At 64.1% G+C, this 56,925-nt stretch carries 46 protein-coding genes and 10 tRNA genes (2 of these 56 only partly in view); 47 read left to right on the forward strand and 9 right to left on the reverse strand.

Going from position 1 to position 56,925, the window contains the following annotated elements:
* From gltX to AC2T3R_RS07500, 12 genes are all read left to right on the forward strand, one after another.
* Positions 1-72 carry the end of a glutamate--tRNA ligase gene (gltX, locus tag AC2T3R_RS07445; RefSeq protein ID WP_025338230.1) on the forward strand. Its footprint begins 1,410 nt before the window's first position, so the window shows 72 of its 1,482 coding nt (coding positions 1,411-1,482); the start codon falls outside the window, past its left edge; it ends in the stop codon at positions 70-72.
* Between the two features lie 245 nt (positions 73-317).
* Positions 318-393 (forward strand) — tRNA-Ala (locus tag AC2T3R_RS07450).
* A 72-nt stretch (positions 394-465) separates the two neighbouring features.
* Positions 466-541, forward strand: a tRNA-Glu gene (locus AC2T3R_RS07455).
* Between the two features lie 53 nt (positions 542-594).
* A tRNA-Ala gene (locus AC2T3R_RS07460) sits at positions 595-670 on the forward strand.
* Between the two features lie 41 nt (positions 671-711).
* Positions 712-787: transfer RNA gene (locus AC2T3R_RS07465), tRNA-Glu, on the forward strand.
* 60 nt (positions 788-847) lie between these two features.
* Positions 848-923, forward strand: a tRNA-Ala gene (locus AC2T3R_RS07470).
* A gap of 42 nt (positions 924-965) precedes the next feature.
* A tRNA-Glu gene (locus AC2T3R_RS07475) sits at positions 966-1,041 on the forward strand.
* Between the two features lie 173 nt (positions 1,042-1,214).
* The gene (locus tag AC2T3R_RS07480; RefSeq protein WP_013971594.1) at positions 1,215-1,754 is read left to right on the forward strand and encodes a TetR/AcrR family transcriptional regulator; all 540 of its coding nucleotides are present in this window, start codon (positions 1,215-1,217) and stop codon (positions 1,752-1,754) included.
* Positions 1,755-1,769: 15 nt separating this feature from the next.
* Entirely contained in the window at positions 1,770-2,603 is an 834-nt protein-coding gene (locus tag AC2T3R_RS07485) for an alpha/beta fold hydrolase (protein ID WP_003260276.1), read from the forward strand.
* 185 nt (positions 2,604-2,788) lie between these two features.
* Positions 2,789-3,223 carry an acyl-CoA thioesterase gene (locus AC2T3R_RS07490; protein ID WP_015269427.1) on the forward strand — a complete coding sequence of 145 codons (435 nt, stop codon included), beginning with the start codon at positions 2,789-2,791 and terminating at the stop codon, positions 3,221-3,223.
* 51 nt (positions 3,224-3,274) lie between these two features.
* Positions 3,275-4,246 carry a tRNA dihydrouridine synthase gene (locus tag AC2T3R_RS07495; protein ID WP_409266272.1) on the forward strand — a complete coding sequence of 324 codons (972 nt, stop codon included), beginning with the start codon at positions 3,275-3,277 and terminating at the stop codon, positions 4,244-4,246.
* A gap of 234 nt (positions 4,247-4,480) precedes the next feature.
* Positions 4,481-4,924: an Hsp20 family protein gene (locus AC2T3R_RS07500; RefSeq protein ID WP_003260273.1), complete on the forward strand. Its 444-nt coding sequence runs from the start codon at positions 4,481-4,483 to the stop codon at positions 4,922-4,924.
* A 100-nt stretch (positions 4,925-5,024) separates the two neighbouring features.
* On the opposite strand, the gene AC2T3R_RS07505 is transcribed toward AC2T3R_RS07500, so the two are convergent.
* Together AC2T3R_RS07505 and AC2T3R_RS07510 are read right to left on the reverse strand one after the other, a co-directional pair.
* Positions 5,025-8,321 (reverse strand): PAS domain S-box protein, encoded by a 3,297-nt coding sequence (locus AC2T3R_RS07505; RefSeq protein ID WP_486744863.1) that lies wholly within the window; start codon positions 8,319-8,321, stop codon positions 5,025-5,027.
* Between the two features lie 62 nt (positions 8,322-8,383).
* The gene (locus tag AC2T3R_RS07510; RefSeq protein ID WP_015269430.1) at positions 8,384-9,262 is read right to left on the reverse strand and encodes a LysR family transcriptional regulator; all 879 of its coding nucleotides are present in this window, start codon (positions 9,260-9,262) and stop codon (positions 8,384-8,386) included.
* A gap of 131 nt (positions 9,263-9,393) precedes the next feature.
* On the opposite strand from AC2T3R_RS07510, the gene leuC reads away from it, so the two are divergent.
* The 21 genes from leuC to AC2T3R_RS07615 all read left to right on the forward strand — a co-directional run bounded on the left by leuC (position 9,394) and on the right by AC2T3R_RS07615 (position 30,433).
* Positions 9,394-10,827 carry a 3-isopropylmalate dehydratase large subunit gene (leuC, locus tag AC2T3R_RS07515; RefSeq protein WP_013971600.1) on the forward strand — a complete coding sequence of 478 codons (1,434 nt, stop codon included), beginning with the start codon at positions 9,394-9,396 and terminating at the stop codon, positions 10,825-10,827.
* Complete coding sequence (gene leuD, locus AC2T3R_RS07520; RefSeq protein WP_486744864.1) at positions 10,824-11,468, forward strand: 3-isopropylmalate dehydratase small subunit; 645 nt, start codon at positions 10,824-10,826, stop codon at positions 11,466-11,468. The genes leuC and leuD overlap by 4 nt, the downstream gene beginning before the upstream one ends.
* 147 nt (positions 11,469-11,615) lie before the next feature.
* Positions 11,616-12,380, forward strand: coding sequence for a class I SAM-dependent methyltransferase (locus AC2T3R_RS07525; RefSeq protein ID WP_015269432.1), 765 nt, complete (start codon positions 11,616-11,618; stop codon positions 12,378-12,380).
* A 54-nt stretch (positions 12,381-12,434) separates the two neighbouring features.
* A complete protein-coding gene (leuB, locus tag AC2T3R_RS07530; RefSeq protein WP_013971603.1) occupies positions 12,435-13,517 on the forward strand; it encodes a 3-isopropylmalate dehydrogenase in 1,083 nt (360 codons plus the stop codon).
* Between the two features lie 63 nt (positions 13,518-13,580).
* The gene (asd, locus tag AC2T3R_RS07535; RefSeq protein ID WP_023660790.1) at positions 13,581-14,693 is read left to right on the forward strand and encodes an aspartate-semialdehyde dehydrogenase; all 1,113 of its coding nucleotides are present in this window, start codon (positions 13,581-13,583) and stop codon (positions 14,691-14,693) included.
* Positions 14,694-15,575: 882 nt separating this feature from the next.
* On the forward strand, positions 15,576-16,580 hold the full coding sequence (locus AC2T3R_RS07540) for an aspartate-semialdehyde dehydrogenase (protein ID WP_486744865.1): 1,005 nt from the start codon (positions 15,576-15,578) through the stop codon (positions 16,578-16,580).
* A 71-nt stretch (positions 16,581-16,651) separates the two neighbouring features.
* Positions 16,652-19,378: a motility hub landmark protein FimV gene (locus AC2T3R_RS07545; protein ID WP_486744866.1), complete on the forward strand. Its 2,727-nt coding sequence runs from the start codon at positions 16,652-16,654 to the stop codon at positions 19,376-19,378.
* 197 nt (positions 19,379-19,575) lie between these two features.
* Positions 19,576-20,436, forward strand: a complete 861-nt coding sequence (truA, locus tag AC2T3R_RS07550) for a tRNA pseudouridine(38-40) synthase TruA (RefSeq protein WP_025338241.1) — start codon at positions 19,576-19,578, stop codon at positions 20,434-20,436.
* 61 nt (positions 20,437-20,497) lie between these two features.
* On the forward strand, positions 20,498-21,118 hold the full coding sequence (locus AC2T3R_RS07555) for a phosphoribosylanthranilate isomerase (RefSeq protein WP_013971608.1): 621 nt from the start codon (positions 20,498-20,500) through the stop codon (positions 21,116-21,118).
* 222 nt (positions 21,119-21,340) lie between these two features.
* A complete protein-coding gene (gene accD, locus AC2T3R_RS07560) occupies positions 21,341-22,234 on the forward strand; it encodes an acetyl-CoA carboxylase, carboxyltransferase subunit beta (protein ID WP_013971609.1) in 894 nt (297 codons plus the stop codon).
* Entirely contained in the window at positions 22,234-23,541 is a 1,308-nt protein-coding gene (gene folC / locus AC2T3R_RS07565; RefSeq protein WP_410953322.1) for a bifunctional tetrahydrofolate synthase/dihydrofolate synthase, read from the forward strand. Before accD ends, folC begins: the two co-directional genes overlap by 1 nt.
* Positions 23,525-24,190, forward strand: a complete 666-nt coding sequence (locus AC2T3R_RS07570; protein ID WP_410953321.1) for an SPOR domain-containing protein — start codon at positions 23,525-23,527, stop codon at positions 24,188-24,190. Before folC ends, AC2T3R_RS07570 begins: the two co-directional genes overlap by 17 nt.
* Positions 24,191-24,418: 228 nt before the next feature.
* Positions 24,419-24,976, forward strand: a complete 558-nt coding sequence (locus AC2T3R_RS07575; protein ID WP_013971612.1) for a CvpA family protein — start codon at positions 24,419-24,421, stop codon at positions 24,974-24,976.
* Between the two features lie 42 nt (positions 24,977-25,018).
* Complete coding sequence (gene purF, locus AC2T3R_RS07580) at positions 25,019-26,524, forward strand: amidophosphoribosyltransferase (RefSeq protein ID WP_013971613.1); 1,506 nt, start codon at positions 25,019-25,021, stop codon at positions 26,522-26,524.
* Positions 26,525-26,540: 16 nt separating this feature from the next.
* Positions 26,541-27,752, forward strand: coding sequence for an O-succinylhomoserine sulfhydrylase (locus tag AC2T3R_RS07585; RefSeq protein ID WP_003258500.1), 1,212 nt, complete (start codon positions 26,541-26,543; stop codon positions 27,750-27,752).
* The gene (locus tag AC2T3R_RS07590) at positions 27,749-28,522 is read left to right on the forward strand and encodes an SDR family oxidoreductase (protein WP_013971614.1); all 774 of its coding nucleotides are present in this window, start codon (positions 27,749-27,751) and stop codon (positions 28,520-28,522) included. Before AC2T3R_RS07585 ends, AC2T3R_RS07590 begins: the two co-directional genes overlap by 4 nt.
* Positions 28,523-28,780: 258 nt before the next feature.
* Positions 28,781-28,856: transfer RNA gene (locus AC2T3R_RS07595), tRNA-Val, on the forward strand.
* Between the two features lie 66 nt (positions 28,857-28,922).
* Positions 28,923-28,999, forward strand: a tRNA-Asp gene (locus tag AC2T3R_RS07600).
* Positions 29,000-29,098: 99 nt separating this feature from the next.
* A tRNA-Asp gene (locus tag AC2T3R_RS07605) sits at positions 29,099-29,175 on the forward strand.
* A 141-nt stretch (positions 29,176-29,316) separates the two neighbouring features.
* Positions 29,317-29,393: transfer RNA gene (locus AC2T3R_RS07610), tRNA-Asp, on the forward strand.
* Positions 29,394-29,593: 200 nt separating this feature from the next.
* Entirely contained in the window at positions 29,594-30,433 is an 840-nt protein-coding gene (locus AC2T3R_RS07615) for a DUF2242 domain-containing protein (protein WP_410953180.1), read from the forward strand.
* 207 nt (positions 30,434-30,640) lie between these two features.
* On the opposite strand, the gene AC2T3R_RS07620 is transcribed toward AC2T3R_RS07615, so the two are convergent.
* Positions 30,641-31,510 carry a DMT family transporter gene (locus tag AC2T3R_RS07620; RefSeq protein WP_013971616.1) on the reverse strand — a complete coding sequence of 290 codons (870 nt, stop codon included), beginning with the start codon at positions 31,508-31,510 and terminating at the stop codon, positions 30,641-30,643.
* Between the two features lie 121 nt (positions 31,511-31,631).
* On the opposite strand from AC2T3R_RS07620, the gene AC2T3R_RS07625 reads away from it, so the two are divergent.
* A complete protein-coding gene (locus tag AC2T3R_RS07625; RefSeq protein WP_410953182.1) occupies positions 31,632-33,041 on the forward strand; it encodes an aminotransferase-like domain-containing protein in 1,410 nt (469 codons plus the stop codon).
* Positions 33,042-33,388: 347 nt separating this feature from the next.
* On the opposite strand, the gene AC2T3R_RS07630 is transcribed toward AC2T3R_RS07625, so the two are convergent.
* Together AC2T3R_RS07630 and AC2T3R_RS07635 are read right to left on the reverse strand one after the other, a co-directional pair.
* Positions 33,389-34,429 carry an AraC family transcriptional regulator gene (locus tag AC2T3R_RS07630; RefSeq protein WP_410953183.1) on the reverse strand — a complete coding sequence of 347 codons (1,041 nt, stop codon included), beginning with the start codon at positions 34,427-34,429 and terminating at the stop codon, positions 33,389-33,391.
* 4 nt (positions 34,430-34,433) lie between these two features.
* A complete protein-coding gene (locus AC2T3R_RS07635; RefSeq protein WP_486744867.1) occupies positions 34,434-35,552 on the reverse strand; it encodes a nitrilase-related carbon-nitrogen hydrolase in 1,119 nt (372 codons plus the stop codon).
* 191 nt (positions 35,553-35,743) lie between these two features.
* On the opposite strand from AC2T3R_RS07635, the gene AC2T3R_RS07640 reads away from it, so the two are divergent.
* Together AC2T3R_RS07640 and AC2T3R_RS07645 are read left to right on the forward strand one after the other, a co-directional pair.
* A complete protein-coding gene (locus AC2T3R_RS07640; protein ID WP_486744868.1) occupies positions 35,744-37,780 on the forward strand; it encodes an oxidoreductase in 2,037 nt (678 codons plus the stop codon).
* Positions 37,781-37,915: 135 nt separating this feature from the next.
* Complete coding sequence (locus AC2T3R_RS07645) at positions 37,916-38,806, forward strand: 1-aminocyclopropane-1-carboxylate deaminase/D-cysteine desulfhydrase (RefSeq protein ID WP_486744869.1); 891 nt, start codon at positions 37,916-37,918, stop codon at positions 38,804-38,806.
* On the opposite strand, the gene AC2T3R_RS07650 is transcribed toward AC2T3R_RS07645, so the two are convergent.
* Complete coding sequence (locus AC2T3R_RS07650; RefSeq protein ID WP_003260150.1) at positions 38,797-39,342, reverse strand: cytochrome b; 546 nt, start codon at positions 39,340-39,342, stop codon at positions 38,797-38,799. The genes AC2T3R_RS07645 and AC2T3R_RS07650 overlap by 10 nt on opposite strands.
* A gap of 226 nt (positions 39,343-39,568) precedes the next feature.
* The gene (locus AC2T3R_RS07655) at positions 39,569-40,501 is read right to left on the reverse strand and encodes a DUF1853 family protein (protein WP_486744871.1); all 933 of its coding nucleotides are present in this window, start codon (positions 40,499-40,501) and stop codon (positions 39,569-39,571) included.
* A gap of 88 nt (positions 40,502-40,589) precedes the next feature.
* Here AC2T3R_RS07655 and AC2T3R_RS07660 point away from each other — a divergent pair, with 88 nt between their 5' ends.
* The 11 genes from AC2T3R_RS07660 (at position 40,590) to AC2T3R_RS07710 (ending at position 52,660) form a co-directional block, all read left to right on the forward strand.
* Complete coding sequence (locus AC2T3R_RS07660; RefSeq protein ID WP_013971624.1) at positions 40,590-41,480, forward strand: NAD(+) kinase; 891 nt, start codon at positions 40,590-40,592, stop codon at positions 41,478-41,480.
* Positions 41,480-42,451 (forward strand): metallophosphoesterase, encoded by a 972-nt coding sequence (locus AC2T3R_RS07665; RefSeq protein WP_013971625.1) that lies wholly within the window; start codon positions 41,480-41,482, stop codon positions 42,449-42,451. The genes AC2T3R_RS07660 and AC2T3R_RS07665 overlap by 1 nt, the downstream gene beginning before the upstream one ends.
* Entirely contained in the window at positions 42,448-43,326 is an 879-nt protein-coding gene (locus AC2T3R_RS07670; RefSeq protein WP_085721701.1) for a rhomboid family intramembrane serine protease, read from the forward strand. The genes AC2T3R_RS07665 and AC2T3R_RS07670 overlap by 4 nt, the downstream gene beginning before the upstream one ends.
* A gap of 13 nt (positions 43,327-43,339) precedes the next feature.
* The gene (locus AC2T3R_RS07675) at positions 43,340-43,600 is read left to right on the forward strand and encodes a YeaC family protein (RefSeq protein ID WP_003260154.1); all 261 of its coding nucleotides are present in this window, start codon (positions 43,340-43,342) and stop codon (positions 43,598-43,600) included.
* Positions 43,597-44,427 (forward strand): DUF2797 domain-containing protein, encoded by an 831-nt coding sequence (locus AC2T3R_RS07680; protein WP_075044170.1) that lies wholly within the window; start codon positions 43,597-43,599, stop codon positions 44,425-44,427. The genes AC2T3R_RS07675 and AC2T3R_RS07680 overlap by 4 nt, the downstream gene beginning before the upstream one ends.
* A gap of 13 nt (positions 44,428-44,440) precedes the next feature.
* Positions 44,441-47,098 carry an aminopeptidase N gene (gene pepN / locus AC2T3R_RS07685; RefSeq protein ID WP_410953191.1) on the forward strand — a complete coding sequence of 886 codons (2,658 nt, stop codon included), beginning with the start codon at positions 44,441-44,443 and terminating at the stop codon, positions 47,096-47,098.
* A 294-nt stretch (positions 47,099-47,392) separates the two neighbouring features.
* Positions 47,393-48,412 carry a WD40/YVTN/BNR-like repeat-containing protein gene (locus tag AC2T3R_RS07690; protein ID WP_410953192.1) on the forward strand — a complete coding sequence of 340 codons (1,020 nt, stop codon included), beginning with the start codon at positions 47,393-47,395 and terminating at the stop codon, positions 48,410-48,412.
* Between the two features lie 20 nt (positions 48,413-48,432).
* The gene (locus AC2T3R_RS07695) at positions 48,433-50,808 is read left to right on the forward strand and encodes an efflux RND transporter permease subunit (RefSeq protein WP_024086538.1); all 2,376 of its coding nucleotides are present in this window, start codon (positions 48,433-48,435) and stop codon (positions 50,806-50,808) included.
* Positions 50,809-50,971: 163 nt separating this feature from the next.
* Positions 50,972-51,262, forward strand: coding sequence for a DUF5629 family protein (locus AC2T3R_RS07700; RefSeq protein WP_015269450.1), 291 nt, complete (start codon positions 50,972-50,974; stop codon positions 51,260-51,262).
* Positions 51,228-52,358 (forward strand): lactonase family protein, encoded by a 1,131-nt coding sequence (locus AC2T3R_RS07705; protein WP_486744873.1) that lies wholly within the window; start codon positions 51,228-51,230, stop codon positions 52,356-52,358. The genes AC2T3R_RS07700 and AC2T3R_RS07705 overlap by 35 nt, the downstream gene beginning before the upstream one ends.
* Before the next feature lie 122 nt (positions 52,359-52,480).
* A complete protein-coding gene (locus AC2T3R_RS07710) occupies positions 52,481-52,660 on the forward strand; it encodes a hypothetical protein (RefSeq protein WP_012271225.1) in 180 nt (59 codons plus the stop codon).
* A gap of 121 nt (positions 52,661-52,781) precedes the next feature.
* Here the strand turns inward: AC2T3R_RS07710 and AC2T3R_RS07715 are convergent, their stop codons facing one another.
* Together AC2T3R_RS07715 and AC2T3R_RS07720 are read right to left on the reverse strand one after the other, a co-directional pair.
* On the reverse strand, positions 52,782-53,375 hold the full coding sequence (locus AC2T3R_RS07715) for a glutathione S-transferase (RefSeq protein WP_486744874.1): 594 nt from the start codon (positions 53,373-53,375) through the stop codon (positions 52,782-52,784).
* Positions 53,372-56,925, reverse strand: partial view of an AAA family ATPase gene (locus AC2T3R_RS07720; protein WP_486744875.1) — the 3' portion only. 91 nt of this gene lie beyond the right edge of the window; the window shows 3,554 of its 3,645 coding nt (coding positions 92-3,645); its start codon lies beyond the right edge, outside the window — the gene reads right to left on this strand; it ends in the stop codon at positions 53,372-53,374. Before AC2T3R_RS07720 ends, AC2T3R_RS07715 begins: the two co-directional genes overlap by 4 nt.

Below are 56,925 nucleotides of genomic sequence, written 5' to 3' on the forward strand. Positions count from 1 at the left end.
CTGGACCTGCTGGGTGGTGTGTCGAAGAAAGAAAACAAAGAGTGGGAAAAGCTGCTGGCCTCCATCGCCTGACAGTGGTCCCGAGGCCATAAGCCGAACTTGTGGGAGCGGGTAAACCCGCTCCCGCGGGGCTCAGTGTTCAGTTTTGGCAAGGGGAGGGCGGTAAGTGATTGTTATCTGTGAAAAATTTTTTGAATATTTTGAAAAATTCGTTTGACAGCCCTGCAATCCGATCTTAATATGCGCCCCGTCCACAGCGATGAACGAAAACGAAACGCCAGGCACCCAGCCAGCGCTTCGGTTCAAAGCGACATTGTGGGGCTATAGCTCAGCTGGGAGAGCGCCTGCATGGCATGCAGGAGGTCAGCGGTTCGATCCCGCTTAGCTCCACCAAATTCCGCCTGGCAGCCAAGGCTGTCGGGCAAGACCGGGTCCAGCAACCGGGTCTTGAAGGTAAGAAGGTTCGTCCCCTTCGTCTAGTGGCCTAGGACACCGCCCTTTCACGGCGGTAACAGGGGTTCGAGTCCCCTAGGGGACGCCAGTTTTGCACAAGCGATGTTTCAGGATGTCGCTGGGCCGAGAGGCTAGAAATCCGGGGCTATAGCTCAGCTGGGAGAGCGCCTGCATGGCATGCAGGAGGTCAGCGGTTCGATCCCGCTTAGCTCCACCAATTTGCCGCGGTTCGCGAAAGCGGATCGGCACGAAGGTTACGTCCCCTTCGTCTAGTGGCCTAGGACACCGCCCTTTCACGGCGGTAACAGGGGTTCGAGTCCCCTAGGGGACGCCACTTTTCCTGCGTTTTGCAGGGCTTTAAAGGCTCGTCGATTACTGATGAGCCTTTTGTTTCGGGGCTATAGCTCAGCTGGGAGAGCGCCTGCATGGCATGCAGGAGGTCAGCGGTTCGATCCCGCTTAGCTCCACCATTTCTGCCGCGGTTCGCGTAAGCGGATCGGCACGAAGGTTACGTCCCCTTCGTCTAGTGGCCTAGGACACCGCCCTTTCACGGCGGTAACAGGGGTTCGAGTCCCCTAGGGGACGCCACGTTTACCCGCGTTTTGCGGGACTTTGAAGGCTCATTCGATTATTGAATGGGCCTTTTGTTTTTCTCCCCTAATCAAAATTTCGCGACCGACAGGCGGCTGCAGATTCTGCTTGCCAAAAAATATTATGCGAATAATATTTCGATCATCATATTTTTGTTGGCGAGTGGCCTGATGAGCGACAAGAAGAGCAGAACCCGCGAGCGCATTCTCGAGGCGGCGCGAAGTGCGCTGATCCAGCACGGCCCGGCCGAGCCCAGCGTCAGCCAGGTCATGGGTGCGGCAGGCCTGACCGTCGGTGGTTTCTACGCCCACTTCGACAGCAAGGACGAGTTGATGCTCGAAGCGTTCCGCCAGTTGCTGGGCGAGCGCCGCGCCTTGCTCGCGCAGATCGACCCCAGCCTCGATGGCGCCGGGCGGCGGGCGCTGGCCAGTGCGTTCTATCTTTCGCGCAAGCACCGTGATGCCGAAGTGCATGCCTGCCCGCTGCCCAATTCGCTGGGCGAGATGCAGCGCCTGCCAGAGGCCTTCCGCGAGGTTCTGGCCGAGCACATCGAGTTGATGGCTGCCGCCATGGTCGACCGCCCCGAGGACGCCGACAAGGCATTGGCCGACCTGGCCCTGATGGTTGGTGGCCTGGCGCTTGCCCGTGCCCTGGGCACCAGCGAATTGTCCGATCGTATTCTGCGCGCCGCCAAATCGGCGGTGCTTTGAGCCTGGAGCATGGCGATGACTACCCTGAGCTGGATTCGTGGTGTCAATGGCACCTTGGGCCGCCTGGCCCCCGAGCATGTCGCGGGCAAGATGCGCCGTGCCTTCATGACCCCTCGCAACCTGCCGCCACGGGATTGGGAGTTGCCCGTGCTGGCCAGCGCCGAGCGCATCACTTTGCGCTTCGGCTTGTCGGCCTTGCGCTGGGGCAAGGGGCCGACCGTGCTGATGATGCACGGCTGGGAGGGGCGCCCGACCCAGTTTGCCGCGTTGATCGAAACCTTGGTCCAGGCGGGGCACACGGTGGTGTCGCTGGAGGGGCCGGGGCATGGCCGTTCGCCTGGCGAACAGGCAAATGTGGTGTTGTTTGCCCGAGCGCTGCTGGAAGCTGCCGCCGAGCTGCCGCCGCTGCGCGCGGTTATTGGCCATTCCATGGGCGGCGCCAGCGTATTGCTGGCCTTGCAGATGGGGCTGCGTACCGAGGCAGCGGTAAGCATCGCTGCCCCGGCGCGGCTATTGGGCGTACTGCGTGGCTTTGCCCATCGTCTGGGTCTGCCGGCGCGGGCGCGGGCTGCATTCATTCGCCAGGTGGAGCGGGATGTGGGCATGCAGATTGCGCGGCTGGATGTGACGGGTTACCAGTTGGAGTTGCCCGGGCTGGTGGTGCATGCCGCCGATGATGCCTTGGTCGCAGCTGATGAGGCCCGGGTTATCCACAAGGCCTGGTTCGATAGCCGCCTGATGCTGCTGGAGGCGGGTGGCCACCAGCGCGTGCTGTCCGATCCGCGCCTGAGTGAAGCGGTGCTGGAGCTGCTGGCCCGGGCTGGCGCACCAGCGCGGCAAAGTGCCTGATGATGTTGCCTGTACTGGCCTCATCGCCGGCAAGCCAGCTCCCACAGGTACAGCGCAAGCCTTTGAACCAGCGCAGACCCTGTGGGAGCTGGCTTGCCGGCGATGAGGCCGGTAAAACCTCCACAAGGGCTGGACTTTTTTCTGCAGGTCCCTGCTAAATCCACTTTTGCTCCAAGGAAGCGAACATGAGCTGGGACTTGGCAACACCCTTCGTCATCGACCTGCGCGTCGGTAGCGAGGATATCGACGGCCTTGGCCACGCCAACAACGCGGTCTACGTCACCTGGCTGGAGCGCTGCGCCTGGCGCCATTCCCAGCGCCTGGGCCTGGACCTGGCCGAATATCGCCGGCTGGACCGGGCCATGGCGGTGGTGCGCCACGAAATCGACTACCTGGCCGCTGCCTACGAGGATGACGAGTTGCAACTGGCCACCTGGATCATCGACTGGGACCAGCGCCTGCGCATGACCCGGCGCTTCCAGCTCAAGCGCCCGCGCGACGGCGTGACTTTGCTGCGCGCCCAGACCACCTTTGCCTGCATCGAGCTGTCCAGCGGCAAGCCCAAGCGCATGCCGGCGGAGTTCCTCGACGGTTACGGCCCGGCGCTGATCGGCGCCTGAAACACCGGCAATTTTTGTTAGACTGCCGGCTTTTTCCGCCGAGACCCCGACATGCAAATTGCCCTGGCCCCCATGGAGGGGCTGGTCGACAACATCCTGCGCGACGTGCTGACCCGCGTGGGCGGTATCGACTGGTGCGTCACCGAGTTCATTCGCGTGTGCGACCGCCTGCTGCCGCCTTCCTCGTTCGACAAGCTGGCGCCCGAGTTGCGCAATGGCGCACGGACCGCTGCAGGGGTACCAATGCGCGTGCAGTTGTTGGGGTCGGACCCTGTGTGCCTGGCGGAAAACGCCGCGCTGGCCTGCCAGTTGGGCGCGCCGGTGATAGACCTGAACTTCGGTTGCCCGGCCAAGACCGTGAACAAGTCGCGCGGTGGAGCGGTGCTGCTCAAGGAGCCGGAGCTGCTGCACGCCATTGTGCGTGAAGTGCGCCGTGCCGTGCCGGCACATATCCCGGTCACCTCGAAGATGCGCCTGGGTTTCGACAGCCCCGATGGTGCGCTGGAGTGTGCCATGGCGCTGGCCGAAGGCGGTTCGGCGCACCTGGTGGTGCATGCGCGGACGAAGGTCGAGGGCTACAAGCCCCCGGCCCACTGGGAGTGGGTGGCGCGGGTGCAGGATGTGGTCAAGGTGCCAGTGTTCGCCAACGGCGAGATCTGGACCGTGGATGACTGGAGGCGTTGTCGTGAGGTCAGTGGCGCCGAAGATATCATGCTGGGCCGTGGGCTGGTTTCGCGCCCCGATCTTGGGCTGCAGATTGCCGCGGCGCGTGACGGGCGGGAGTACCAGCCGATGAGCTGGGACGACCTGCTGCCGTTGCTTCGCGAGTTTTGGCGTCAGGCCCAGGCCAAGTTGTCGCCGCGCTATGCACCGGGGCGGATGAAGCAGTGGCTGGCGATGCTGACCCGCAGTTATCCCGAAGCGGTTGTGCTGTTTGCCGAATTGCGGCGGGAGGATGACTGTGCGCGGATCAGCCGGTTGCTGGGGGTTGAGGCGGTTTCCTTGGAGGCTTGTGTTGCCTGATCCGGCCCTTTCGCGTGCTCGCCCGCTCCCACAGGGACCTCACGGATTCTGAGCCCTGTGCAGTACCTGTGGGAGTGGGCGTGCCCGCGAAGAGGCCATCAAATCCAGTGCAGGAATCCAGATTTTTTCTCCCCGCCCCTTGAAAGCATTTCCCTCGGCCATATCTCTTGAGTACGCGATGCCGAAGTCGGGTCGCGTAATGACTTACTTGCTGAATCTCAGGAGTTCATGACCATGACTACCGCTTTCTCTCTCGCTCCACTGTTCCGCCATTCCGTTGGTTTCGACCGTTTCAACGACCTGTTCGAATCCGCGGCACGTAACGAGGCCGGTAGCAGCTACCCGCCCTACAATGTGGAAAAGCATGGCGATGACCACTACCGTATCGTGGTTGCTGCAGCCGGTTTCCAGGAAGAGGACCTCGACCTGCAGGTTGAAAAAGGTGTCCTGACCGTGACCGGTGGCAAGCGCGACAATGGCCCTGCTGAAGTGACCTACCTGCATCAGGGTATCGCGCAGCGCGCCTTCAAGCTGTCGTTCCGCCTGGCCGACCATATCGAAGTCAAGGCCGCCGGCCTGGCCAATGGCCTGCTCAGCATCGACCTGCTGCGCATCGTGCCTGAAGAGGCCAAGGCCAAGCGCATTCCGATCAACGGCGACAAGCCAGCGCTGAACTGATCGTGTAGATGTGAAAAAGGGCACCCCTAGGGGTGCCCTTTTTTGTGGCGGCTGTCTTGCACAACATCCAGAAGCTGGCGCGATCACTGTGGGAGCGGTTTCAGTAATCCGCCGGCGCCTCCAGCAACATCTGCCGGAACTCCGGCAACGGCAGCGGCCGGCTGTGCAAGTACCCCTGGTACAGGTGGCACCCCAGCCGTTCCAGGAACTCCAGCTGTTCGGTCAGCTCCACCCCTTCGGCAATCACCGTCAGATCCAGGCTGCGAGCCATGGCGACGATGGCGCGGACGATTTCGGCGTCGTTGGGGTCTTCCGGCGCATCGCGCACGAAGGTCTGGTCGATCTTCAGCGCATCCACTGGCAGGCGTTTCAGGTAGGTCAGCGAGGAATAACCGGTGCCGAAGTCATCCATGGCAAAGCTCACCCCGTAGCGCTTCAGCTCGCGCATCTTGCTGATGGTGTCCTCCAGGTTCTGGATGACGATGCCTTCGGTAATTTCCAGCGTCAGCATTCGCCGTGGCAGGCGGTAATCGTCCAGGCTGCGCAGCACCCGCCCGACAAAGTCGTTCTGGCGGAACTGCCGTGGGCTGATGTTCACGCACAAGCTGAAATCATCGGCGTCGATCAGCCCGTCGCCGAGCATGCGTGCGCAGGCATCGCAAGCTTCGTCGAGTATCCAGCTGCCAACCTCCAGGATCAGGCCGCTTTCTTCCAGCACCTGAATGAATTGCGCCGGTGGCTGCTGACCCAGTTGCGGATGATGCCAGCGCAGCAGTACCTCGGCACCGACGATGCGGTTGTCGCGCGCATCCACCTGCGGCTGGAAGTGCAGCGCCAACTCGCCGCGGGCCAAGGCCAGGCGCAGGTCGTTTTCCATGCGCAGGCGCTCGCTGGCAGCTTTCTGCATGGTGGTATGAAACAGCTGGGTGGTGTTGCGCCCGGAATCCTTGGCACGGTACAGGGCGATATCGGCACGCTTGAGCAGGTCGGCCGGGGTGGCGCCGTGGTCAGGGATCAGCGCCACGCCGATGCTGGGTGTTACCTGCAGACGCTGGCCATCCAGCGACATCGGCTCGGCCAGCAGTTCGCGCAGGGTATCGGCCAGCCCGCGGACTTTCTCTTCGACCAGCTCGCGGCTGCCTTCCAGGCCGCTGAGCAATACCACGAACTCATCGCCACCCAGGCGCGCCACGGTGTCTTCCAGGCGCACACTGGCTTCCAGCCGCGCTGTGATGATCTTCAGCACCGTGTCGCCCACCGGGTGGCCCAGCGAGTCGTTGATGTGCTTGAAGTGGTCGAGGTCGAGGAACAGCAGGGCGCCGCGAAGGTTGTGGCGCCTGAGCAGGGCGATCTGCTGGCTCAGGCGGTCCATCAGCAGGGCGCGGTTGGGCAGGTTGGTCAGCGGGTCGTGGTAGGCCAGGTGGCGAATCTGTGCCTGGGCGTTTTTCAGCTGGCTGACATCGCGGGCGGTTACCAGCAGGCAGTCCACCTCATTGAGGGTGATCGGCTCCACCGACACTTCCACGGTGAGGATGTCGCCGCGCTTGTTGCGCCCTAGCATCTCGCGATGATGCACCCGGCCACGCTCGCGCAACTCGGCCAGCAGGGCGCTGCGCTGCTTGTCGTCGGCCCAGATGCCGATCTCGTACACCGTGCGGCCGACCACGTCGGCGGCGTTGTAGCCGGTCAGGCGGCAGAAACCGTCGTTGATTTCCAGGTAGCGACCGCTGTAGCGTTCGGTGATGGTGATGGCGTCAGGGCTGGAGTGGAAGGCCTTGGCAAACTTCTCCTCGCTGGACTTCAGCGCCGCCTCGGCGCGCTGCTGCTGGGTGATGTCGCGCAGGGTGGTAACACTGCAAGGCTGGTCATCGACGGTGATCAGGCGGCTGGAAATCACGCAGGTCAGCGGTGCCCCATTGCGGTGGTTGACCACTACGGCGACGTTGCTCAGGGCCTGCTCGCGGATTACCCGCTCAATGCGTTGCGCGCGCTCGATGGACTCCGCCCACAGGCCGATTTCCTCGGCGGTGCGGCCGATCACCTGCTCGGTGCTCCAGCCGAAGGTCTGGGTGAACGCCGGATTGATCTCGATGAACTGCCCGGTGTCCTGGCGGGTGACACAGATTGGGTCGGGGCTGACCTGGAACAGGCTGGCGAACTTCTCTTCCGAAGCGCTCAGGCGCTGTTCGCGCTCCACCTGGTCGGTGATGTCGAGCAAAGTGCCAGCCATGCGCAGCGGGTTGCCCTGCTCGTCGCGGTACAGCCGGGCGCGGCTTTCGATGTAGCGCGAGATGCCGTTTTCCAGCTGTACCCGGTAGGTGATCTGGTAGTTGCCGGCAGGTCCTTCGCGCAGGCTGCGGTAGGCCTGGCGCATCGAATTGCGCTCTTGCTCCGGGACCCCTTCGAAAAACGCGTCGAACGATTCGTGAAACGGGATGGGCGGCAGGCCGTGCAGCTGCGCGGCGCGCGCCGAACCGTAGAGCATGCCGCTGGGAATATGCCAGTCCCAGGTGCCCAGCTGTGCCGAATCCAGGGCCAGGTCCAGGCGCTCCTGGCTGTCCTTCAAGGCCTGCTCGGCACGTTTGCGCTCGGTGGTGTCGATAAAGGTGCTGAGCAGGAAGGTCCCGCCCTCCAGTTCGATGCCCTGGGTACAGAGGATGCCGTCATGTACCTTGCCGCTGGTAGCGCGGAACTGGACTTCCATTATCAAAGGGCCAGTGTTGCCACGGGTCGACTCCAGCAACTGGTGGCGCTGTTCGGGGTTTGCCCACAGGCCAAGCTCCAGGCTGGTCTTGCCGATCACCTGGCTGCCGGGCCAGCCGAACATGTCTTCGAAGTGCTGGTTGACCTCGAAAATCATGCCGTCGTGGCGTCGGGTGAGCAAAATGGCATTGGGGCTGAGGTGGAACAGGGTGGCGAAGCGTTTTTCCGAATTGATCAACGCCGTTTCCCGCTCGCGCTGGCGGGTGATTTCACGGATCACCCCGATCATCTGCGGCCGGCCGTTCGGGTCGTGGGTCAGGCTGCCGTTGATCTCCAGCCAGTGCAGGCTGCCGTCCGGCCAGCGGATGCGGTGGCGCATGGCCTGCTCCACCGGTTCGCCGTTGAACACTGCCTGGAACACCAGGCGTGTGCGCGCACGGTCTTCCTCCGGCAGCAGGTCGAGGTAGTCGATATCTGCGGGGAGCGGGCGCTGCGGGTCGAAGCCGAACAGGGCCTGGGTGCCCCGTGACCAGCTCACCCGGCCGCTGTCGATATCCCATAGCCAGGCACCCAGCCGTGCGCCGTTGAGTGCGGCCAGCAACTGTGGGGCGTTCTGCCAGGCCTGTTCCGACTCCTGAGGGTCGGCCGCTGGTATGCGCGGCAGGCGCAAAAAGCGATTCGCTGATTTGGGCATCGGTACCAGACCTTTGGCGTATGACGCGTCCTTGGAGGTGGCAATACCGGGCTGACGACCGGTCAGGCGGGCCCTGCGTGGCTGTCGAGCAGGGCCATGAATGCCCTGGCCGCGTTCGAAAGCGTACGCTCCGTGTGCAAAATGTAGCCTAGCTGGCGAGACAGCTGTATGCCCGGCAAGGCGATGGGTGCAACCTGTTCGTCGAGCATGGTGCGCGGCAGCACGCTCCAGGCCAGGCCGATGGACACCATCATCTTGATGGTTTCCAGATAGTTGGTACTCATGGCGATGTTCGGTGTCAGGCCCTGGCTTTCGAACAGGCGCTGAACAATGTGGTGGGTAAAAGTGTTGCCGCCGGGGAACACGGCCGGGTGGCGGGCGACGTCGGCCAGGCTGACCGTGTTGTTGTTGGCCAGCGGGTGCTCGGGAGCGGCGACGAAGTCCAGGGCGTCGTCCCATACCGGCACGGCCTTGACCAGGTGGTGCGGCTCGGGTGCCAAGGTGATAACGGCAATCTCCGCGCGGCCATGGAGGATTTCGTCGTAGGCCGCTTCCGAATCCATGAACTGAATATCCAGCGCCACTGCAGGGTATTCCCGGGTGAAGGCCCGCAGCAGCGGGGGTAGGCGGTGCAAGCCGATATGGTGGCTGGTGGCAAGGGTCAGCCGACCACTCACTTCTCCGGTCAAATTGGTCAGTGCGCGCCGGGTATCATCGAGGACGTTGAGGATCTGGTAGGCGCGGGGAAGCAGGGCGCGGCCCGCCTCGGTCAGGGTCACCTCGCGGCCCAGCCGGTCGAACAGGCGCACATCCAGTTGCTGTTCCAGTCCGGCGATGCGTTTGCTGACGGCCGGTTGAGTCAGGAACAGGCGGTCGGCCGCCCCGGAAAAACTACCGGTTTCGGCAATCGCGATGAAGGCGCTAAGGTTGGCCAGATCCATGGGGTCGCATTCCTGTTGGTTATCCAAAGCATAAAAATTATGAATTTGAGTTATTCAATCTAACCCCCTAGCATCGACCGCACAAGCCAAGGGGTCTTTGGCATAGAAAGACGCTGATGAGGAACAGTCTGATGGCTGGCAAAACGCTCTACGACAAACTCTGGGAAGCCCATGAGGTCAAGCGCCGTGATGACGGCTCGTCCTTGATCTACATCGACCGTCACATCATCCACGAAGTGACGTCGCCCCAGGCCTTCGAAGGCCTGCGCCTGGCCAACCGCAAACCTTGGCGCATCGACGCCAACATCGCCACGCCTGACCACAACGTGCCGACCACGCCAGAGCGCAAGGGCGGTATCGAGGCCATCGTCGACCAGGTGTCGCGCCTGCAGGTGCAGACCCTTGACGAGAACTGTGACGAATATGGCATCGTCGAATTCAAGATGAATGACGAGCGTCAAGGCATCGTCCACGTCATCAGCCCGGAGCAGGGTGCCACCTTGCCTGGCATGACTGTGGTCTGCGGTGACTCGCACACCTCCACCCACGGCGCCTTCGGTGCCCTGGCCCACGGCATCGGCACCTCCGAAGTGGAGCACGTGCTTGCTACCCAGTGCCTGGTCGCCAAGAAAATGAAGAACATGCTGGTGCGCGTGGAAGGCCAGTTGCCTGCCGGCGTAACCGCCAAGGACATCGTCCTGGCCGTGATCGGCAAGATCGGTACCGCCGGTGGTAACGGCCACGCCATGGAATTTGCTGGCAGCGCCATCCGCGAATTGTCGATGGAAGGCCGCATGACCATCTGCAACATGTCCATCGAAGCCGGTGCCCGCGTAGGCCTGGTGGCGGTGGACGACACCACTGTTGCCTATGTCGAAGGCCGCCCGTACGCGCCGAAGGGCGAGCAGTGGAAGCAGGCGGTCGAAGCCTGGAAAGGCCTGGTCTCCGACGCTGACGCGGTGTTCGACACCGTGGTCGAGCTCGACGCTGCGCAAATCAAGCCGCAGGTCAGCTGGGGCACTTCGCCGGAGATGGTCCTCGCTGTCGACCAGCGCGTGCCGGACCCGGCTGCCGAGCCTGACCTGATCAAACGTGGTTCGATCGAGCGTGCCCTCAAGTACATGGGCCTCGCCGCCAACCAGGCGATCACCGATATCAAGCTCGACCGCGTGTTCATCGGTTCGTGCACCAACTCGCGTATCGAAGACCTGCGCGCTGCCGCCGAAATCGCCAAGGGCCGCAAGGTCGCGGCCAACGTCAAGCAGGCGCTGGTGGTGCCGGGCTCGGGCCTGGTCAAGGCCCAGGCCGAGCGCGAAGGCCTGGACAAGATCTTCCTCGAGGCCGGTTTCGAATGGCGTGAGCCAGGCTGCTCGATGTGCCTGGCGATGAACCCGGACCGCCTGGAGAGCGGCGAGCATTGCGCGTCTACCTCCAACCGCAACTTCGAAGGCCGTCAGGGGGCCGGTGGCCGCACCCACCTGGTCAGCCCGGCCATGGCCGCCGCCGCCGCGGTGACCGGCCACTTCATCGATGTCCGCGAGTTGATCCAAGGGAGCGCAGCATGAAAGCCTTTACCCAGCACACTGGCCTCGTCGCGCCGTTGGACCGTGCCAACGTCGACACCGACCAGATCATCCCCAAGCAGTTCCTGAAGTCGATCAAGCGCACCGGCTTCGGCCCCAACCTGTTCGACGAGTGGCGTTACCTGGACGTGGGCCAGCCTTACCAGGACAACAGCAAGCGCCCGCTGAACGAGGAGTTCGTGCTCAACCACGATCGCTACCAGGGTGCCAGCGTGTTGCTGGCGCGGGAGAACTTCGGTTGCGGCTCCAGCCGTGAGCACGCCCCATGGGCGCTGGACGAGTACGGCTTCCGCAGCGTGATCGCGCCAAGCTTTGCCGACATCTTCTTCAACAACAGCTTCAAGAACGGCTTGCTGCCGATCATCCTCAGCGACGAGGAAGTCGACGAGCTGTTCAAGCAGGTCGAAGCCATCCCGGGCTATCAGCTGACCATCGACCTGCAGGCGCAGGCGGTGACCCGTCCGGATGGCAAGGTGCTGCACTTCGAGATCGATGCGTTCCGCAAGCACTGCTTGCTCAACGGCCTGGACGACATCGGCCTGACCCTGCAGGACAGCGATGCGATCAAGGCCTTCGAAGGCAAGCACCGCGCCGGGCAGCCTTGGCTGTTCCGTGATGCCTGAATGATGTAGTTGGGTTTGCTGGCCTCATCGCCGGCAAGCCAGCTCCCACAGGAACTCCACAGGTCTGAAGACTGTGGGTTCTCTGTGGGAGCTGGCTTGCCGGCGATAGGGCCAGTAGAGACAACCCAAAACCAAAAGGATCGAGACATGACCAGCACCCAGCACACCGATGTGGTCCAACGCCAGTTCGGCGAACAGGCCAGCGCCTACCTCAGCAGCGCCGTGCACGCCCAAGGCAGTGAATTCGGCCTGCTGCAAGACGCGCTGGCAGGGCGGGGCCATGCCCGCGTGCTCGACCTTGGCTGCGGTGCCGGTCATGTCAGTTTCCACGTCGCCCCTCTGGTTGCCGAAGTGGTCGCCTACGACCTCTCGCAAGCCATGCTCGACGTGGTCGCCAGTGCCGCCGCCGAGCGCGGCCTGGCCAATATCACCACCGAACGCGGTGCCGCCGAACGCCTGCCGTTCGCCGACGCCTCGTTCGACTTCGTCTTCAGCCGCTACTCGGCCCACCACTGGAGCGATCTGGGTCTGGCCCTGCGCGAAGTGCGCCGAGTGCTCAAGCCGGGTGGCGTGGCGGCGTTCATCGACGTCATGTCGCCGGGCAGCCCGCTGCTCGACACCTACCTGCAAACGGTCGAAGTACTGCGCGACACCAGCCACGTGCGCGATTATTCCGCTGCCGAATGGCAACGCCAGGTCAGCGAGGCTGGCCTGCATGTACGCAGCCACACCCGCCAGCCGCTGCGCCTGGAGTTTTCCAGCTGGGTCGAGCGCATGCGCACCCCCGAGCCAATGCGCGTGGCAATTCGCCAATTGCAGCAAGCCATGGGCGAAGAAGTACGGCAGTATTACCAGATCGAGGCCGATGGTTCGTTCAGCACCGATGTGCTGGTGTTGTGGGCCGAGCGTTAAGAACTTTTCGGTGGGGCCCGCTTGGCCGCACCGCGTGATTGGATAGAGGAAAGCATGAGCAAGCAGATTCTGATTCTCCCAGGTGACGGTATCGGCCCGGAAATCATGGCCGAGGCGGTCAAGGTGCTGGAGCTGGCCAACGACAAGTTCCAGCTCGGCTTCAGCCTGGAGCACGATGTGATCGGTGGCGCCGCCATCGACAAGCACGGCGTGCCGCTGGCCGACGAGACCCTGGAGCGTGCGCGCAAGGCCGATGCCGTGCTGCTGGGCGCCGTGGGCGGGCCGAAGTGGGACAAGATCGAGCGTGACATTCGCCCCGAGCGCGGCCTGCTGAAAATCCGTTCGCAACTGGGCCTGTTCGCCAACCTGCGCCCGGCCATCCTCTACCCGCAACTGGCCGATGCCTCGTCGCTCAAGCCAGAGATCGTTTCCGGCCTGGACATCCTCATCGTCCGTGAGCTGACCGGCGGTATCTACTTCGGTGCCCCGCGTGGCCAGCGCGAGCTGGAAGGCGGCGAGCGCCAGGCCTACGACACGCTGCCGTACAGCGAAAGCGAAGTGCGCCGCATTGCCCGTGTCGGTTTCGACATGGCCCGCGTGCGCGGCAAGAAGCTGTGCTCGGTAGACAAGGCCAACGTCCTGGCTTCCAGCCAGCTGTGGCGTGAAGTGGTCGAGGACGTGGCCAAGGACTACCCGGATGTTGAACTGAGCCACATGTACGTCGACAACGCCGCCATGCAGCTGGTGCGTGCGCCCAAGCAGTTCGATGTGATGGTGACCGACAACATGTTCGGTGACATTCTGTCGGATGAAGCTTCCATGCTGACCGGCTCCATCGGCATGCTGCCTTCGGCGTCGCTGGATGCCGACAACAAGGGCATGTACGAGCCGTGCCACGGCTCGGCCCCGGACATCGCAGGCCTTGGCATCGCCAACCCGCTGGCGACCATCCTGTCGGTGTCGATGATGCTGCGTTACAGCTTCAATCAGTCGGCTGCCGCCGAGGCGATCGAGAAGGCCGTGAGCCTGGTCCTGGACCAGGGGCTGCGCACCGGCGACATCTTCTCGGAAGGCTGCCGCAAAGTTGGTACGCAGGAAATGGGCGACGCAGTAGTCGCAGCGCTGCGGAATCTGTAATCTCTCTGGCCCGCCACCCAAAATTCCCGGTGGCGGCCCACTTTTAGCAAAGGTGTAGTTGCGATGAAACGTGTAGGTCTGATCGGTTGGCGCGGTATGGTCGGTTCCGTGCTCATGCAGCGGATGCTGGAGGAGCAGGATTTCGACCTCATCGAGCCGGTGTTCTTCACCACCTCCAATGTTGGCGGCCAAGGCCCGAACGTGGGCAAGGATACAGCACCGCTCAAGGATGCTTATTCGATCGAAGAACTCAAGACCCTCGACGTTATCCTGACCTGCCAGGGCGGCGACTACACCAACGAGGTCTTCCCCAAGCTGCGTGAAGCCGGCTGGCAGGGTTACTGGATCGACGCCGCCTCGTCCCTGCGCATGCAGGATGACGCGGTGATCATCCTCGACCCGGTCAACCGCAAGGTCATCGACCAGCAGCTGGACGCGGGTACCAAGAACTACATCGGCGGCAATTGCACCGTCAGCCTGATGCTGATGGGCCTGGGTGGCCTGTTCGAAGCCGGCCTGGTCGAGTGGATGAGCGCCATGACCTACCAGGCGGCCTCGGGTGCCGGTGCGCAGAACATGCGCGAGCTGATCAAGCAGATGGGTGCTACCCATGCTGCCGTCGCCGATGACCTGGCCAACCCGGCCAGCGCCATCCTCGACATCGACCGCAAGGTTGCCGAGACCATGCGCAGCGAAGCGTTCCCGACCGAGAACTTCGGCGTGCCACTGGCTGGCAGCCTGATCCCGTGGATCGACAAGGAACTGCCGAACGGCCAGAGCCGTGAAGAGTGGAAGGCCCAGGCCGAGACCAACAAGATCCTCGGCCGCTTCAAGAGCCCGATCCCGGTCGACGGCATCTGCGTGCGCATCGGCGCCATGCGTTGCCACAGCCAGGCGCTGACCATCAAGCTGAACAAGGACGTGCCGCTGGCCGATATCGAAGGCATGATCAGCCAGCACAACCCTTGGGTGAAGCTGGTACCTAACCAGCGTGAAATCAGCATGCAGGAGCTGACACCGACCAAGGTTACCGGCACCCTGAACATCCCGGTTGGCCGCCTGCGCAAGCTGAACATGGGGTCCCAGTACCTGGGCGCGTTCACCGTAGGTGACCAGCTGCTGTGGGGCGCGGCTGAGCCGCTGCGCCGCATGCTGCGGATTCTGCTGGAGCGTTGATCGCTCCGGTCTGACCGAAAACCCGCGCTGGCGACAGCGCGGGTTTTTTTATTTCCGATCCATCTTCGCTTTCGCTTTCGCTTTTGCTTCTAGGCGCGCGATAGATCAGGCGCCGCCGATTGCGACTTCAGGAGGCCGAGCGAAGGGATTGCGGAGGGAGGTGACGGGCATGGATGCCCGTCAAGCGCTGAGGCCCCATGGATGGGGCCTGCAGCGCGTCCTCCCGGGAGCAAGCCCGTAGCGAGGGGACCCCGGAGCGAAGCGCAGGGGCCGGATGATGGGAGCCGACGGTTTTTGGTTCCTTTTTGCCACGACAAAAAGGGACCCGCCGTAAGGGCGGAAAGGTGACTTGGCGCCACCATCGCGAATGAATGTCTACTCGATGCGAATGCCCACATCCAAAAGCCAAAAAGCCAAAAAGCCAAAAAGCCAAAAAGCTTAAGCGACGGTTTTGATATGGCGAACAGTCCGTTTGCGATGGCGACGCTGATTCACCTTTTCGCCCTTACGGCGAGTCACTTTTTGTCAAACGCGACAAAAAGTAACCAAAAAACGCTGCGCTCCCATCATCCGGCCCCTCCGCTACGCTACGGGGTTCCCTCGCGCCGGTCTTGCTCCCGGGAGTACGCGCTGCAGGCCCCATCCATGGGGCCTCAGCGCTTGACGGGCATCCATGCCCGTCACCTCCCTCCGCAAGACCTCTGCTCGGCCTCCTGAAGTCGCGAAGATCAAGATCAAGATCAAGATCAAGATCAAGATCAAGATCAAGATCAAGAGCAAGAGCAAGAGCAGCGCAGCTCTAGGTTTGGGCCAGCACAGACAAAACTCTACAATCCGAGTAAAGTGCCGCCCCCCGCCGTTTTCAGCAAAAGGATCCCTTCCATGACACACCCTTTGGACATCGCCGTCGTTGGCGCCACCGGCAGCGTCGGTGAAGCCCTGGTGCAGATCCTCGAAGAACTGGCTTTCCCGGTCGCCACCCTGCACCTGCTGGCCAGCATGGAATCGGCGGGCAGTAGCGTGATGTTCGCCGGCAAGAAGCTGAAGGTACGTGAGGTGGACAGCTTCGACTTTGCCCAGGTCAAGCTGGCCTTTTTCGCCGCAGGCGCCGCAGTCAGCCGAAGCTTTGCCAGCAAGGCGCTGCAGGCAGGCTGCACGGTCATCGACCTGTCCGCTGGTCTGGACGACGCCCTGGCTCTGGTGCCCGAAGCCAACGCCGAACGCCTGGTTGACCTGGCATTGCCCGCGCGCATCGTCAGCCCGTGCTCGGCCGCGGTTGCCCTGGCCGTTGCTCTGGCACCGCTCAAGCGCCTGCTGGATATCGAGCGGGTGCAGGTGATGGCCGCGCTGGCGGTGTCCGCACAAGGTCGGGAAGCTGTCAACGAACTCGCCCGGCAAACTGCCGAGCTGCTCAATGCCCGGCCCCTGGAACCGCGCTTCTTCGATCGCCAGGTGGCGTTCAACATGTTGGCCCAGGTCGGTGCCACCGATGAGCAAGGCCACACCGCCCTGGAGCGCCGCCTGGTCGGTGAGCTGCGTGTGCTGCTGGGCCTGCCTGAACTGAAGATTTCCGTGAGCTGCGTTCAAGTCCCGGTATTTTTCGGCGATAGCTTCAGTGTGGCGGTACAGAGCCGTCGCCCGGTCGACCTGGAGGCGGTCAACCAGGCCCTCGAGGCGGCTGACAGCGTCGAACTGGTGGAGCGCGACGATTATCCGACTCCGGTAGGCGACGCAGTAGGCCAGGACGTGGTCTATGTTGGTCGTGTTCGGCATGGTGTTGATGAAGACCAGCAACTCAACCTCTGGCTGACCACCGACAACGTGCGCAAAGGCGCCGCGCTCAATGCTGTGCAAGTGGCACAATTGTTGATTAAACACATGCCGTAAAAGATACTGGCGAGCACTATTGTCCTGCTCTGCATGCAGGTTTCAGGACGCTTCATACAAGGGAAGAGGTCATGCTTCGAATTCGCAAACTGGTTCTGGCCATGGCTGCAGCATCGGCGCTGTCGTCGGGCATGGCGAATGCCCTGGGCCTGGGGGAACTGACCCTCAAATCGGCACAGAACCAGCCCCTGGACGCCGAGATCGAACTGCTCGACGTGCGCGACCTCACCGCTGCCGAAGTGGCACCGAGCCTGGCGCCGCCGGAAGATTTCAGCAAGGCCGGGGTGGCATTCCCAACCTACCTCGAAGACCTAACCTTCACACCGGTGATCAACCCCAACGGCAAGAGCGTGCTGCGTGTTACCTCCAGCCAGCCGCTACCGGAGCCGGTGGTAAAGTTCCTGGTCCAGGTGATGTGGCCGCAGGGCCGCCTGCTGCGTGACTACAGCGTGCTGCTCGACCAGGCCAAGGCCCAGGGCGACAAGCCTGCGGCAGGCAATGTCGCGCCAGCGGTGACCGCTGCCGGCAGCTATACCACCCAGCGCCGGGACACCCTGTGGCAGATTGCCGCGCGCAATACCCAGGGCGGCTCGATCCAGCAGACCATGATCGCGATTCAGGCCCTGAACCCGGACGCGTTCATCGGCAACAACATCAACCAGCTGAAGGTTGGCCAGGTGTTGCGCCTGCCCGACCAGCAGCAGATCCAGAACATCCCGCAGGGCGAGGCGACCGCCGAGGTGGCCGAACAGTATGCTGCCTGGCGTGAAGGCCGTCGCCTGGGCCCGCGTGCCCGCCAGCTGGACGCCACTCGCCGCGGTGCCGCCGAGGCAGCTCCGGCGCGTATCGCCCAGGGCGACAACCTGCGCCTGGTCAGCCCGGGCAACCAGGCCGGTGCTGGCCAGGCCAAGGCCCTCAATGACAAGCTGGCGGTGGCCCAGGAAAGCCTGGACACCAGTCGACGCGACAACGAAGAGCTCAAGAGCCGCATGGCCGACCTGCAGAGCCAGCTGGACAAGCTGCAGCGTCTGATCGAGTTGAAGAACAACCAGCTGGCCCGCCTTGAAGCGCAGGGGGCGGCTGCACCGGCCGAACCGATCGTTAAGCCTGCGCCTGACGCTGTCGATACCTCACCCAAACCGGTGTCTGCCGCCGAAGCTGCACCTGCCGCCGGCCAGCCAGGTAGCGTCGTCGACGAAATCATGGGCAACCCGCTGCTGCTCGGGCTGATTGCCGGTAGTGCCTTCCTGGTACTGTTGCTTCTGCTGCTGTTGCTGGCGCGCAAGCGCAAGGCCCAGCAGGAGGCTGAAAAGCACCTGCGCATGGCGCGGGCGCTGGAAGAAGAGCAGGGCGCAGGCTTTGACAGCGATAGCGCAAGCTTCGATGGCGTAGAAGTCTCGGCGCCGAGCGTGACCCTGTCGCCGGCCGTGGTCGCCGCTTCGGCTGCCGCCGCCACCGCCGCGGAAAAAACGGCGGCACCCGCCTCCGAAGCGCAACCTGAACCGCAAGCCGACCCCCATGCCGCGCTGCTGGCGGAAGTCGAGCAATGCGTGGCCGAAGGCCGCCTGAACCGCGCTACCGACCTGTTGGAACCTGCCGTGGCCGCCGCGCCGCAGCGTGACGACCTGCGCCTGAAACTGATGGATGTGTACGCCCGCCAGGGTGACCAGAGCGCGTTCGTCGAGCAGGAGCGCAAGTTGCCGGCCAGTGAGCAGAACAGTGAAGCGGTTGCCGGGCTGAAAGAGCGCTACCCGGCCATGCTCGGCCTGGCCGCTGCCGGCCTGGGCGCGGCGGCCCTGGCTGCCGAGATGGATGAGCAGTACGTGCAGGAGCTGTTGCAGGATCAGCCTGATACGCCAGTGGTTGCCGATGTGGCGCCGGAGGAAGTGCCGGCGGTCGAGCCAGAGGTGGCGATTGAACCAGAGGCTGTTGCCCTGGCGGAACCTGAAGCAGCGCTCGAACCCGAAGTTGATCTGGATGCTGAGCTGGATGCCTTCGATGAAGTGCCGACCCTCGATGCGCCGGGCCTGGACGAGCAGGACCTGGACAGTGCCTTCGACCTGAGCCTGGGTGACGACCTGCCTGAGCAAGACCCGCTGGCAGCGCCGCTGCTGGACGAATCTGTGGCCAAGCAACCTGTAGTCGAAGAGCCGGTACTGGATGAACCTGTACTGGAATCGGTTCAGCCGGAAGACGAGCCGTTTGCGGTGGACGCCGAGCTACAGGCCGACGCTGACGCCGAATTCGAGGCCATGCTGGCACAGGCCGAGCCACAGCCCGCTGTGGACCTTTCCGACTTCGACCTCGACATCAGCGAGCCGGTTGCCCCGGCAGCCCCGGCTGCGGTCGACGAAACCCCGGTAGATGTCGCCGCCGAGTTGGCTGCCTTCGACAGCGAGCCAGCGTTCGACCCGCTTTCCGAGTTCGATCTGCCATCCGACTTCGATCTTTCGCTGTCGCTGGAAGACGATTCGCCGGCAGCCAAGAGCTTTACCTCGGAGCTGGACGACGTCAACGCTGAGCTGGACAAGCTGTCGCAGAGCCTTGAGTCGCCGTCGCTGGAGCCGCATTTCACCAGCGAGGATGCGGCTGCCCAGCCCGAGCCCGAGCCACTGGACGACCTGGACTTCGACTTCTTCTCCGGAAGCGACGAAGTGGCCACCAAGCTAGACCTGGCCCGGGCCTATATCGACATGGGCGACAACCAGGGCGCACGCGACATTCTCGATGAAGTGGTCAAGGATGGCGACGACAGCCAGCGTCAGGAGGCCGAGGACATGCTCTCCCGGTTGGTCTGATGTAAGCAGGGCCGGCCTCTTCGCGGGCTTGCCCGCTCCCACAGGATCTCCACAGATTTTCGACCTTGTGAGTAACCTGTGGGAGCGGGCGAGCCCGCGAAGAGGCCCTCAAATGCGGTGCATATTCAACGGCAGCCCTACACGGCTGCCGTTGTCGTTATAATCCCCGCCATTCCGTACACCCCCCCACAGGTTTCATGCTCTTGGACATCATCGACACCGCCGCCGCCGAGTCCGCGGCCGAAGGCTACTCCCGCATCGCCCTGGGCGTGGAATACAAAGGCGCGCGCTACCGTGGCTGGCAGCGCCAGGCCAGTGGCGTGCCCAGTGTCCAGCAGGCCCTGGAGCAGGCGCTGTCCAAGGTGGCCAACGAGCCCATCTCGGTAATCTGCGCCGGGCGCACCGACGCCGGTGTGCATGGCTGCGGGCAGATCGTGCACTTCGACACCCGCGCCGTGCGCGATGAGCGCGCCTGGACCATGGGCACCAACTTCAACCTGCCCCATGACATCAGCGTGGTCTGGTCGCGGCCGATGCCGGCCGACTTCCATGCCCGCTTCAAGGCCTGCGCCCGGCGTTACCGCTACGTCATCTACAACGACCCGATCCGCCCGGCCCATCTGGCCGAGGAAGTCACCTGGAACCACCGCCCGCTGGATGTCGAACGCATGGCCGAAGCCGCGCAGTACCTGCTTGGTACCCATGACTTCAGTGCCTTCCGCGCCAGCCAGTGCCAGGCCAAGTCGCCGATCAAGCACATCTACCATCTGCGCGTCACCCGCCATGGCCAGATGATCGTGCTGGACGTGCGCGCCACGGCTTTCCTGCACCACATGGTGCGTAACATTGCCGGTGTACTGATGACCATCGGTGCCGGAGAGCGCCCGGTCACCTGGGCGCGTGAGGTGCTGGAAGGGCGCAACCGCCGCGAAGGTGGGGTCACGGCGCACCCATACGGCCTCTACCTGGTGCAGGTGGAGTACCCCGAGGAGTACGCGCTGCCCAAGCGTTACATCGGTCCACACTTTTTGACCGGTTACGAAGCATTGGCAGACTGACGGGCGAAAAGTCATTTGCTAACATCCGGCCTTTCACCGTAACAAGCAGGGTTCGCTGTCCATGAGCAATGTTCGCAGCAAGATCTGCGGGATTACCCGCATCGAAGACGCACTGGCCGCTGCCGAAGCGGGGGCCGATGCCATCGGCTTCGTCTTCTATGCCAAGAGCCCGCGCGCCGTGGACGTGCGCCAGGCGCGGGCGATCATTGCCGAGCTGCCGCCGTTCGTGACCACGGTCGGTTTGTTCGTCAATGCTTCGCGCTGCGAGCTGAACGAGATTCTCGAAGTGGTTCCGCTGGACCTGCTACAGTTCCACGGCGACGAAACCCCACAGGACTGCGAAGGCTACCACCGCCCCTGGATCAAGGCCCTGCGCGTACGCCCGGGCGACGACCTGGAGGCGGCCTGCCGGCTTTACGCTGGTGCCCGCGGCATTCTGCTGGACACCTACGTGCCGGGCGTACCCGGAGGCACCGGTGAAGCGTTCGACTGGTCGCTGGTGCCTGCGCGCCTGAGCAAGCCGATCATTCTGGCGGGCGGGCTGTCTGCCGACAATGTCGGCCAGGCCATCGCCCAGGTACGGCCGTACGCGGTGGATGTCAGTGGCGGCGTGGAGCAAGCCAAGGGCATCAAGGATGCGGCGAAGATCGAGGCCTTCATGCGTGCGGTGAAACAGGCGTGATGGCAGATGTGACGGCTGGCTGCGCGCCATCGTCCATAGCTTTCGCAGCCCTGCGGGGCAGCCGCCTGCGCCTGTGGCGGCAACACAACACATTAGCGGTGGGGTGGCGCGCTGGTAGTCCCGGCGGCCGGTCCATCATCGTTTCATAAAAGATTTTGAGCTCAAGGGCAGGGTAGGGCCGGCGACACCGGACCACGCCTGCCAATACTGGAGAAAGAAAGCATGAGCAACTGGTTAGTCGACAAACTGATCCCTTCGATCATGCGTTCCGAGGTGAAGAAGAGCTCGGTGCCTGAAGGCCTTTGGCACAAATGCCCGGCCTGCGAGGCCGTGCTGTATCGTCCGGAGCTGGAAAAGACCCTGGATGTCTGCCCCAAGTGCAACCACCACATGCGCATCGGCGCACGTGCGCGCATCGACATCTTCCTCGACGCCGATGGCCGTGCCGAACTGGGCGCCGACCTGGAGCCGGTCGATCGCCTGAAGTTCCGTGATGGCAAGAAGTACAAGGACCGCCTGGCTGGCGCGCAGAAGCAAACCGGCGAGAAGGACGCCCTGATCTCCATGAGCGGCACCCTGATGGGCATGCCGATCGTGGTCAGCGCCTTCGAGTTCTCGTTCATGGGCGGCTCCATGGGTGCCATCGTCGGCGAGCGCTTCGTGCGCGCGGCCAACTATGCCCTGGAGCACCGCTGCCCGATGGTCTGCTTCTCCGCCTCGGGCGGTGCACGCATGCAGGAAGCGCTGATCTCGCTGATGCAGATGGCCAAGACCTCGGCCGTGCTGGCGCGCCTGCGCGAAGAGGGCATCCCGTTCATCTCGGTACTGACCGACCCTGTGTACGGTGGTGTCTCCGCCAGCCTGGCCATGCTCGGTGACGTGATCGTCGGCGAGCCGAAGGCACTGATCGGCTTCGCCGGCCCGCGCGTGATCGAGCAGACCGTGCGCGAGAAGCTGCCGGAAGGCTTCCAGCGCAGTGAGTTCCTGCTGGAGCACGGCGCCATCGACCTGATCATCTCTCGTGGCGAGCTGCGCCCGCGTCTGGCCCGCCTGCTGGCGCAGATGACCGGCCAGGAAACCCCGGAGCAAGCGCGTGAGGCGGCTGCCGTCGCGTGATGAAACAACGATCCCTGGGCGAATGGCTCGCCTACCTCGAGCAGTTGCACCCCTCGGCCATCGACATGGGCCTTGAGCGGTCGCAGAAGGTGCTTGCCCGGCTGGCGCTGGGCAAGCTGGCGCCACGTGTGGTAACGGTGACCGGCACCAACGGCAAGGGCTCGACCTGTGCCTTTGTGGCCTCGCTGCTGCGTGCCCAGGGGTTGAAGGTTGGCGTGTACAGCTCGCCGCACCTGTTGCGTTACAACGAGCGGGTGCTGATCGATGGCCAAGAGGCCAGCGATGAGCGCCTGTGCGAAGCCTTCGCCGCCGTCGAGGCGGCGCGGGGCGAAATTTCCCTGACCTACTTCGAGATGGGCACTCTGGCCGCGTTCTGGTTGTTCTACCAGTCGCAGCTGGATGCCGTGGTACTGGAAGTGGGGCTTGGTGGCCGCCTGGACACCGTGAACGTGGTGGATGCCGACTTGGCCCTGGTGACCAGCATCGGCGTCGATCATGTCGATTACCTGGGTGATACCCGCGAGCTGGTGGCCTTCGAGAAGGCAGGCATCTTCCGTCAGGGCAAGCCGGCACTGTGCGGTGACCTGGATCCGCCTCAGCCGCTGCTGGACAAGGCCGCCGAACTGGCTGCGCCGCTGTTCCTGCGTGGTCGTGACTTCGACCTGGCCATTGCCGATGGCAGCTGGAACTGGCGGGGTACTGCGGCTGATGGAGCGCCGGTAGAGCTGCTTGGCCTGCCTTTGCTCGACCTGCCCATGGAAAACGCCACGCTGGCCCTGCAGGCCTACCTGCTGATGGGTCTGCCCTGGGACGCCGGGCAGATTCGCCAGGCGCTGCTGGATACCCGCATCACGGGTCGCCTCGACCGTCGCCAGCTGAGCTGGCAGGGCAAGCCGGTGGAACTGTTGCTGGATGTCGGGCACAACCCGCACGCCGCGGGGTACCTGGCCCGGCGCCTGGCGGCCCGGCCGCTGAAGGGGCGCCGCCTGGCGGTGTTCGGCCTGCTCGCCGACAAGGACCTGGACGGTGTTGTCGCGCCGCTGCAGGGGCTGGTCGACGACTGGGCAGTGGCGCCACTGGATACCCCGCGCAGCCGCCCGGCTGCGGAGCTGGCCACGGCCTTGACGAACGTCGGCGCCGCGGTGAAGTCTTATGCCAGCGTCGATGCTGCCCTTGAAGGGCAATGCGCGCAGGCAACGGCGGATGACCAGATCTTGCTGTTCGGTTCGTTTTTCTGTGTTGCCCAGGCACTGGAATGGCTGGAGCGGCACGCCCAGGAGGGTGGAGTAGATGGCAGTGCTGGATAAAGGGATGAAACAGCGCATGGTGGGTGCGTTGGTGCTGGTGGCGCTGGCGGTGATTTTCCTGCCGATGCTGTTCACCCGCGAGGACGAGATGCGTCAGGTGCGCGTCGATGCCCCGCAGGCGCCGGCCATGCCAAGCCTGCCGGAAGTGAAGGTGGAGCCGGTCGCCGTGCCGGAGCCGCAGGCCATTGCGCAAGAGCCGCAACAGCCACCGGTGGTGGTGGACGAGTCCACCGCGCCGGCGAGCACGCCCAGCCAGCCGATTACACCGTCACCGCAGACCCAGCCTCAAGTGCAGGTGCAGCCCCCGCCTCAGCCTGCCAAGCCGCAGGCGCCTGTGGCCAAGGTCGAGCCTCAGCCGGCAGCCAAGCCGGCCGCGCCGACGGCGCCATCGAAGATCGACGTCAATGGCCTGCCGGTCAGCTGGTCGATCCAGTTGGCCAGCCTGTCCAACCGTGCCGGGGCCGAAAAGCTGCAGCAAACCTTGCGTAGCCAGGGTTACAACGCCTATATCCGCTCGGCGGGTGGCATGAACCGCGTGTACGTGGGGCCGCTGATCGAGCGGGCCGAGGCCGAGCGCGTGCGCGACGCCATCAACCGCCAGAACAGCCTCAAGGGCTTCGTGGTGCGCTTCCAGCCTGAGCGCAGCTGAGTCTGGCTGACTCGGGCCCTTGTAGGAGCGGCCTTGTGTCGCGATCGGGCCGCATGGCGGCCCCAACGATTTTGGCTGTGTCCGAGACCCTTGGGGCCGCTGTGCGGCCCGATCGCGACACAAGGCCGCTCCTACAGAAGTGCGCATGCTAATCCACCCGACATTCCGCTTACTCCCAGCCCGCCGCTCTGTTAAAATGCGCCGCCTCAAACGTCTGCAGGCAGCACCGTGGCATTTACCTTGGTTGATTGGGCGATCATCGCGATCATCGCCGTCTCCACACTGATCAGTCTCAAGCGCGGCTTCGTCAAGGAAGCCTTGTCCTTGCTCATCTGGATCATTGCCGGTGCGGTTGCCTGGATGTTCGGCGGTTCGCTCTCGGTGTATCTTGAAAGCTACATCCAGACGCCGTCGATGCGCGTCATCGCCGGCTGCGCCATTCTTTTCGTCGCCACCTTGCTGGTGGGGGCCATGATCAACTTCCTCATCGGCGAGCTGATTCGCGTGACCGGGCTGTCCGGCACCGATCGTTTCCTGGGCATGGCCTTCGGCGCCGCGCGCGGGGCCTTGCTGGTGGTGGTGGCCATCGGGCTGATCAGCCTGGGGCCGGTTCAACAAGATACCTGGTGGCAGGAATCACGCCTGATACCACAATTTCTCTTGGTCGCCGACTGGTCGAAAAACCTGATCCTGGGTTTTACCGGCCAGTGGACACCTAGTGGGCTGATCGGCACTCCAGCTGATCTTCCGTTCAAGGAACAGTTGCTCGGGCCGGCAAAGCCCTGAGCACTATTCACTCAAGTTTCGTCAAAGTAGGGGTTGCGTCGCATGTGTGGCATCGTCGGTATCGTCGGTAAGTCGAACGTCAATCAGGCGCTGTATGACGCGCTTACGGTCCTCCAGCACCGCGGCCAGGACGCTGCCGGTATCGTGACCAGCCATGACGGCCGGTTGTTCCTGCGCAAGGATAATGGCCTGGTGCGCGACGTGTTCCAGCAGCGCCACATGCAGCGCCTGGTCGGCAGCATCGGTATTGGCCACGTGCGCTACCCGACGGCGGGCAGCTCGACCTCGGCCGAGGCGCAGCCGTTCTACGTCAACTCGCCGTATGGCATCACCCTGGCACACAACGGCAACCTGACCAACGTCGAGCAGCTGGCCAAGGAAATCTACGAGTCCGACCTGCGCCACGTCAACACCAACTCCGACTCGGAAGTACTTCTGAACGTGTTCGCCCATGAGCTGGCGGTGCGTGGCAAGCTGCAGCCGACCGAAGAAGACGTGTTCGCCGCGGTTTCCCACGTGCACAGCCGCTGCGTCGGCGGTTACGCCGTGGTGGCGATGATCACCGGCTACGGCATCGTCGGCTTCCGTGACCCCAACGGCATCCGCCCGGTGGTGTTCGGCCAGCGTCACACCGACGAAGGCGTGGAATACATGATCGCTTCGGAAAGCGTGGCCCTGGACGTGCTCGGCTTCACCCTGATCCGCGACCTGGCGCCGGGCGAAGCGGTGTACATCACCGAAGAAGGCCAGCTGTACACCAAGCAGTGCGCCGAAGCACCAAAGCTGCAGCCGTGCATCTTCGAGCATGTCTACCTGGCCCGTCCGGACTCGATCATGGATGGCGTGTCGGTGTACAAGGCCCGTCTGCGCATGGGTGAAAAACTGGCCGACAAGATCATGCGCGAACGTCCCGAGCATGACATCGACGTGGTCATCCCGATCCCGGACACCAGCCGCACCGCGGCCCTGGAGCTGGCCAATCGTCTGGGCGTGAAGTTCCGCGAAGGTTTCGTCAAGAACCGCTACATCGGCCGTACCTTCATCATGCCAGGCCAGGCCGCGCGCAAGAAATCGGTACGCCAGAAGCTCAATGCCATCGAACTGGAGTTCCGCGGCAAGAACGTGATGCTGGTGGACGACTCGATCGTGCGCGGCACCACCTGCAAGCAGATCATCCAGATGGCCCGCGAAGCCGGCGCCAAGAACGTCTACTTCTGCTCCGCAGCCCCTGCCGTGCGCTACCCCAACGTCTACGGCATCGACATGCCGAGTGTTCACGAACTGATCGCCCACAACCGTACCACCGAACAGGTGGCCGAGTTGATTGGCGCCGACTGGCTGGTCTACCAGGACCTGCCGGACCTGATCGACTCGGTCGGTGGCGGCAAGATCAAGATCGATCAGTTCGATTGTGCGGTGTTCAACGGTGAGTATGTCACTGGCGATATCGACGAAGCCTACCTCGACCGCATCGAGCAGGCTCGTAACGACCTGGCCAAGGCCAAGAACCAGGCGGTCAGTGCGATCATCGACCTCTACAACAACTGATTTCGGGAGCGACGGCATGACGGATCAATGGGATGCCGGACGACTGGACAGTGACCTCGAGGGTGTCGGTTTCGACACCCTGGCGGTGCGCGCCGGTCAAAACCGTACACCGGAGGCCGAGCACAGCGAAGCGCTGTTCCTGACCTCCAGCTATGTGTTCCGCACGGCTGCCGATGCGGCCGCGCGCTTTGCCGGCGAAACGCCGGGCAACGTCTATTCGCGCTACACCAACCCGTCGGTGCGTGCCTTCGAGGAGCGCCTGGCGGCCATGGAAGGCGCCGAGCAGGCTGTGGGCACCTCCACCGGCATGGCGGCGATCCTCGCCGTGGTGATGTCGCTGTGCAGTGCCGGTGACCATGTGCTGGTGTCGCAGAGTGTGTTCGGCTCGACCATCAGCCTGTTCGAGAAGTACTTCAAGCGCTTTGGCGTGCAGGTGGACTACGTGCCACTGGTCGACCTCGCCGGCTGGGAAAAGGCCATCAAGGCCAATACCAAGCTGCTGATCGTCGAATCGCCGTCCAACCCGCTGGCAGAACTGGTCGATATCACCGCGCTCAGCGAAATCGCCCATGCCCACGGCGCCATGCTGGTGGTGGACAACTGCTTCAGCACCCCGGCGCTGCAGCAGCCGCTGAAGCTGGGTGCCGACATCGTGTTCCACTCGGCCACCAAGTTCATCGACGGCCAGGGCCGCTGCATGGGTGGCGTGGTTGCCGGCCGTGCCGAGCAGATGAAAGAAGTGGTGGGCTTCCTGCGTACCGCAGGCCCCACCCTCAGCCCGTTCAACGCCTGGATCTTCACCAAGGGCCTGGAAACCCTGCGCCTGCGCATGCGTGCGCACTGCGAAAGCGCCCAGCTGCTGGCCGAATGGCTGGAGCAGCAGGAGGGCGTGGAGAAGGTGCATTACGCCGGCCTGCCGAGCCACCCGCAGCACGAACTGGCCAAGCGCCAGATGAGTGGCTTCGGTGCGGTGGTCAGCTTCGAGGTCAAGGGTGGCAAAGAAGGCGCCTGGCGCTTCATCGACGCTACCCGGGTGATTTCCATCACCACCAACCTGGGTGACAGCAAGACCACCATCGCCCACCCGGCCACCACCTCCCACGGTCGCCTGACGCCGCAGGAGCGTGAAGCCGCGGGTATCCGCGACAGCCTGATCCGGGTTGCCGTGGGCCTGGAAGATGTGGCCGACCTGCAGGCCGACCTGGCGCGCGGGTTGGCGGCACTGTGATTGAAATCCGCGGCGGTACGCCCGGCCATAACGGCCGGGTAGCCCTGGTGACCGGTGCCGCACGCGGCATCGGCCTGGGTATTGCCGCCTGGTTGATCTGCGAAGGCTGGCAGGTGGTGCTCAGCGACCTCGACCGCCAGCGCGGCGCAAAGGCGGCCAAGGCGCTGGGTGACAATGCCTGGTTCATCACCATGGACGTTGCCGACGAGGCCCAGGTCAGCGCCGGGGTGTCGGAGGTGCTGGGACAGTTTGGTCGCCTGGACGCGCTGGTGTGCAATGCGGCCATCGCCAACCCGCACAACCAGACCCTGGAAAGCCTGAGCCTGGCGCAGTGGAACCGGGTGCTGGCGGTCAACCTCAACGGCCCGATGCTGCTGGCCAAGCATTGTGCGCCGTACCTGCGTGCGCACAATGGGGCGATCGTCAATCTCACGTCCACCCGGGCGCGGCAATCCGAACCCGATACCGAGGCCTACGCAGCGAGCAAGGGCGGGCTGGTGGCCTTGACCCATGCCTTGGCCATGAGCCTGGGTCCGGAGATTCGCGTCAATGCGGTGAGCCCGGGCTGGATCGATGCCCGTGATCCGTCGCAGCGCCGTGCCGAGCCGTTGACCGAGGCGGACCATGCCCAGCACCCGACGGGCAGGGTAGGGACGGTGGAAGACGTGGCGGCCATGGTTGCCTGGCTGTTGTCTCGGCAAGCGGCGTTCGTCACCGGCCAGGAGTTCGTGGTCGATGGCGGCATGACCCGCAAGATGATCTACACCTGAGCATTCTGCATATCCTGTACCGGCCTCTTCGCGGGTACGCCCGCTCCCACAGGTATTTCTCACATGCCAGCATCTGTGGAGATCCTGTGGGAGCGGGCGTGCCCGCGAAGAGGCCAGTACAGGCTATCGACAGCCGCAGACAGGTAAACCGCTTTTTGCTCCTTTCTGAAAAAAATTCAATGGGGCTATTGACTTAGCTTCGCCACCTGCGTAAATTTCGCGGCCTCAGCGAAGCAAACGCAACAAGCAACATCGCGAGGGTGATTAGCTCAGCCGGGAGAGCATCTGCCTTACAAGCAGAGGGTCGGCGGTTCGATCCCGTCATCACCCACCACTTCCTGAGATGTTCCTGGTGCTTCAGGTTTCGCAAGAAACCGATAGCCAGAGAGGAACGCACTGCGCAGCGGTAGTTCAGTCGGTTAGAATACCGGCCTGTCACGCCGGGGGTCGCGGGTTCGAGTCCCGTCCGCTGCGCCATTTTTCAGTATCAGATGGGTGCCTGGCACCGGTCTGAAGCCACAAGGTAAACGCCTTGGGCTGATCCCAGTTTCAATCGGGCGAAAGCCTGAACGATACGCAGCGGTAGTTCAGTCGGTTAGAATACCGGCCTGTCACGCCGGGGGTCGCGGGTTCGAGTCCCGTCCGCTGCGCCATCTTCGTTTCAAGGTCCCTTGAACACCTTGAAGAAAACACAAAAGAAGCGATCACGTTATCGCTTTTTTTGTGCCTGTCCTGAGGCCATCGCGCCGGAAGGGTAGACCCAGGTTTCAATCGGGCGCAAGCCTGAATGATACGCAGCGGTAGTTCAGTCGGTTAGAATACCGGCCTGTCACGCCGGGGGTCGCGGGTTCGAGTCCCGTCCGCTGCGCCATCTTCGCTTCGGGGCCCCTTGAACGTCTCGAAGCAACGAGAAAGCGACCTTAGGGTCGCTTTTTTCGTTTCTGCGTCTGGCAATTGCCGCCCTTGACCCAGATTTACACGAACCTGACAGACTCTTCACCGATCAGCGGTTCCTGTGCCTGCCTGCTGTGTTGCACAATAGGCACCTTCTTGACTTACCCGGAATTCGCAATGACCAGATCCTCCGTCTTTGGTGCGCTCGGGCTGGCCCTGGTGCTGGCGGGCGTGACCGGTTGTTCCTCGAAAAAAGCCGCCGTCTACGAGCACGAGAACTTCGATGACTCGGGCACCTTCTCGCGCAGCTTCCCGGTGAGCGATGCCGGCTCCTGCGAGGCCGCCCGGCGCGCCTTGCTCAGCCAGGGCTACATCATCACCAGCAGCGGTGCCAACCAGGTTGTGGGCAACAAGAGTTTCCAGCAGAACAGCGAGAACCACCTGCAGATCAGTTTCAACGTCACCTGTGCGCCGGATGTGAGCGACGAGCAGCGTTCGACCATGTTCGCCAACGCCCTGCAGGACCGCTACGCCCTGAAAAAGTCCAACACCTCCGCCAGCCTGGGCGTTGGTGTACTGGGGTCGGTATCGATGCCGATCGGCTCCAGCGACGACTCGATGGTCAAGGTGGCCAGCGAGACTGTGACAGCGGCGCAGTTCTATGATCGCTATTTCGCCTTGGTTGAGAGCTACTTGCCAAAGCCCAAGGCTAGGCAGGAGAGCAAGGCCAAGGTCGAGGAGCCCGCACCGAAGGTCGACGCGCCAGCGGCTGCCTTGGGGTTGCCGGAGCCGGCCGCCGCAGCGCCGGTGGCACCGGCCCCGGTTGCTGAGCCTTTGGTTGATGCGGCGCCAGCCCCGGCCCCTGTAGCCCCGGCCAGCGAGGCGGTAGCAGCGCCGGTGCTGGATGACAGCCAGGGCTCGCAGCCAGTGGCACCGCCGGCTGAGGCTGCGCCTATTGAAGTACAACAGCAAGCACAGCCTGCCGAGGCCGCTGAGCCCGCGTCCCCCGCCCTCTGATGGCTTGCCTGTAGGGGTAAACCCGCTCCCACAGGTACTGCGCAGTTCTCAACATCTGCGCGGTACCGCCATGGGGCAAAATCCTCCGTGCCCATGAACTTGGCCCTGTGCTGTGCAACTGCCCCGGTCCGAACAGCTTACGGAGGTCCCCAAGGCGCGCTGCGGCTTGGCGAAGCCTTCCCAATTCGCTTTTTTCTGGATCGACATCTACAAGGCGTACTTCTTGGCCCCGGCAACACAGATGACAGCCCCCAGCGTCACCACAAGCATCATCCAGCTGACCTGTTCGTGCAGCAGCAACGCTGCCAGCCCAAGCCCCATGAACGGCTGAAAGAGTTGCAACTGGCCCACTGCTGCAATGCCACCCTGGACCAGCCCTCGGTACCAGAACACAAAACCGATCAGCATGCTGAACAGTGAAACGTAGCCGAGGCTGAACCACGCAGGGGCGCTTACTTTGGCGAAGGCATCTGGTGTCGGAAGATTAGTGATTGTCAGTAGTAGCATCAGCGGCAACGCCACCAGCAACGCCCAACTGATCACCTGCCAACCCCCCAACGTCCGCGACAGCCGCGCCCCTTCGGCATAACCCAACCCACAGACGATGACCGCCGCCATCATCAGCAAATCGCCCAGCGCCGATGCCTCCCCACCATTCATAAGCGCATAACCAACGACGATTCCGGCACCCGTCAACGAGAACAACCAGAACAGTGGCCGAGGTCGCTCACCGCCCCGCAGCACGGCAAACCCTGCGGTACACAGCGGCAGCAGCCCGACAAAGACAATGGAATGCGCAGAGGTTACATGCTGCAGGGCCAGTGCCGTCAGCAGCGGGAAACCGATTACCACGCCCAACGCTGTTACCGCCAATGACCACAGGTCACCGCGTTCAGGGCGAGGCTGGCGCAGCACAAGCAAGAAAAGCGCCCCCAACAGAGCGGCAATCGTTGCCCTGGCACAGGTCAGGAACGTCGGTTCGAAGGCCGTCACTGCCACACGGGTGGCCGGCAGCGAGCCGGCGAAGATGGCGACGCCTATGAAGCCGTTGATCCATCCGCTTGTTGATTTTTCCATCGCCCAGTCCTCGATAAGTCTGGGTTCAGTACATCACTGACGCGTTCACCAAGGCCATGTACAATCCAATACAGTTTGACCGAACTGTTATGCACATTAATCCAGCACAGTTGAGGGTGCGATGAAACGCAGTGGAACGCTGATTCGGACCGTCATGGGTGAGGTGCAGGCGAGGATAGCCTCCCGGACCTACACACCCGGTACGCGGATCCCTTCGGTCCGGGCAATGGCGCAGGCCATGCAGGTATCGGTTTCTACCGTACTTGAGGCCTATGAACGGTTGATGGCAGAGGGGGTGCTCAGCGCCCGCCCTGGCTCTGGCTACTACGTGGCAGGGCCCGTGGCGCCCTTGGCACTGACCGAACTCGGCCCCAGGCTCGATCGTGAGGTCGACCCGCTGTGGATCTCGCGCCAGTCTCTTGAAACCTCCAGCGATGCGCTGAAACCAGGGTGCGGGTGGCTGCCTGCCTCCTGGATGTACGAAGCCGGCATGCGTAAAGCGCTGCGAGTCGCTGCCCGTTCCGACACGGTAAAACTGGCCGAGTACGCGTCGCCGCTCGGGCATCCGCCGCTCAGGCAGTTCCTGTCGCGACGGCTGGCTGGCATCGGCATCGAAGCCCCGCTGGAACAGATCATGCTCACCGAATCGGGCACCCACGCCATCGACCTGATTTGCCGTTTTCTGCTGGAACCGGGGGACACGGTCCTGGTCGACGACCCCTGCTATTTCAATTTTCACGCACTGCTCAAAGCCCACAGGGTGAACATTGTCGGGGTACCCTACACGCAGACAGGCCCGGACATCGAGGCGTTCGGCGCAGCCCTGCTCAGGCACGCACCCAGGTTGTACATCACCAATTCCGGCATCCACAACCCAACCGGGGCCAGCCTGTCCCCGGTCACCGCGCACAGGCTGCTGAAGCTGGCCGACACCTCTAGCCTGGTGATCGTGGAGGACGACATCTTCGCTGATTTCGAGAATACGCCCGCGCCACGGCTGTCTGCCTTCGACGGCCTCTCGCGTGTGATTCAGATAGGCAGCTTTTCCAAGACCATCTCTGCTTCAATCCGATGCGGCTACATCGCCGCCCGTGGTGAATGGATCGAGAGCCTGGTCGACCTGAAGATCGCGACCACCTTCGGCGGCGGACGCTTGGCCGCGGACATCATTTATCAAGCGATTACGGATAGCGGGTACCGAAAACACATGGAAGGTGTCCGCCACCGGTTAGGCGAGGCAATGGACAGAACGGTGCCGAGGCTTCAGGCCATTGGTATCAAGCCGTGGATAATTCCCCAGGCAGGCATGTACCTCTGGTGCCAGCTCCCTCAAGGCAAGGATGCAGCAACGCTGGCCAGGACCTGCCTGAATGAAGGTGTAGTGCTGGCGCCCGGTAATGCGTTCAGCCAATCCATGACGGCGGGGGATTTCCTGCGCTTCAACGTTGCTCAATCGGGTGACGGCAAACTCTACGAAGTGTTGAAAAGGGCGCTGAGTGCGCAGTCGCCAGAGCACTTAGTGCCAAGCTGAGCTTGTCATGGGGCACACCTGCGACAGAAATGGCTACGGCATGCTCGCGCACCGCACGGGGGAGCGCAGCCAGCACTGCGCACGCGTAGTTCGGCTTGGGCCTGCCGTCTAAAGCCTGCATGACCTACAAACGGCTAATATCAAGTAGCACGGGGCTAACGATTGCTGGGCACCGGATCATAAGCTTGTCATCAATCCTTCATCCTTCCTGCCTAGGGTGAGGCGACAGTTACCAGGAAAAATGAGTGAAGAGGGCTTAGGGCTATGGACGAATACCAAGAAGAACTTCTCGAATTCCAGGCTTATGAACTGGACACCCCGGAACCGGCTGACGACGCCACCGAGCTCTAGCCCACCCGCCGCTGGCTGCGGCGAAACTCCCCCGGCGTAAGGCCCGTCCAGCGCTTGAAAGCGCGCTGGAAGGCCTCGGCCGATGCAAACCCCAACAGATAGGCGATCTCGCCAAAGGCCAACTCCGTATCGCGGATATAGGTCTCGGCCAGGTCGCGCCGTGTTTCACTGAGCAGGTCGCGAAAGCGCGTGCCTTCCTCGGCCAGTTTGCGGCGCAAGGTCCAGGTCGGCAGTTGCAGGTGCAGCGCCACTTCTTCCAGGTCCGGTTCACGGCCACCATTTAGCAACGGGCCCAGCAGGTGGGTAATGCGCTCACCCAGGCTGCGCACCCGCGTACGCTGCAGCATTTCCGCCTCGCACAGCTGCAGCAGGTGCTGCCAGGTGCTCGGGCAATGCCTGGGGTTGACCAGCTGCAGCGTGGCCCGGCTCAGGCGCAGCTGGTTACCAGCGGCCGCGAACTGCACGGGTGTGCTGCACAGCGGCTGGTAGCGCGCGGCATAAGCGGGTGCGGCGAACTCGATGTCCATATGTTCGGCCTGCACCGCCGTACCGGCCAGGTCGGCAAGCTGGGCGAGCCAGCCGGCAAGTAGCGAATCGACCACGAAACGGTTGTAGGCGTTGTAGGGGCTGATGGAGTAGAAGCGCAGCCAGGCGCCCTCGGCATCTTCCTGAAAACTGGAGTGGCCGCGGTAGTTGGCGGCGTACAGCGGCTCGAAGCGCAACAGGGTACGTGCCGCCTCGCCCAGGTTCGGTGCCTGGGCAGCGGTGACCCCGGCCAGGCCGGCATGCGCCAGGCGGCTCAGGCGCCCCATGTGCAGGCCCAGTGCGGCCTCGCCGCACAGCTCGATGGCAGCGTGCCCAAGGTGCATGTAGCGCGGGATCGACAAGCGCGCGCCGGCTTCGCCCAGGCGCGCCGCATCCAGGCCATAGCGGCGCAGCAGCGGCTCGGGGTCATGGCCCAGTTCGCGCAGGGCTTCGGTCAGCGGCTGGACAAAGCCAACCGACAGGTCGCCCAGGCGCACGCGGGGGCGGGCCATGGGCTTACAGCCACAGGTTCAGCAGGCGGGCGCCAGGGCTGGGGGTACCCGCCAGCAATTCACCCGCGTGGTGGGCAAAGCCCTGGCCGTCGCTGCCCTGTTCCCAGAACTGCCCACGCATGAACACGCTCATGCTGCTGACGCCGGCCCCGGCGGCTTCGGTCAGGCGTTGCCAGGCGGCTTGTTCGCTGACTTCGCCGCGTTGCAAGGCCAGCCCGGCACTGGCGTCCTGGTGGCGATTGCCACGCCAGGGCGCTTGCCAGCTGCCCTTGCCGCTGAGGAACACCGGGTTGGCGATCAGTTGTACTGCCTGTTGGGCCAGTTGCTGGTGGTTTTCCGGGTACCAGCTGTCGCTGCCCACCAGCACGCCCAGGCGCCCGGCAGGGGTTTGCAATACCTGCAGCGGGTGCTGGCGGCCATCATGTACATAGCGGCGCATTTCGCTGTCGGGGAACTGCTGGCGTTGCGGTTGGCCCAGCAGCGAGCCGTCGCCGGCGAACACCACGCTGCTGTTGAACAGCGGGCCGCTGCCGGCATGCAGCACGCCCTGTTTCACGTAGGGGGCGGGCAGTACGATAGAGCCGGCCACCAGGGTGACATTGAATTCCTTGGCCAGGCCACCGAACAGTTGCTGGTAGTCCGCAGCCATCTGCTCGGCTTTCATGCGCAGGTGCGCGTCGGCGCGCCAGTCGTCCCCGTCGGCACGGAGCATGGCCAGGCCATAGCGCAGCGGGTTGCTCAGTTCCAGCCATTGCAGGGCTTCGCGGCTTTGCGTGACTTGATAAAGCTCGTTCTTTTCGCCGCGCGCCCACAGCCAGGTACCAATGTGCTCGGGCAGCACCACCACCGTGCGCGGGCCCACCAGACCCTGGGTACGGGCCTGTTCCAGGTAGGCTGCGAGCTTGCGGTGCAGGCGTTGAAGGTTCTGGTAATCGCCTGGGTAGAGCAGCGGTTCGACGCCGAGCAGGTTGCCGTGCTCGCCCGGCACGCCATGGTTCAGCGCCAGTTCGATGCGCAGGTCGGACAGGTAGTGGCCTTCCGGGCGCTGCTGGGTCCAGAAACCGTAGCCGCAGAGGGCGGCGATCATCACCAGCGCCAGGGCGCTTGCCAGGAGTTTTCGCATGAAGCAGGACAGCGCCTTGGAAACAAGAGTTTCCTAGGGTAGTCGCGCTGTGCGCGAGGATCAATAACTTGTCAGTTTCGATCATTGAGCCCGTTCAAACGTCTGTTTAATGTCGCAGGCAGACAAACGACGGGGTCCGCCAGCCGGTGAGGCACCCGCATTCCGTGAATACGCCACCTGGGGACCTTTCCATGGCCGCCGACCGCTACCCGCACCTGCTCGCACCGCTGGACCTGGGCTTCACTACCTTGCGCAACCGCACCCTGATGGGCTCGATGCACACCGGCCTCGAAGAGCGCCCGGGCGGCTTCGAGCGCATGGCGGCGTACTTTGCTGAGCGCGCCCGCGGTGGCGTCGGCCTGATGGTCACCGGCGGCATCGCGCCCAACGATGAGGGTGGGGTGTATTCCGGGGCGGCCAAGCTCAGCACCGAGGAAGAAGCCGACAAGCACCGCATCGTCACCGAGGCGGTACACGCTGCCGGCGGCAAGATTTGCCTGCAGATCCTGCATGCCGGGCGCTACGCCTACAGCCCGCGCCAGGTGGCGCCCAGCGCGATCCAGGCGCCAATCAACCCGTTCAAGCCCAAGGAACTGGACGAGGCGGGTATCGAGAAGCAGATCGCCGACTTCGTCAATTGCGCGGTGCTGGCCCAGCGCGCCGGTTACGACGGCGTCGAGATCATGGGTTCGGAAGGCTACTTCATCAACCAGTTCCTCGCCGCCCACACCAACCACCGCACCGACCGCTGGGGTGGCAGTTATGAAAACCGCATGCGCCTGGCGGTGGAGATCGTCAGCCGGGTGCGCGGCGCGGTCGGGCCGAACTTCATCATCATCTTCCGCCTGTCGATGCTCGATCTCATCGAGGGCGGCAGCACCTGGGATGAAATCGAGCTGCTGGCCAAGGCCATCGAGAAGGCCGGCGCGACGTTGATCAATACCGGCATCGGCTGGCACGAAGCGCGTATACCGACCATTGCCACCAAGGTGCCGCGCGCGGCATTCAGCAAGGTCACCGCCAAGTTGCGCGGCGTGGTGAACATTCCGCTGATCACCACCAACCGCATCAATACTCCGGAGGTGGCCGAGGCGGTGCTGGCCGAAGGCGATGCCGACATGGTCTCGATGGCACGTCCGTTCCTGGCCGACCCGGACTTCGTCAACAAGGCCGCTGCTGGTCGCGGCGACGAGATCAACACCTGCATCGGCTGCAACCAGGCCTGCCTGGACCATACTTTCGGCGGCAAGCTGACCAGTTGCCTGGTCAACCCGCGTGCCTGCCACGAGACCGAGCTCAACTACCTGCCCGTGCGCACCGTGAAGCGCATTGCCGTGGTCGGCGCAGGCCCGGCCGGCCTGGCGGCAGCCACGGTGGCGGCCGAGCGCGGCCACGCGGTGACCCTGTTCGATGCCGCCAGCGAGATCGGCGGGCAGTTCAATGTGGCCAAGCGGGTACCGGGAAAGGAAGAGTTCCATGAAACCCTGCGTTACTTCCGCAACAAGGTCAAAAGCACGGGCGTGGACTTGCGCCTGAACACCCGGGTCAATGTGCAGGCCCTGGTGGACGGTGGCTACGACGAGATCATCCTGGCCACCGGCATCGCCCCGCGCACGCCGGCCATCCCCGGTGTCGAGCATGCCATGGTGCTCAGCTACCTCGACGTGCTGCTCGAGCGCAAGCCGGTGGGCAAGACCGTCGCGGTGATTGGCGCGGGTGGCATCGGTTTCGACGTTTCCGAGTACCTGGTGCATCAGGGCGTTGCCACCAGCCAGGACCGTGAGGCGTTCTGGAAGGAGTGGGGCATCGACACCCATCTGCAGGCGCGTGGTGGCGTGGCCGGGATCAAGGCCGAGCCGCATGCCCCGGCGCGGCAGGTGTACCTGTTGCAGCGCAAGAAATCCAAGGTGGGTGACGGCCTGGGCAAGACCACCGGCTGGATTCACCGCACCGGGTTGAAGAACAAGCGGGTGCAGATGCTCAACAGCGTCGAGTACCTGGGCATCGACGATGCCGGCCTGCACATTCGCGTGGCCGATGGCGAGCCGCAGGTGCTGGCGGTGGACAACGTGGTGATCTGTGCAGGGCAGGAGCCGTTGCGCGAGCTGCAGGACGGGCTGGTGGCAGCGGGGCAGTCGGTGCACCTGATTGGTGGGGCCGATGTGGCGGCCGAACTGGATGCCAAGCGGGCGATCAACCAAGGTTCGAGATTGGCGGCTGAGCTCTGAGATCGCCGGGGCCGCTTTGCGGCCCTTCGCGGGCTTGCCCGCTCCCACAGGGATAGCGCACTCCTGACTGTGGGAGCGGGCAAGCCCGCGAAGGGCTGCAAGGCAGCCCCGGGATATCACTGGTAAACTCGCACGATGCACTTTGACCTGCCCCAAGCCCCCCTGCAGCCCCTGATCCTGCCCTGGCTGCAACAAGCCCAGGTAGAAGCCGCCATCCTGCGCCTGGACCTGATCGATCCGCTGATCAGCGGCAACAAATGGTTCAAGCTACGCCATCACCTGCAACAGGCCAGCGCCAGCAACGCCCCGGGCCTGATCAGCCTCGGCGGCAACCATTCCAACCACCTGCACGCCCTGGCCGCTGCTGGCAAGCGCTTCGGCTTCGCCACCGCCGGCCTGCTGCGTGGTCACGCCCAGGACACGCCAACCGTGCGTGACCTGCAGACGCTGGGCATGGAACTGCACTGGCTGGGTTATGGCGGCTACCGCGCACGAAACCAAGCGGGTTTCTGGGACCCTTGGCAGGCACGCTACCCGGGTTGGCACTGCATCCCCGAAGGGGGAGGCGGGCTTGCCGGTGCACAGGGCTGCGCGCTGATCATGCAGCAGGCACGGGCGCAGATCGCGGCACTGGGCTGGTCGGGCTACGACGCCTGGTGGCTGGCTGCTGGAACGGGGACTACCCTGGCCGGTCTGGTAATGGCCGAGGCGGGCGCACATGTGGTGCATGGTGCATTGGCGGTACCCAGGGACCATGGTGTGCCGGAGGCGGTAGCGACACTGGCCGGCGCGCATGGCTACCAACTGCACGACGCCTGCCGTGGCGGTTTCGGCAAATTCGACGCTGATCTGTTGGCGTTCATCGCTGATTGCGAGCGGCACACAGGCGTGCCGCTCGAAGCCCTCTACACTGGCAAGGCCGTGCTGGCCCTGCGTGAGCAGGTCGAGGCCGGGCTGTTCGCGCCCGGCACCCGCCTGATCGTGGTGCACACCGGCGGCCTGCAGGGCCGGCGCGGTTACTTGTAGGGCAGCATGCGCAACAGCGTGTTGTCGCGCTGCACATAGTGGTGATAGAGCCCGGCCAGCGCGTGCAGGCCGATCAGCCAGTAGCCCCAGCTGCCGATGCGTTCATGCCAGCCTTTGATGAACTTGGCCTGATCCGGGTTCGGGCCGATCAGGTGCGGCAGCTCCAGGCCGAAGAACGGCACTGGTTTGTCGGCGGCGCTGAGGATCAGCCAGCCGGCCAGCGGCAGGATGATCATCAGCAGGTACAACGCCAGGTGCATCAGGTGCGCTAGGCCGGTCTGCCAGGCCGCAGGCTTGGGCACGATGGGTGGAGTCGGGCGGCTCAGGCGGATGGCCAGGCGCAACCAGACCAGCACGAACACGCTGAGCCCGAGCATGAAGTGCAGGTCCTTCATCAGGTTGCGTTCGACGCTGTCCTTGGGGAACAGGCCACGCAGTTCGATTAGGGCGTAGACAGCGGCCAGCAGCACCAGCATCAGCCAGTGCAGGGCGATGGACAGGCGCGCGTAATGGGTCGCGGGGGTGGATGAAACCATGATCGGTCCTCGTCATCAGGTCGGGATAGCGCTCTTGCCGGCGCTCAGGAAGTACTGTAGTGGCTACGGGGTAACAAATCTTTGCGCCAGGTCTGTGAAAATTGTGTTGTCTGCACCGGCCTCTTCGCGGGCTTGCCCGCTCCCACAGGTACTGCACAGGTTCTGAATGCTGTGCAGTCCCTGTGGGAGCGGGCAAGCCCGCGAAAAAGGGCCGGTATAGCTGGCATCATGCCTCGGGTGTAAATGGCCAACTGTCAGCCACCAGAAACACCCGCTCGGCCTCCTGCCACGCCCCGTCAGCCTCTTGCTCCAACCTCACCAGCAACTGCGCCGGAGCCTGCCGTTCCAGCACATGCAGCCACGCCGCAAACTGCTCCACCGCCCAGCACTCATGCGCCTCGACCCGCGCCGGCGCCAGCCAGGCATGCCGTTGCAGCGGCTGCCATTGCTCACCTTCGCCCATGACCCAGTCCCGCCGCCGCAGCCAGCGCCCGCGCAAGTGCTGCGGGTTGGCGCCCTGTGGTGGCTGCGCATGCCCAGGCCGCGGGTAGAACAGGTAGCCACCCAGCCACACATGCGCCTGCACCTGCTCCACCCCCAGCCGGGCCAGCACCTCGCGGCTGTGCGCCCCCGCCGACATGGGCAACTGGTGCCGTGCCAGGTGGGCCAGTTTGCTTCCCAGTCGGTCATGGCAGCCTGGCCCTAGCCAGGTGTCGGGGTCGTGCCCGGGGTGTTCCGGACCCAGGTACAACTTGATGGCCAGTTCCAGGTGGTGCACACCGTCGCGGTCGCGCAGCACCACATCCAGCTCGCCCAGGGTGCGCCCGCCGTCGCGAATCGCCAGGTTGGCCGCCAGCAGTTCGATGCCCGGGGCCTGGCCCAGGGCGAATTGCCACAGCCGTTCGTAGTAGTGCCCCAGGCGCCGGCTGCCTAGCTGCGCCAGCCAGTCGCGCAGTGGGCGATCATCGTCATCCAGCGCCCGCAGCCAGTCTGCCAGGCGCTGTGGCTGGTCCGCCCACAGGCTACCCGCCAGCGGGTGGCGCTGGGGGCAGGGCGGGGCGCTGAGCAACGGGGGCGACAGCAGGGCCCAGGCCAGGTCGCGCACGTTGGGGCGGCGTAGCTGCCGGGGCAGGTCGTGGAGCAGGGCGAATGGCATCATCCTGCGAGCATAGCCGGTTTGCCGCTACCCGGTGGTTTCGCCCATAATCGCGGCATAGTCACCCGCCGCAGAGCCTCGCAGGAGCCCCATGGAGCAATTTCGCAATATCGGTATCATTGGCCGCCTTGGCAGCTCCCAGGTGCTCGACACCATTCGCCGACTGAAAAAATTTCTTATCGAGCGCCACCTGCACGTGATCCTCGAGGACACCATCGCCGAAGTGTTGCCTGGCCATGGCCTGCAAACCTCCACCCGCAAGCTGCTGGGCGAGGTCTGTGACCTGGTCATCGTGGTCGGCGGCGACGGCAGCCTGCTGGGCGCCGCCCGCGCCCTGGCCCGGCACAACATTCCGGTGCTGGGCATCAACCGTGGCAACCTGGGCTTCCTCACCGACATCCGCCCCGACGAGCTGGAAGAGAAGGTCGCCGAAGTGCTCGACGGCCACTACCTGGTGGAAAACCGCTTCCTGCTGCAGGCCGAGGTACGCCGCCACAACGAAGCCATCGGCCAGGGTGATGCCCTGAACGATGTGGTACTGCACCCAGGCAAGTCCACGCGCATGATCGAGTTCGAGATCTACATCGATGGCCAGTTCGTCTGCAGCCAGAAGGCCGACGGCCTGATCGTCGCCACCCCCACCGGCTCCACCGCCTACGCGCTGTCGGCCGGCGGCCCGATCATGCACCCCAAGCTCGACGCCATCGTCATCGTGCCGATGTACCCGCACACCCTGTCGGGCCGGCCGATCGTGGTCGACGGCAACAGCGAGCTGAAGATCGTGGTGTCCAAGGACCTGCAGATCTACCCGCAGGTATCCTGTGACGGCCAGAACCACTTCACCTGCGCCCCCGGCGACACCATCACGGTGAGCAAGAAACCGCAGAAGCTGCGCCTGATCCACCCGCTGGATCACAATTACTACGAGGTCTGCCGCACCAAGCTCGGCTGGGGCAGCCGCCTGGGAAGCAGGGACGACTGATGCTCGATCCGGCGCGAAGTTTCGACATCATCGGTGACGTGCACGGTTGTGCGCTGACCCTTGAACGCCTGCTCGACGCCCTCGGTTACAAGCGTGTGGCCGGCGTGTGGCGCCACCCGCGGCGCCAGGCGCTGTTCCTTGGCGACATCGTCGACCGCGGGCCACGCATCCGCGAGGCGTTGCACATCGTCCACGACATGGTCGAGGCCGGCCAGGCGTTCTGCATCATGGGCAACCATGAGTACAACGCCCTGGGCTGGGTCACCCCGGCACTGCCTGGCAGCGGCAAGGCCTTCGTGCGCGAGCATACGCCGCGCCACGCCCGGTTGATCGACGAAACCCTGACTCAGTTTGCCCACCACCCCGCTGACTGGCACGACTTCGTCAACTGGTTCTACGAATTGCCGCTGTTCGTCGACGCCGGGCGCTTCCGCCTGGTGCATGCCTGCTGGGACCCGAGGCTGATCGAGCCGCTGCGCCAGCAGTACCCCGACGGGCGCATCGACGAACACTTCATCCAGGCCTCGGCGGTGAACGGCAGCTTTGCCGCCACCGTGTGCAACCGCCTGCTGCGCGGTACCGACATGCGCCTGCCGGACGGCCTGACCCTCACCGGTGGCGACGGCCTGACCCGTGCCTTCTTCCGTACCAAGTTCTGGGAAGAAGACCCGCAAACCTACGGCGACATCGTGTTCCAGCCAGACGCCCTGCCCGCGGAAGTGGCCAGCACCCCGCTCAGTCACAGCCAGAAGAACGCCTTGCTGCGCTATGCCGAAGACGAGCCCATGCTGTTCGTCGGCCATTACTGGCGCAGCGGCCGCCCGGCGCCGATCCGCGCCAACCTGGCCTGCCTGGACTACAGCGCCGTGCTCTACGGCAAGCTGGCAGCCTACCGGCTGGATGATGAAACCCGCATCGACCCGCACAAGTTCGTCTGGGTCGACGTCGACCGCCCACAGGCCAACCAATGAACATTATCGAAGTGATGCGCCTGCCGCTGTCGGTCGACCTCAGCGGCTTCGTTCACCTGCTGCAGCGCCTGCAGGTGCCGCACCGGGTCAGCGAGGAGGGCGATGCCCAGGTGCTGTGGGCCCCCGACACCCTGGCAGCGGACGTCCGCGAACTCTACCAGCGCTACCCCGACGGCAACGCTGACCTGCCGGCCACCACCGATCCTGTGGGAGCGGGCGAGCCCGCGAAAGGGCCCTCCCTGGCAGAACAGGCCAAAGCCTGCAAAGTCACCACTATCACCCTGCTGCTGTGCTTCATCGTCGCCGGCCTCACCGGCCTTGGCGACAATTTCACCACCATCAGCTGGTTCACCTTCCTCGATTTCCGCGTCCAGGGCGACTACCTGTACTTCAACCCGCTGGCGCAAAGCCTGGACCAAGGCCAGTGGTGGCGCCTGGTATCGCCCATGCTGCTGCATTTCGGCGTGCTGCACCTGGCCATGAACAGCCTGTGGTACTGGGAGCTGGGCAAACGCATCGAATTGCGCCAGGGCCCGTGGGCGCTGCTGGGCCTGACCCTGCTGTTCAGCCTGGTGTCCAACCTGGCCCAGCACTACAGCAGCGGGCCGAGCCTGTTCGGCGGCCTGTCCGGCGTGCTGTACGGCCTGCTCGGGCACATCTGGCTGTACCAGTGGCTGGCACCCGACCGTTACTTCAACCTGCCCAAGGGCGTGCTGGTGATGATGCTGATCTGGCTGGTGGTGTGCCTGAGCGGCGTGATCGACACCCTGGGCCTTGGCCAGATCGCCAACGCCGCCCACGTCGGCGGGCTGCTCATCGGATGCCTGACCGGGCTCTTGGGTGGGGCGCTTGCCCGGCGTAAACTGTCGGCTTGAATCAGGAGACACTATGTCCACTTTCGCGCAAATGATCGAAAACATCACCCCGGAAATCTACGAGAGCCTGAAACTGGCCGTGGAAATCGGCAAATGGTCGGATGGCCGCAAGCTCACTGCCGAGCAGAAAGAGCTGTCGCTGCAGGCGGTAATCGCCTGGGAGATGAAAAACCTGCCCGAAGACCAGCGTACCGGCTACATGGGCCCGCAGGAATGCGCCTCGAAGTCCGCGCCGATCGCCAACATTCTGTTCAAGTCGGACTCGGTACATTGATCGAACTCGCTCGTGGCTCGTTGAGCAAGATGGCGGTAAGCCTGCAGGCGCCAGTGGTGCAGTACAGCTTTCGCCTTGATGACACGCAGGTGCCGGTCAACCCGCTGATCGGCCAGCGCCTGCGCCTTGAGTACCTTGGCGCCATTCACTGCAGCCATTGTGGCAAGCGCACCAAGACCAGCTTCAGCCAGGGTTACTGCTACCCGTGCATGACCAAACTGGCCCAGTGCGACGTGTGCATCATGGCCCCGGAAAAGTGCCATTACGACGCTGGCACCTGCCGCGAACCGTCGTGGGGCGAACAGTTCTGCATGACCGACCATGTGGTCTACCTGGCCAACTCGTCGGGGATCAAGGTCGGTATCACCCGCGCCACCCAGCTGCCCACCCGCTGGCTCGACCAGGGTGCCAGCCAGGCCCTGCCGATCGTGCGCGTGGCCACCCGCCAGCAGTCCGGCCTGGTCGAAGACTTGCTGCGCAGCCAGGTGCCGGACCGCACCAACTGGCGCGCCCTGCTCAAGGGCGATGCCGAGGAGCTCGACCTGGTGGCCATTCGTGAACAGGTCTTCGACGCCTGTGCCGATGGCCTGCGCGAGCTGCAGGGGCGCTTCGGCCTGCAGGCGATCCAGCCGCTGGCCGACGCCGAAGTGGTGCAGATGAAGTACCCGGTCGAGGCCTACCCATCGAAGATCGTCAGTTTCAACCTCGACAAGGACCCGGTAGTGGAAGGCACGCTGCTGGGCATCAAGGGCCAGTACCTGATCTTCGACACCGGTGTGATCAATATTCGCAAGTACACGGCCTACCAGTTGGCCGTGCTCCAGTAAAAAGGACCTGCACATGCGTACCGAACAACCGCAAGTGATCTACCTCGAGGATTACCAGGCGCCCGAGTACCTGATCGACGAGACGCACCTGACCTTCGAGCTGTTCGAGGACCACACTCTGGTTCACGCGCAACTGGTCATGCGCCGCAACCCGGCACGCGGTGCCGGCCTGCCGCCACTGGTACTCGATGGCCAGCAGCTGGAGCTGCTGCGCGCCTCGCTGGATGACCAGGAACTCCAGCCGGGCGACTACCAGCTCGACGCCGACAGCCTGACCGTGCAGCCCAAGGCCGAGCGCTTCACCCTCGACACCAGCGTGAAGATCCACCCCGAAAGCAACACCGCACTGGAAGGCCTGTACAAGTCGGGCAAGATGTTCTGCACCCAGTGCGAGGCCGAAGGCTTCCGCAAGATCACCTACTACCTCGACCGCCCGGACGTGATGAGCACCTTCACCACGACGGTGATCGCCGAGCAGCATCGCTACCCGGTATTGCTGTCGAACGGCAACCCGATCGGCAGCGGGCCGGCAGACGATGGTCGCCACTGGGCGACCTGGGAAGACCCGTTCATGAAGCCGGCCTACCTGTTCGCCCTGGTGGCCGGTGACCTGTGGTGCGTCGAGGACAGCTTCACCCGCCAGTCCGGCCGTGACGTGACCCTGCGCATCTACGTCGAGCCCGAGAACATCGACAAGTGCGACCACGCCATGGTCAGCCTGAAGAAGTCAATGCGCTGGGACGAAGAAGTCTATGGCCGCGAGTACGACCTGGACATCTTCATGATCGTCGCGGTCAACGACTTCAACATGGGCGCCATGGAAAACAAGGGCCTGAACATCTTCAACTCCAGCTGTGTGCTGGCCCGTGCCGAAACCGCCACCGATGCCGCACACCAGCGCGTCGAAGGCGTGGTTGCCCACGAGTATTTCCACAACTGGTCGGGCAACCGCGTCACCTGCCGTGACTGGTTCCAGCTGTCGCTGAAGGAAGGCTTCACGGTGTTCCGAGATGCCGAGTTCAGCGCCGACATGAACTCGCGCACGGTCAAGCGCATCGAAGACGTGGCCTACCTGCGTACTCACCAGTTCGCCGAAGACGCTGGCCCCATGGCCCACCCGGTGCGCCCGGACAGCTTCATCGAGATCTCCAACTTCTACACCCTGACCGTGTACGAGAAGGGCGCCGAAGTGGTGCGCATGGTTCGTACCCTGCTGGGCGCCGACGGCTTCCGCAATGGCAGCGACCTGTACTTCGAACGCCACGATGGCCAGGCGGTGACCACCGACGATTTCATCAAGGCCATGGAAGACGCCAACGGCGTCGACTTCACCCAGTTCAAGCGCTGGTACAACCAGGCCGGCACCCCGCGCCTGGAAGTCAGCGAGGCTTATGACGCGGCCGCGCAAACCTACAGCCTGACCTTCCGCCAAAGCTGCCCGCAGACCCCGGACAAGGCCGAAAAACTGCCGTTCGTGATCCCGGTGGAGCTTGGCCTGCTGGATGCCGCAGGCAACGACCTGCCGCTGCAACTGGCCGGCGAAGCGACGGCGCAGGGCACCAGCCGCGTGCTGTCGGTGACCGAGGCCGAGCAGACCTTCACCTTCCAGGGCATCCAGGCCAAGCCGCTGCCTTCGCTGCTGCGTGGCTTCAGTGCACCGGTCAAGCTCAGCTTCCCCTACGACCGCGACCAGCTGATGTTCCTGATGCAGCACGACAGCGACGGCTTCAACCGCTGGGAGGCGGGGCAGCAGTTGTCGGTGCAGGTGCTGCAGGAGCTGATCGGCCAGCATCAGCGCGGCGAAGCACTCAAGCTCGACCAGCGCCTGATCAGCGCCCTGGGCACCGTGCTCGGCAACGAGTCGCTGGACCCGGCCATGGTTGCCGAAATGCTCTCGCTGCCGGGTGAGGCCTACCTCACCGAAATCAGCCAGGTGGCCGACGTGGACGCCATCCACGCCGCCCGCGAGTTCGCCCGCCAGCAGATCGCCGAGCAACTGTTCGACGCCCTGTGGTCGCGTTACCAGGCCAACCGCGACGTGTCGCGCAACACCGCCTACGTGGCCTCGGCCGAGCATTTCGCTCGCCGCAGCCTGCAGAACATCGCGCTGTCGTACCTGATGCAGAGCGGCAAGCCGCAGGTGCTGCAGGCGACTTTGGAGCAGTTCGAGCACTGTGACAACATGACCGAGCGCCTTACCGCCCTGGCCGTGCTGGTCAACTCGCCGTTCGAGGCCGAGCGGGCCAAGGCCTTGGAGGCGTTTGCCGAGCACTTCAAGGACAACCCGCTGGTCATGGACCAGTGGTTCAGCGTGCAGGCGGCCAGTACGCTGCCGGGCGGGCTGGCGCGGGTCAAGGCGCTGATGCAGCACCCGGCGTTCACCCTGAAGAACCCGAACAAGGTACGTGCGTTGATCGGCGCCTTTGCCGGGCAGAACCTGGTCAACTTCCATGCGGCGGATGGCTCCGGCTACCGCTTCCTGGCGGACCTGGTGATCGAGCTGAATGCGCTGAACCCGCAGATCGCTTCGCGGCAACTGGCACCACTGACCCGCTGGCGCAAGTATGACTCTGCGCGTCAGGCCCTGATGAAGGGCGAGCTGGAGCGGATTCTGGCTTCTGGTGAGCTGTCCAGTGATGTGTATGAAGTGGTGAGCAAGAGCCTGGCTTGAGCCTGGAAGAGCTTGGGGCTGCTGTGCAGCCCTTCGCGGGCACGCCCGCTCCCACAGGGATATCACTGCTTTCAAGGCCTGTGATACCCCTGTGGGAGCGGGCGTGCCCGCGAAGGGCCGCACAGCGGCCCCGGCTTTTTACAGCCGACAACAAAACATAACACCCCGCCCGTTGTGTTCCCGCAAATATCCCCGCTACGATCCCCTCAAGCTATTGCAAGCCTCTAGATCAGGCTTTTCGCAGTACCTGCAGTGCATTGACCCACCAGACAAGAACACAACAGGGGGACAGTCATGAGGGAACAGAACAGGCGCTTTGCCTGGCCATTGGCAGCCAGCGCGGTACTGGCGCTGGGGCTCGGCGTGTGGGCTAACAGCGTGCAAGCCGCTGCCGCCGACGAATATTCCACCGAATCGGCCAAGGCCAGCCAAAGCCTGCTGATCGACGCCACCCATGCCGGTAAGCGCCTGGTGGTAGTGGGCGATCGCGGTCATATCCTGTTCTCCGACGATCAGGGCAGAACCTGGACCCAGGCGCGGGTGCCCACCCGACAACTGCTGACCGCGGTGTTCTTCCTTGACGACAAGCGCGGCTGGGCCGTCGGCCACGATGCGCTGGTGCTCGCCAGCAGCGATGGTGGTGCCACCTGGAGCAAGCAGTTCGAAGACCTGCCCCGCGAAGCCCCCTTGCTCGATGTCGCCTTCCTCGACGCCCGGCACGGCTTTGCCGTAGGTGCCTACGGCGCCTTGCTGGAAACCACCGACGGCGGCCAGCACTGGCAGGACGTGGCCGAGCGCCTGGACAACCCCGACCAGCTGCACCTGAACGGTATCGCCCAGGTGCGTGACGCGGGCCTGTTCATTGTCGGCGAGCAGGGCGGCATGTTCCGCTCGGCCGACAACGGCCAGACCTGGGCCAAGGTTCAAGGCCCCTACGAGGGCTCGCTGTTCGGCGTGATCGGCACTGCACAGCCGCGCACATTGCTGGCCTACGGCCTGCGCGGCAACCTGTTCCGCTCCACCGATTTCGGTGACAGCTGGCAACCGATCGAGCTCAAGGCCGCACGTGGCACCCTCGAATTCGGCCTGGCAGGCGCTACGCTTGTCGAGGACGGTAGCCTGGTGCTGGTCGGCAATGGCGGCAGCGTGCTGCGCAGTACCGATGACGGCCAGACCTTCAGTGTCTACAACCGCGCCGACCGCATTGCCCTGGCCGGCGTCAGCGGCCTGGCCGATGGCGGCCTGCTGCTGGTAGGGCAGGGTGGCGTGCACCTGGCTGACCCGCAGGGTGCTGACCAGGAGGTGCGTCCATGACCAGCAGGGAGAGCATCACTATGCACCCGCATCACCAGGACAAGGCCACGTTGCTCGAACGCCTGATCTTCAACAATCGCCCCGTGGTCATCGCCCTGTGCGTGCTGGTCAGCATCTTCCTGTTCTGGCAGGCCACGCAGATTCGCCCGTCCACCAGCTTCGAGAAGATGATCCCGCTGCAGCACCCGTTCATCGAGCAGATGATGGAGCACCGCAACGACCTGGCCAACCTCGGCAACACCGTGCGCATTTCGGTGGAAGCGGTGAATGGCGACATCTTCGACAAGGACTACATGGAGACCCTGCGGCAGATCCATGACGAGGTGTTCTACATCCCTGGCGTCGACCGTGCCGGGTTGAAGTCGCTGTGGAGCCCCAGCGTGCGCTGGAGCGAGGTCACCGAGGAAGGCTTCTCGGGTGGCGAGGTGATTCCCAACACCTACAACGGCTCGCAGGACAGCCTCGACACCTTGCGCGACAACGTGCTCAAGTCGGGCCAGGTGGGGCGACTGGTGGGCAACAACTTCAAGTCCAGCATCGTCGATGTGCCACTGCTGGAGAGCTACCCCGACCCGCAGGACCCGGGCAAGCAGGTGAAGCTGGACTACCAGCAGTTCTCGCACCAGCTTGAAGAAAAGATCCGTGACAAGTTCCAGGCGCAGAACCCCAACGTGAAGGTGCACATCGTCGGCTTCGCCAAGAAGGTCGGCGACCTGATCGACGGCCTGGTGATGGTGGCGATGTTCTTCGGCGTCGCCCTGGCCATCACCTGGGTGCTGCTGTACTGGTTCACCTGGTGCATCCGCAGCACCATCGCCGTGCTCATCACCACCCTGGTGGCAGTGGTCTGGCAGCTGGGCCTGATGCATGCGGTGGGCTTTGGCCTGGACCCGTACTCGATGCTGGTGCCGTTCCTGATCTTCGCCATCGGCATTTCCCACGGGGTGCAGAAGATCAACGGTATCGCCCTGCAGTCGAGTGATGCCGACAACGCCCTGACCGCTGCCCGGCGCACCTTCCGCCAGCTGTTCCTGCCGGGGATGATCGCCATTCTCGCCGACGCCGTGGGCTTCATCACCTTGCTGATCATCGACATCGGCGTGATTCGTGAGCTGGCCATCGGTGCTTCCATCGGTGTGGCGGTGATCGTGTTCACCAACCTCATCCTGCTGCCGGTAGCCATCTCCTACGTCGGCATCAGCAAGAAGGCCGTCGAGCGCAGCAAGCAGGACGCCACCCGCGAGCACCCGTTCTGGCGCCTGTTGTCGAACTTCGCCAGTGCCAAGGTGGCGCCTGTATCGGTGGCCCTGGCGCTGGTCGCCTTCGCCGGTGGCCTGTGGTACAGCCAGAACCTGAAGATCGGCGACCTCGACCAGGGCGCGCCGGAACTGCGCCCCGATTCGCGCTACAACCAGGACAACAACTTCATCATCAGTAACTACTCGACCAGTTCCGACGTGCTGGTGATCATGGTCAAGACCCCGCCGGAAAGCTGCTCGATCCACTCGACCATGGCGCCGATCGACGAGCTGATGTGGACCATGCAGAACACCCCGGGCGTGCAGTCGGCAATTTCCCTCGTGACCGTGTCCAAGCAGGTGATCAAGGGCATGAACGAGGGCAGCCTGAAATGGGAAACCCTGTCGCGCAACCCGGACATCCTCAACAACTCCATCGCCCGCGCCGATGGCCTGTACAACGGCGACTGCTCGCTGGCACCGGTGCTGGTGTTCCTCAACGACCACAAGGCCGAAACCCTGGAGCGGGTCACTGCCGTGGCCAAGGCGTTTGCCGACAGCCACAACAAGGAAGGCCTGCAGTTCCTGCTGGCGGCGGGCAATGCCGGAATCGAGGCGGCGACCAACGAGGTGATCAAGTCGGCCGAGCTGACCATCCTGATCCTGGTGTACATCTGCGTGGCGGTGATGTGCCTGATTACCTTCCGCTCGTTCGCCGCCACCCTGTGTATCGTCCTGCCGCTGGTGCTGACCTCGGTGCTGGGCAACGCGCTGATGGCCTACATGGGCATCGGGGTCAAGGTGGCGACCTTGCCGGTGGTGGCGCTGGGTGTGGGCATTGGCGTGGACTATGGCATCTACATCTACAGCCGGCTGGAAAGCTTCCTGCGCGCCGGGTTGCCGTTGCAGGAGGCGTATTACGAGACCCTGCGCTCGACCGGCAAGGCAGTGCTGTTCACCGGCTTGTGCCTGGCCATCGGCGTGTGCACCTGGATCTTCTCGGCGATCAAGTTCCAGGCGGACATGGGGTTGATGCTGACTTTCATGTTGTTGTGGAACATGTTCGGGGCGCTGTGGTTGTTGCCGGCGTTGGCGCGGTTCCTGATCAAGCCGGAGAAGATGGTGGGCAAGGAGGGCGGGTCGATTTTTGCCCATTGAATTGCAGGGGGCCGCTTTGCGGCCCATCGCCGGCAAGCCAGCTCCCACAGGTACAGCGCAAGCCTCCAGATTTGTGCGATCCCTGTGGGAGCTGGCTTGCCGGCGATGGGCTGCAAAGCAGCCCCAGGGCTATAATGCCAACTCATTTCAGATTGGTACCCCCATGTCCCCCCTCGCCACCGCCCTGCAGTCCTGCGACATGCTCCTGATCGACGGCCTGCACGCCTTCGACTTCACCTCCGATGAATCCGGCCTCACCATCGAATGCATGGACGGCCGCCAGCTCCGCCGCTGGTCCTTCACCCCCGAGCAGATCACAGCTGCCATCGCCGTGGGTGACGAGTGGCAACTCGACGATGCCGACGGCGCGCATCGGCTAGTCTGTATGAGTGCCTTTCGCGCCCCGGATGATGACGAAGATGAATCGGATCTGGACGAGCCTGCTGACCGCTAGCCTGATGAGCCTGACCATCCATGCCCACGCCGCCACCTTGCTGGTGGGCAGTTACACCGATGGCGCCAGCGAGGGCATCTACCGCTACGGGTTCGACGAAAAGACCGGTCATATCGACCCGTCGCCGCAGCAGGTGGTGGAGAGTGTCAGCCCTTCATGGCTGGTGCTGTCGGCCGATCAACGCCAGCTCTTTGCGGTCAACGAAACGCCGAAGGGCGGGGTCAGCAGTTTCGCCGTCAGTGCAAAAGGCGAGATCAAGCTACTCAACCAGGTGCCCAGCCAAGGTGACGAGCCGACCCACGCCAGCCTCAGCCAGGACCAGCGTTATCTGTTCGTGGCCAACTACGCGGTCAAGCCCGATCCCGGCGGCAGCCTGGTGGTAGTCCCGGTGGCCAAGGACGGCAAGCTCAAGCCGGTGGTGCAACAGGCCCGGCACAAGGCGAGCGGGGTCAACCCCGAGCGCCAGGCCGGCGCCCATGTGCATTCGCTGGTGCTGTCACCGGACGGCCGCCACCTGTATGCCAGCGACCTGGGTGCCGACAAGGTGTTCATCTACCGTTACGACGGTGCCAGCGCAGACCACCCGTTGACGCCAGCGATCCCCGCGTCGGTGGACCTGCCGCCGGGCAGCGGGCCGCGCCACCTGTTGTTCGACGCCAAGGGCCGTCACGCCTACCTGACCCTGGAAATGAGTGCCGAAGTGGTGATGTTCGACGCGCAGGAGGGCAACCTGGTCGAACGCCAGCGCCTGCCCCTGACCGAGAGCAAGGAAGCTGCGGCGAAAGCGGCAGGTGGCTTGCACCTGTCGGCAGACGGGCGCTTTCTGTATGTGAGCAACCGCGGCACGGCCAACGAGATCGTGGCGTTCAGCGTGGGCAAGCAGGATGGCCAGCTGACGTTCCTGCAGCGCCGTTCGGTGGAGGGGGATCATCCCCGCGAGTTCGCCCTCGACCCGAGCGACAACTTCCTGCTGGTGGCCAACCAGAAGAGCAACCAGATCGTGGTGATACGCCGCGATCCGCGCAGCGGCAAGCTGTTGGAGACGGTGCAGACGCTGAAGCAGGATGCGCCGTCGGACCTGAAGTTCATCGAGTGATATCGATCGGCGTGATAATCGATACTGCCGCAATGAATTTTTGCCTGCGGCTTCGGCGGCGTAAGTTTGACCCAAGGCCCAAACGGGCCAACGTCAAACCACCGCCGTCGAGGTCAGCCCAGATGAACTTCAATCTCTTCCCGGTCATTGCCGCATCCGCCATTTCCGCTTCGGTCGTATTGCCAGCGCATGCCCATGCCGACAGCAGCGGCAAGGCGTCCGCTACCCATAGCTACACCGAACAGTACCTGCGCCAGAGTGCCAATTTCCATGCGGCATTGAGTGGCAAGCACAACCACTGAATCCTGTACTGGCCCTATCGCCGGCAAGCCAGCTCCCACAGGGGTTGAGCATGCCTCAGGTCCAGCGCCGTACCTGTGGGAGCCGGCTTGCCGGCGATAGGGCCAGTACAGGAAACAGGGTTCATTTGGCCATTACGGCCTTGAACAGCTCCGAAGCCAGCCACCCCTCCAGCCAGCTCCGCACCCGCGGATAAGCCGCCTCGGCGAACCACTGCGGTTCGACCCCGGCAAACTGGCGCATCAGGGGCAGCAACGCGGCATCGGCAATGCTCGGGTGCGTGGCCAGCAAGTAGGGCCTGCCTGCCAGCAGGCCTTCGAGCTCCGCCAGCCAGGCCTCGGCCTGCTGGCGGTAATGCTCGCGGGTATGCTCGGGGTAGCGCTCGGCATACTTGTACAGGTTCACCTGCGCCTTGAACGTGCTGTCGTTGCGCGCAATCAGTGTTGCAGCCTGCTGCGCCGCCGCAGGGTCGGCCTGCAGCCGCCAGTCCTGCGGGTCGTTTTGCGCCAGCGCCCAGCGCATGATGTCCAGGCTTTCTTCGAGCACCCCGGCACCGGTATCCAGTACCGGCACCGTGCCCTTGGGTGACAAGGCCAGCAGTTCTGCCGGCTTGTTCTTCATCGCTACCTCGCGAATCTCCACCTCGCACCCCGCATAGCGCAGGGCCAGGCGCGCGCGCATGGCCCAGGGGCAGCGGCGGAACGAGTAGAGGATCACCCGCACACCTCCACGTCACTCAGGCCATTGCCTTGGCGGCGCACCTGGATCTGCACCGGGATGCGTTCGTGCATTTCCTGCACGTGGGAAATCACTGCCACCTTGCGGCCCTGGGCCTGCAAGCCGTCGAGGGCGTCCATGGCCAGTTGCAGCGACTCGGGGTCGAGGCTGCCGAAGCCTTCGTCGATGAACAGCGATTCGATGCGCAGCGTGCTGGAGGCCATCGAGGCCAGGCCCAGGGCCAGGGCCAGCGACACCAGGAAGGTTTCCCCGCCAGACAGCGAGTGCACCGAACGCAGTTCGTCACCCATCTCGGTGTCCAGCACCAGCAGGCCGAGGGCGCTGCCGCCGCGCTTGAGGCGGTAACGGCGGGCCAGCTGGCGCAGCTGGGCGTTGGCGTGGTGCAGCAGCAGGTCGAGGTTGTAGCCCTGGGCGATCTTGCGGAACACATCGCCCGAGGCCGAGCCGATCAGGGCGTTCAGGCGAGCCCAGCGTTGCCACTGCTGGTGGGCCTGTTCGATTTCCGCCGCCAGCGCCTGGTGCGCCTGTTGGCGACGCTGGTCATCGGCCTGCTGTGCACGCAGTTCGGCGCATTGCTGCTCATGGCCGGCCAGGCGTTCGCGCAGTTCGGTCAGGGCCTGTTCCAGGGCGTCGGCCGAGGTGTCCACAGTCATTTGCGCGGCATGTTGCTGCAGGCGTTGTTCACGTTCCTGCAGCAGCACGCGGCCCTGTTCGATGGCCTTTTCGGCGCCTTGCAGGCGCTGGCGCAGCTCATTTACCTGCGCGTCCTCCATGCCCAGCAGGCGATCCAGGCCGGCGTCGTCCAGTTCCGGGTGTTCTGCGCGCCACTGGGCGATCTGGCCCTGCAACTGCTGGCACTCGGCGTCCAGCGCCTGCTGCTGCTGGGTGTTGGCCTTGAGTTCGCTGGCCAGTTGCACGCCTTGGGTACGCAAGTCCTGCAGGCGCTGGGCAGTGTCGGCATCGAGGGCACGGGCCTGCTCCAGCGCGGCGTCCATATGCTGTTGCCAGGCCTCGGCGCTTGCATGCCCGCCAAGCAGTTCGCCAAGCGAAGCCTGGGCCTGTTGGCGCTGCTCGTCGAGGGCGGCAAGTTTCTGCTGCAGCTGCTGCTGGGTCTGCACGCGTGCCTGCTGCTGGTCGCGCAGCTTGTCCAGCTGGGCCTGGCGGGCTTGCTGTTCTTCCTGTTCGTCCTTGCGCTGCTCCAGTTGCTGCAGGCGCAGGGCGATCTGCTGGTCCAGGGCGAGGAAGGCATTGGCCGGGTCGTCGTTCAAGGCCTTGAGGGCCTCTTCGGGCAATACGCCGGCAAGGTCCTCAAGGCCTTGCTGCAACTGCTGCTCGTCACTGGCCAGGGCCTGGTGCTGTTGCTCCAGGTGGCGCTGGGCCTGCTGTTGCGCCTGCTGGGCGGCCTGCAGTTGCTGGTTGAGACGGGCTGCATCTTTTTGCAGGGCGAGCAGGGCGCTCTGGCGTTTCTCGTCCTGGCCGATTTCTTCGTCCAGGCGCCGCAGCTGGCTGTCGAGCCAGGCACTGCGGGCATTGTCGTCCTGCGGGGCCAGGGCGGGCCACAGGCTGTGCGCCTGCACCTGGGCCACCAGCGGTTGTAGCTGCTCGCCCAGTTGCTGCTGTTGCTGCTGGTAATCCTTGAGCTGGGCGTTGACCACGCCCAGCTGGGTGCGCAGCTCCACCAGCTTGCTGTTGAGGGTTTCGACCTGCTTCTGCGCCGCGTCTTCCTCGGCCTGGTCATGGCGACCCAGGCTTTGCAGCAGCGCTTCAGGCTGGTGGAACGGGTGCTCGGCGCTGCCGCACACCGGGCAGGGTTCGCCGTCGCGCAACTGGCCGCGCAACTCTTCGACGCTGGTGTTACGTGCCAGGCGCTGGCGTTCCAGCAACTGGCGGGTGAGGTTGAGCGCTTGCTCGGCGGCTTCCAGCTCGGCCTTGGCGGCGGTGCCTTCGGTAATCAGTTGCTGGCGCTGCTGCATGGCCTGCTGCTGACGCACGCGCACGGCCTCCAGCTGCTGGCGCAGTTCCAGTTCACGGCCATGCAGGCGTGACAGCTCTTCCACGGCGCGCTGCTGCTTGCGGTTGTCCTGCAGCATGCCGCCCAGCAGGTCGATCTGTTCTGCCAGGGCCTGGGGTTCGGCCTTGGCTTCGCGGAACAGCAGCTCGAAGGCATCGCGCTCGGCCTGCAAGTGCGCATTGGCCTGGCTGGCCTGGGCCTGTAGACCAGGCAGCTCTTCACGGCCCTTGGCCAGGCGGCCACCGATCAGCATCACTTGCTTCAGTTGCGGCAGGTAGGCGTGCCAGGCGTTGGCCAGGCCCGCCAGGTGCTGGCTGTCGGCGAGCGCGGTGTCGATCTGCGCCAGTTGCTGCAGGCTGCGCTGCTGGTTGTCTTCCAGCTGCTGCAGGTGCTGCTGGCCTTCGGCGACCTGCTGCTCGGCCTGCTGGCTGGCACTGCGCTGTGCTGCCAGCTCCTGGTCCAGGCGGGCCAGGTTGTCCTGGGCGGCAAAGGCCTGGCGCAGGCGAGGGGCGTTCTCGCTGTGTTGGGCCTGGCTATCGGCAAGCGCCTGACGCGCGGCGTCCAGCGCCTGCTCGAGCTCGCTGGTGCGCACTTGCAGCTCGGCTTGCTGCTGCTGTTGTTCGGCGATCTTCGCTGCCAGCGGTGCCAGTTGCGCGGTCAATGTCTGCTGGCGGTGGAACTGGTGACGCTGCGGGGCCAGGCGCTCCAGGCGCACCAGGTCCAGGCGCTGGTCAGCCAGTTGTTGCCATTCCTGTTCGGCGGCTTGCAGCGCGGTGCCGGCTTCGGCGTGCTGGTCCTGCAACTGGCGCTGCTCGTTCAGCCAGTTGCGTTGCTGTTCCAGCTGGCGCTCGCCGGCCTGGTCGGCCTTGAATTGCTGTTGCGCCTGTTCCAGGCGCTGGTCGAGCTCGGCGCGTGCTTCGGCGGCCATCGGCAGCAGGTGGCTGGCACGGTCCTTCAGGGCATTGTGGGCCTCGCCGGCTTCGCGGGCCTTGCTGAAGGCGCGCTGGCCCAGGCGGGTGTAGATGGCGGTGTTGGTGAGCTTTTCCAGCAGCTCGCTGCGTTCTTTGTCGTCGGCCTTGAGGAAGGCGCCGAATTCGCTCTGGGCCAGCATCACCGCGCGGGTGAACTGTTCGAAGTTCAGGCCCAGGCGGGCTTCGACCAGTTGTTTGTACTCGTTCTTGCCGCTGCCCAGTACCTGCTCGCTGTCCAGATCGTAGAAGCTCTGGCGGCTGTGCTGCAGCTTGCCGTTGGCCTTGTCGCGGGCGCGGTTGGCTTCCCAGCGGGCGCGGTAGCGGCGGCCATCGATGCCGACGAAATCGACTTCGGCAAAGCCGCTGCCGGTGCCGCGGCGCAGCAGGTTGCGCGGGTCGGAGGTAGGGATTTCACCGTCTGCATCCGGCACCTTGGCCTCGCGGCCAATGTCGTTCAGCCGTGGCACGGTGCCGAACAACGCCAGGCACAGGGCGTCGAGCAGGGTACTCTTGCCCGCCCCGGTAGGCCCGGTGATGGCGAACAGGC

It is taken from the genome of Pseudomonas sp. PVC-5-1 (genome assembly GCF_057444345.1).

What these genes read in the sequence shown, in the direction of transcription:
- leuC (WP_013971600.1), top strand. Translation starts at nt 9,394, where the DNA reads ATGGCTGGCAAAACGCTCTACGACAAACTCTGGGAAGCCCATGAGGTC.
- AC2T3R_RS07545 (WP_486744866.1), top strand. Translation starts at nt 16,652, where the DNA reads ATGCTTCGAATTCGCAAACTGGTTCTGGCCATGGCTGCAGCATCGGCG.
- AC2T3R_RS07495 (WP_409266272.1), top strand. Translation starts at nt 3,275, where the DNA reads ATGCAAATTGCCCTGGCCCCCATGGAGGGGCTGGTCGACAACATCCTG.
- AC2T3R_RS07650 (WP_003260150.1), bottom strand. Translation starts at nt 39,342, where the DNA reads ATGGTTTCATCCACCCCCGCGACCCATTACGCGCGCCTGTCCATCGCC.
- AC2T3R_RS07490 (WP_015269427.1), top strand. Translation starts at nt 2,789, where the DNA reads ATGAGCTGGGACTTGGCAACACCCTTCGTCATCGACCTGCGCGTCGGT.
- AC2T3R_RS07690 (WP_410953192.1), top strand. Translation starts at nt 47,393, where the DNA reads ATGAGGGAACAGAACAGGCGCTTTGCCTGGCCATTGGCAGCCAGCGCG.
- pepN (WP_410953191.1), top strand. Translation starts at nt 44,441, where the DNA reads ATGCGTACCGAACAACCGCAAGTGATCTACCTCGAGGATTACCAGGCG.
- leuB (WP_013971603.1), top strand. Translation starts at nt 12,435, where the DNA reads ATGAGCAAGCAGATTCTGATTCTCCCAGGTGACGGTATCGGCCCGGAA.
- AC2T3R_RS07705 (WP_486744873.1), top strand. Translation starts at nt 51,228, where the DNA reads ATGAATCGGATCTGGACGAGCCTGCTGACCGCTAGCCTGATGAGCCTG.
- AC2T3R_RS07710 (WP_012271225.1), top strand. Translation starts at nt 52,481, where the DNA reads ATGAACTTCAATCTCTTCCCGGTCATTGCCGCATCCGCCATTTCCGCT.
- truA (WP_025338241.1), top strand. Translation starts at nt 19,576, where the DNA reads ATGCTCTTGGACATCATCGACACCGCCGCCGCCGAGTCCGCGGCCGAA.
- AC2T3R_RS07675 (WP_003260154.1), top strand. Translation starts at nt 43,340, where the DNA reads ATGTCCACTTTCGCGCAAATGATCGAAAACATCACCCCGGAAATCTAC.
- AC2T3R_RS07620 (WP_013971616.1), bottom strand. Translation starts at nt 31,510, where the DNA reads ATGGAAAAATCAACAAGCGGATGGATCAACGGCTTCATAGGCGTCGCC.
- AC2T3R_RS07500 (WP_003260273.1), top strand. Translation starts at nt 4,481, where the DNA reads ATGACTACCGCTTTCTCTCTCGCTCCACTGTTCCGCCATTCCGTTGGT.
- AC2T3R_RS07660 (WP_013971624.1), top strand. Translation starts at nt 40,590, where the DNA reads ATGGAGCAATTTCGCAATATCGGTATCATTGGCCGCCTTGGCAGCTCC.
- AC2T3R_RS07525 (WP_015269432.1), top strand. Translation starts at nt 11,616, where the DNA reads ATGACCAGCACCCAGCACACCGATGTGGTCCAACGCCAGTTCGGCGAA.
- AC2T3R_RS07655 (WP_486744871.1), bottom strand. Translation starts at nt 40,501, where the DNA reads ATGATGCCATTCGCCCTGCTCCACGACCTGCCCCGGCAGCTACGCCGC.
- folC (WP_410953322.1), top strand. Translation starts at nt 22,234, where the DNA reads ATGAAACAACGATCCCTGGGCGAATGGCTCGCCTACCTCGAGCAGTTG.
- asd (WP_023660790.1), top strand. Translation starts at nt 13,581, where the DNA reads ATGAAACGTGTAGGTCTGATCGGTTGGCGCGGTATGGTCGGTTCCGTG.
- AC2T3R_RS07585 (WP_003258500.1), top strand. Translation starts at nt 26,541, where the DNA reads ATGACGGATCAATGGGATGCCGGACGACTGGACAGTGACCTCGAGGGT.
- AC2T3R_RS07670 (WP_085721701.1), top strand. Translation starts at nt 42,448, where the DNA reads ATGAACATTATCGAAGTGATGCGCCTGCCGCTGTCGGTCGACCTCAGC.
- AC2T3R_RS07625 (WP_410953182.1), top strand. Translation starts at nt 31,632, where the DNA reads ATGAAACGCAGTGGAACGCTGATTCGGACCGTCATGGGTGAGGTGCAG.
- AC2T3R_RS07555 (WP_013971608.1), top strand. Translation starts at nt 20,498, where the DNA reads ATGAGCAATGTTCGCAGCAAGATCTGCGGGATTACCCGCATCGAAGAC.
- AC2T3R_RS07510 (WP_015269430.1), bottom strand. Translation starts at nt 9,262, where the DNA reads ATGGATCTGGCCAACCTTAGCGCCTTCATCGCGATTGCCGAAACCGGT.
- purF (WP_013971613.1), top strand. Translation starts at nt 25,019, where the DNA reads ATGTGTGGCATCGTCGGTATCGTCGGTAAGTCGAACGTCAATCAGGCG.
- AC2T3R_RS07505 (WP_486744863.1), bottom strand. Translation starts at nt 8,321, where the DNA reads ATGCCCAAATCAGCGAATCGCTTTTTGCGCCTGCCGCGCATACCAGCG.
- AC2T3R_RS07540 (WP_486744865.1), top strand. Translation starts at nt 15,576, where the DNA reads ATGACACACCCTTTGGACATCGCCGTCGTTGGCGCCACCGGCAGCGTC.
- AC2T3R_RS07695 (WP_024086538.1), top strand. Translation starts at nt 48,433, where the DNA reads ATGCACCCGCATCACCAGGACAAGGCCACGTTGCTCGAACGCCTGATC.
- AC2T3R_RS07700 (WP_015269450.1), top strand. Translation starts at nt 50,972, where the DNA reads ATGTCCCCCCTCGCCACCGCCCTGCAGTCCTGCGACATGCTCCTGATC.
- AC2T3R_RS07570 (WP_410953321.1), top strand. Translation starts at nt 23,525, where the DNA reads ATGGCAGTGCTGGATAAAGGGATGAAACAGCGCATGGTGGGTGCGTTG.
- AC2T3R_RS07615 (WP_410953180.1), top strand. Translation starts at nt 29,594, where the DNA reads ATGACCAGATCCTCCGTCTTTGGTGCGCTCGGGCTGGCCCTGGTGCTG.
- AC2T3R_RS07665 (WP_013971625.1), top strand. Translation starts at nt 41,480, where the DNA reads ATGCTCGATCCGGCGCGAAGTTTCGACATCATCGGTGACGTGCACGGT.
- accD (WP_013971609.1), top strand. Translation starts at nt 21,341, where the DNA reads ATGAGCAACTGGTTAGTCGACAAACTGATCCCTTCGATCATGCGTTCC.
- AC2T3R_RS07635 (WP_486744867.1), bottom strand. Translation starts at nt 35,552, where the DNA reads ATGCGAAAACTCCTGGCAAGCGCCCTGGCGCTGGTGATGATCGCCGCC.
- AC2T3R_RS07485 (WP_003260276.1), top strand. Translation starts at nt 1,770, where the DNA reads ATGACTACCCTGAGCTGGATTCGTGGTGTCAATGGCACCTTGGGCCGC.
- AC2T3R_RS07640 (WP_486744868.1), top strand. Translation starts at nt 35,744, where the DNA reads ATGGCCGCCGACCGCTACCCGCACCTGCTCGCACCGCTGGACCTGGGC.
- AC2T3R_RS07480 (WP_013971594.1), top strand. Translation starts at nt 1,215, where the DNA reads ATGAGCGACAAGAAGAGCAGAACCCGCGAGCGCATTCTCGAGGCGGCG.
- AC2T3R_RS07645 (WP_486744869.1), top strand. Translation starts at nt 37,916, where the DNA reads ATGCACTTTGACCTGCCCCAAGCCCCCCTGCAGCCCCTGATCCTGCCC.
- leuD (WP_486744864.1), top strand. Translation starts at nt 10,824, where the DNA reads ATGAAAGCCTTTACCCAGCACACTGGCCTCGTCGCGCCGTTGGACCGT.
- AC2T3R_RS07630 (WP_410953183.1), bottom strand. Translation starts at nt 34,429, where the DNA reads ATGGCCCGCCCCCGCGTGCGCCTGGGCGACCTGTCGGTTGGCTTTGTC.